Source organism: Elusimicrobiota bacterium, from assembly GCA_041660925.1.
GTDB lineage: Bacteria > Elusimicrobiota > Elusimicrobia > UBA1565 > UBA1565 > JBAZUV01.
Window position 1 is genome coordinate 1 of record JBAZVI010000005.1, and the last position, 56,077, is coordinate 56,077.

General features: G+C 68.0%; 51 protein-coding genes (1 of these 51 cut by a window edge). 27 read left to right on the forward strand and 24 right to left on the reverse strand.

The features are described from left to right. Positions 1–198: 198 nt before the first annotated feature. On the forward strand, positions 199–651 hold the full coding sequence (locus WC969_08060) for a nucleoside deaminase (GenBank protein MFA6029791.1): 453 nt from the start codon (positions 199–201) through the stop codon (positions 649–651). Positions 652–728: 77 nt separating this feature from the next. Here the strand turns inward: WC969_08060 and WC969_08065 are convergent, their stop codons facing one another. Further along, positions 729–1,445, reverse strand: a complete 717-nt coding sequence (locus WC969_08065) for a dolichyl-phosphate beta-glucosyltransferase (GenBank protein ID MFA6029792.1) — start codon at positions 1,443–1,445, stop codon at positions 729–731. A gap of 10 nt (positions 1,446–1,455) precedes the next feature. After that, positions 1,456–2,331 carry a class I SAM-dependent methyltransferase gene (locus tag WC969_08070; protein ID MFA6029793.1) on the reverse strand — a complete coding sequence of 292 codons (876 nt, stop codon included), beginning with the start codon at positions 2,329–2,331 and terminating at the stop codon, positions 1,456–1,458. A 65-nt stretch (positions 2,332–2,396) separates the two neighbouring features. On the opposite strand from WC969_08070, the gene WC969_08075 reads away from it, so the two are divergent. Genes WC969_08075 through WC969_08115 form a run of 9 tightly spaced genes read left to right on the forward strand, consistent with a single transcriptional unit; the run spans position 2,397 to position 10,742 of the window. Then, positions 2,397–4,331 carry a hypothetical protein gene (locus WC969_08075; protein MFA6029794.1) on the forward strand — a complete coding sequence of 645 codons (1,935 nt, stop codon included), beginning with the start codon at positions 2,397–2,399 and terminating at the stop codon, positions 4,329–4,331. Further along, a complete protein-coding gene (locus tag WC969_08080; protein MFA6029795.1) occupies positions 4,328–5,284 on the forward strand; it encodes an NAD-dependent epimerase/dehydratase family protein in 957 nt (318 codons plus the stop codon). The genes WC969_08075 and WC969_08080 overlap by 4 nt, the downstream gene beginning before the upstream one ends. Next, positions 5,263–6,144 (forward strand): SDR family oxidoreductase, encoded by an 882-nt coding sequence (locus WC969_08085; protein MFA6029796.1) that lies wholly within the window; start codon positions 5,263–5,265, stop codon positions 6,142–6,144. Before WC969_08080 ends, WC969_08085 begins: the two co-directional genes overlap by 22 nt. 7 nt (positions 6,145–6,151) lie before the next feature. Next, positions 6,152–7,159: a Gfo/Idh/MocA family oxidoreductase gene (locus WC969_08090; GenBank protein ID MFA6029797.1), complete on the forward strand. Its 1,008-nt coding sequence runs from the start codon at positions 6,152–6,154 to the stop codon at positions 7,157–7,159. Next, the gene (locus WC969_08095) at positions 7,156–8,139 is read left to right on the forward strand and encodes a galactokinase (protein ID MFA6029798.1); all 984 of its coding nucleotides are present in this window, start codon (positions 7,156–7,158) and stop codon (positions 8,137–8,139) included. Before WC969_08090 ends, WC969_08095 begins: the two co-directional genes overlap by 4 nt. After that, entirely contained in the window at positions 8,136–8,843 is a 708-nt protein-coding gene (locus tag WC969_08100) for a sugar phosphate nucleotidyltransferase (protein ID MFA6029799.1), read from the forward strand. Before WC969_08095 ends, WC969_08100 begins: the two co-directional genes overlap by 4 nt. After that, the gene (locus WC969_08105) at positions 8,840–9,445 is read left to right on the forward strand and encodes an SIS domain-containing protein (protein MFA6029800.1); all 606 of its coding nucleotides are present in this window, start codon (positions 8,840–8,842) and stop codon (positions 9,443–9,445) included. Before WC969_08100 ends, WC969_08105 begins: the two co-directional genes overlap by 4 nt. Then, positions 9,442–10,032 carry an HAD-IIIA family hydrolase gene (locus tag WC969_08110; protein MFA6029801.1) on the forward strand — a complete coding sequence of 197 codons (591 nt, stop codon included), beginning with the start codon at positions 9,442–9,444 and terminating at the stop codon, positions 10,030–10,032. The genes WC969_08105 and WC969_08110 overlap by 4 nt, the downstream gene beginning before the upstream one ends. 2 nt (positions 10,033–10,034) lie before the next feature. Then, the gene (locus WC969_08115) at positions 10,035–10,742 is read left to right on the forward strand and encodes a transaldolase (GenBank protein MFA6029802.1); all 708 of its coding nucleotides are present in this window, start codon (positions 10,035–10,037) and stop codon (positions 10,740–10,742) included. Positions 10,743–10,919: 177 nt separating this feature from the next. Here WC969_08115 and WC969_08120 read toward each other — a convergent pair whose 3' ends face one another. Continuing rightward, positions 10,920–11,324 (reverse strand): hypothetical protein, encoded by a 405-nt coding sequence (locus tag WC969_08120; protein MFA6029803.1) that lies wholly within the window; start codon positions 11,322–11,324, stop codon positions 10,920–10,922. A 170-nt stretch (positions 11,325–11,494) separates the two neighbouring features. Here WC969_08120 and WC969_08125 point away from each other — a divergent pair, with 170 nt between their 5' ends. Continuing rightward, complete coding sequence (locus tag WC969_08125; GenBank protein ID MFA6029804.1) at positions 11,495–12,073, forward strand: hypothetical protein; 579 nt, start codon at positions 11,495–11,497, stop codon at positions 12,071–12,073. Positions 12,074–12,136: 63 nt separating this feature from the next. Here WC969_08125 and rmuC read toward each other — a convergent pair whose 3' ends face one another. Next, positions 12,137–13,414 carry a DNA recombination protein RmuC gene (rmuC, locus tag WC969_08130; protein MFA6029805.1) on the reverse strand — a complete coding sequence of 426 codons (1,278 nt, stop codon included), beginning with the start codon at positions 13,412–13,414 and terminating at the stop codon, positions 12,137–12,139. A 639-nt stretch (positions 13,415–14,053) separates the two neighbouring features. On the opposite strand from rmuC, the gene WC969_08135 reads away from it, so the two are divergent. Then, positions 14,054–15,580, forward strand: a complete 1,527-nt coding sequence (locus WC969_08135) for a hypothetical protein (GenBank protein ID MFA6029806.1) — start codon at positions 14,054–14,056, stop codon at positions 15,578–15,580. A gap of 173 nt (positions 15,581–15,753) precedes the next feature. Here WC969_08135 and WC969_08140 read toward each other — a convergent pair whose 3' ends face one another. From WC969_08140 to WC969_08175, 8 genes are all read right to left on the reverse strand, one after another. Beyond that, the gene (locus WC969_08140) at positions 15,754–16,527 is read right to left on the reverse strand and encodes a 4Fe-4S dicluster domain-containing protein (GenBank protein MFA6029807.1); all 774 of its coding nucleotides are present in this window, start codon (positions 16,525–16,527) and stop codon (positions 15,754–15,756) included. A 79-nt stretch (positions 16,528–16,606) separates the two neighbouring features. Then, positions 16,607–18,109 carry a hydrogenase gene (locus tag WC969_08145; GenBank protein ID MFA6029808.1) on the reverse strand — a complete coding sequence of 501 codons (1,503 nt, stop codon included), beginning with the start codon at positions 18,107–18,109 and terminating at the stop codon, positions 16,607–16,609. After that, positions 18,106–19,575: a proton-conducting transporter membrane subunit gene (locus WC969_08150; GenBank protein MFA6029809.1), complete on the reverse strand. Its 1,470-nt coding sequence runs from the start codon at positions 19,573–19,575 to the stop codon at positions 18,106–18,108. The genes WC969_08145 and WC969_08150 overlap by 4 nt, the downstream gene beginning before the upstream one ends. Further along, complete coding sequence (locus WC969_08155) at positions 19,575–20,219, reverse strand: NADH-quinone oxidoreductase subunit K (protein ID MFA6029810.1); 645 nt, start codon at positions 20,217–20,219, stop codon at positions 19,575–19,577. The genes WC969_08150 and WC969_08155 overlap by 1 nt, the downstream gene beginning before the upstream one ends. Next, positions 20,216–21,130, reverse strand: coding sequence for an NADH-quinone oxidoreductase subunit H (locus WC969_08160; protein ID MFA6029811.1), 915 nt, complete (start codon positions 21,128–21,130; stop codon positions 20,216–20,218). Before WC969_08160 ends, WC969_08155 begins: the two co-directional genes overlap by 4 nt. Next, complete coding sequence (locus tag WC969_08165; protein MFA6029812.1) at positions 21,127–23,094, reverse strand: proton-conducting transporter membrane subunit; 1,968 nt, start codon at positions 23,092–23,094, stop codon at positions 21,127–21,129. The genes WC969_08160 and WC969_08165 overlap by 4 nt, the downstream gene beginning before the upstream one ends. Next, positions 23,091–23,771: a PTS sugar transporter subunit IIA gene (locus WC969_08170; GenBank protein MFA6029813.1), complete on the reverse strand. Its 681-nt coding sequence runs from the start codon at positions 23,769–23,771 to the stop codon at positions 23,091–23,093. Before WC969_08170 ends, WC969_08165 begins: the two co-directional genes overlap by 4 nt. Before the next feature lie 142 nt (positions 23,772–23,913). Continuing rightward, the gene (locus tag WC969_08175) at positions 23,914–24,666 is read right to left on the reverse strand and encodes a hypothetical protein (GenBank protein MFA6029814.1); all 753 of its coding nucleotides are present in this window, start codon (positions 24,664–24,666) and stop codon (positions 23,914–23,916) included. Between the two features lie 133 nt (positions 24,667–24,799). On the opposite strand from WC969_08175, the gene WC969_08180 reads away from it, so the two are divergent. Further along, positions 24,800–26,230 (forward strand): hypothetical protein, encoded by a 1,431-nt coding sequence (locus tag WC969_08180; GenBank protein ID MFA6029815.1) that lies wholly within the window; start codon positions 24,800–24,802, stop codon positions 26,228–26,230. A gap of 176 nt (positions 26,231–26,406) precedes the next feature. Continuing rightward, entirely contained in the window at positions 26,407–27,180 is a 774-nt protein-coding gene (locus WC969_08185; GenBank protein ID MFA6029816.1) for a hypothetical protein, read from the forward strand. Positions 27,181–27,310: 130 nt separating this feature from the next. Here WC969_08185 and WC969_08190 read toward each other — a convergent pair whose 3' ends face one another. Next, a complete protein-coding gene (locus WC969_08190; GenBank protein ID MFA6029817.1) occupies positions 27,311–27,646 on the reverse strand; it encodes a hypothetical protein in 336 nt (111 codons plus the stop codon). Between the two features lie 46 nt (positions 27,647–27,692). Here WC969_08190 and topA point away from each other — a divergent pair, with 46 nt between their 5' ends. Together topA and WC969_08200 are read left to right on the forward strand one after the other, a co-directional pair. Beyond that, on the forward strand, positions 27,693–29,570 hold the full coding sequence (topA, locus tag WC969_08195; protein MFA6029818.1) for a type I DNA topoisomerase: 1,878 nt from the start codon (positions 27,693–27,695) through the stop codon (positions 29,568–29,570). Positions 29,571–29,684: 114 nt separating this feature from the next. Further along, positions 29,685–31,589: a hypothetical protein gene (locus tag WC969_08200; GenBank protein MFA6029819.1), complete on the forward strand. Its 1,905-nt coding sequence runs from the start codon at positions 29,685–29,687 to the stop codon at positions 31,587–31,589. A gap of 116 nt (positions 31,590–31,705) precedes the next feature. On the opposite strand, the gene WC969_08205 is transcribed toward WC969_08200, so the two are convergent. Continuing rightward, positions 31,706–32,500, reverse strand: a complete 795-nt coding sequence (locus WC969_08205; GenBank protein MFA6029820.1) for a formylglycine-generating enzyme family protein — start codon at positions 32,498–32,500, stop codon at positions 31,706–31,708. Position 32,501: 1 nt separating this feature from the next. Next, positions 32,502–33,998 carry an MFS transporter gene (locus WC969_08210; protein MFA6029821.1) on the reverse strand — a complete coding sequence of 499 codons (1,497 nt, stop codon included), beginning with the start codon at positions 33,996–33,998 and terminating at the stop codon, positions 32,502–32,504. A 107-nt stretch (positions 33,999–34,105) separates the two neighbouring features. Here WC969_08210 and WC969_08215 point away from each other — a divergent pair, with 107 nt between their 5' ends. From WC969_08215 to WC969_08230, 4 genes are read left to right on the forward strand one after another with little or no spacing between them, the layout of a single operon-like run. Then, on the forward strand, positions 34,106–34,540 hold the full coding sequence (locus tag WC969_08215) for a type II toxin-antitoxin system RelE/ParE family toxin (GenBank protein MFA6029822.1): 435 nt from the start codon (positions 34,106–34,108) through the stop codon (positions 34,538–34,540). A 21-nt stretch (positions 34,541–34,561) separates the two neighbouring features. Further along, positions 34,562–34,897 carry a helix-turn-helix transcriptional regulator gene (locus tag WC969_08220; protein ID MFA6029823.1) on the forward strand — a complete coding sequence of 112 codons (336 nt, stop codon included), beginning with the start codon at positions 34,562–34,564 and terminating at the stop codon, positions 34,895–34,897. Between the two features lie 25 nt (positions 34,898–34,922). Next, a complete protein-coding gene (locus tag WC969_08225; GenBank protein MFA6029824.1) occupies positions 34,923–36,767 on the forward strand; it encodes a RecQ family ATP-dependent DNA helicase in 1,845 nt (614 codons plus the stop codon). Next, positions 36,764–38,050: a HEAT repeat domain-containing protein gene (locus tag WC969_08230; protein ID MFA6029825.1), complete on the forward strand. Its 1,287-nt coding sequence runs from the start codon at positions 36,764–36,766 to the stop codon at positions 38,048–38,050. The genes WC969_08225 and WC969_08230 overlap by 4 nt, the downstream gene beginning before the upstream one ends. 299 nt (positions 38,051–38,349) lie before the next feature. Here WC969_08230 and WC969_08235 read toward each other — a convergent pair whose 3' ends face one another. Then, a complete protein-coding gene (locus tag WC969_08235) occupies positions 38,350–39,372 on the reverse strand; it encodes a hypothetical protein (protein MFA6029826.1) in 1,023 nt (340 codons plus the stop codon). Between the two features lie 275 nt (positions 39,373–39,647). Here WC969_08235 and WC969_08240 point away from each other — a divergent pair, with 275 nt between their 5' ends. Continuing rightward, a complete protein-coding gene (locus WC969_08240) occupies positions 39,648–40,844 on the forward strand; it encodes a hypothetical protein (GenBank protein MFA6029827.1) in 1,197 nt (398 codons plus the stop codon). Next, on the forward strand, positions 40,828–42,165 hold the full coding sequence (locus WC969_08245) for a hypothetical protein (GenBank protein ID MFA6029828.1): 1,338 nt from the start codon (positions 40,828–40,830) through the stop codon (positions 42,163–42,165). Before WC969_08240 ends, WC969_08245 begins: the two co-directional genes overlap by 17 nt. A gap of 73 nt (positions 42,166–42,238) precedes the next feature. On the opposite strand, the gene WC969_08250 is transcribed toward WC969_08245, so the two are convergent. Together WC969_08250 and WC969_08255 are read right to left on the reverse strand one after the other, a co-directional pair. After that, positions 42,239–42,958, reverse strand: a complete 720-nt coding sequence (locus tag WC969_08250; protein ID MFA6029829.1) for a response regulator transcription factor — start codon at positions 42,956–42,958, stop codon at positions 42,239–42,241. A 72-nt stretch (positions 42,959–43,030) separates the two neighbouring features. Further along, positions 43,031–44,008 (reverse strand): patatin-like phospholipase family protein, encoded by a 978-nt coding sequence (locus WC969_08255; GenBank protein ID MFA6029830.1) that lies wholly within the window; start codon positions 44,006–44,008, stop codon positions 43,031–43,033. A gap of 118 nt (positions 44,009–44,126) precedes the next feature. On the opposite strand from WC969_08255, the gene WC969_08260 reads away from it, so the two are divergent. Further along, positions 44,127–44,735 carry a hypothetical protein gene (locus WC969_08260; protein ID MFA6029831.1) on the forward strand — a complete coding sequence of 203 codons (609 nt, stop codon included), beginning with the start codon at positions 44,127–44,129 and terminating at the stop codon, positions 44,733–44,735. Between the two features lie 350 nt (positions 44,736–45,085). Here the strand turns inward: WC969_08260 and WC969_08265 are convergent, their stop codons facing one another. Continuing rightward, positions 45,086–47,059, reverse strand: coding sequence for a hypothetical protein (locus WC969_08265; GenBank protein MFA6029832.1), 1,974 nt, complete (start codon positions 47,057–47,059; stop codon positions 45,086–45,088). A gap of 281 nt (positions 47,060–47,340) precedes the next feature. Here WC969_08265 and WC969_08270 point away from each other — a divergent pair, with 281 nt between their 5' ends. Both WC969_08270 and WC969_08275 read left to right on the forward strand, forming a co-directional pair. Further along, on the forward strand, positions 47,341–49,476 hold the full coding sequence (locus tag WC969_08270) for a hypothetical protein (protein ID MFA6029833.1): 2,136 nt from the start codon (positions 47,341–47,343) through the stop codon (positions 49,474–49,476). A gap of 308 nt (positions 49,477–49,784) precedes the next feature. Next, complete coding sequence (locus tag WC969_08275) at positions 49,785–50,453, forward strand: type II CAAX endopeptidase family protein (GenBank protein ID MFA6029834.1); 669 nt, start codon at positions 49,785–49,787, stop codon at positions 50,451–50,453. A 67-nt stretch (positions 50,454–50,520) separates the two neighbouring features. Here WC969_08275 and WC969_08280 read toward each other — a convergent pair whose 3' ends face one another. From WC969_08280 to WC969_08295, 4 genes are all read right to left on the reverse strand, one after another. Beyond that, positions 50,521–50,673, reverse strand: coding sequence for a hypothetical protein (locus tag WC969_08280; protein ID MFA6029835.1), 153 nt, complete (start codon positions 50,671–50,673; stop codon positions 50,521–50,523). Continuing rightward, entirely contained in the window at positions 50,670–50,993 is a 324-nt protein-coding gene (locus WC969_08285; protein MFA6029836.1) for a hypothetical protein, read from the reverse strand. Before WC969_08285 ends, WC969_08280 begins: the two co-directional genes overlap by 4 nt. Before the next feature lie 464 nt (positions 50,994–51,457). Continuing rightward, on the reverse strand, positions 51,458–51,991 hold the full coding sequence (locus tag WC969_08290; protein MFA6029837.1) for a hypothetical protein: 534 nt from the start codon (positions 51,989–51,991) through the stop codon (positions 51,458–51,460). After that, positions 51,984–52,859 (reverse strand): hypothetical protein, encoded by an 876-nt coding sequence (locus tag WC969_08295; protein ID MFA6029838.1) that lies wholly within the window; start codon positions 52,857–52,859, stop codon positions 51,984–51,986. Before WC969_08295 ends, WC969_08290 begins: the two co-directional genes overlap by 8 nt. A 105-nt stretch (positions 52,860–52,964) precedes the next feature. Here WC969_08295 and WC969_08300 point away from each other — a divergent pair, with 105 nt between their 5' ends. Then, positions 52,965–54,053, forward strand: a complete 1,089-nt coding sequence (locus tag WC969_08300) for an HNH endonuclease (protein MFA6029839.1) — start codon at positions 52,965–52,967, stop codon at positions 54,051–54,053. Positions 54,054–54,480: 427 nt separating this feature from the next. On the opposite strand, the gene WC969_08305 is transcribed toward WC969_08300, so the two are convergent. Continuing rightward, complete coding sequence (locus WC969_08305) at positions 54,481–55,098, reverse strand: DUF3800 domain-containing protein (GenBank protein ID MFA6029840.1); 618 nt, start codon at positions 55,096–55,098, stop codon at positions 54,481–54,483. Positions 55,099–55,306: 208 nt separating this feature from the next. On the opposite strand from WC969_08305, the gene WC969_08310 reads away from it, so the two are divergent. Continuing rightward, on the forward strand, positions 55,307–56,077 hold the beginning of the coding sequence (locus WC969_08310; protein ID MFA6029841.1) for a type I restriction-modification system subunit M. 798 nt of this gene lie beyond the right edge of the window; 771 of the gene's 1,569 nt are visible here — the first part of the coding sequence; its start codon is at positions 55,307–55,309; its stop codon lies beyond the right edge, outside the window.

Here is a 56,077-nt window from a genome sequence, read left to right on the forward strand (position 1 = left end):
AGCGAGCATAGCCCCGCTATGTGAGCGAGGAGCAACGCGGCGCACGGCCGGGATGGGGCCTCCCGCTCTTCCTCAGAAGTCATGGGAGGAGCGGGTCGCGCGCTATCGGGCTGCGACGGCGTCGCTCCAATAGCGCGCGACCGGAGAACATGCTATTACTCGGACGGACTCCCAGAATCAACCGCACAGGAGGAGCACATGGAACACGAAGAGAAGACCCGCGACCCCTTCCTGCAGGCGGCCCTCGACGAGGCGAAGAAGGGCCTCCGCGAGGGAGGCATCCCCATCGGCTCCGTGCTCGTCCGCGACGGCAAGATCGTCGGCCGCGGGCACAACCGGCGCGTCCAGGACGGAGACCCCGTCACCCACGCCGAGATCGACTGCCTGCGCCGCGCCGGCCGCGTCGGGAGCTACGCGGGCGCGGTCCTCTACTCCACCCTCATGCCCTGCTACCTCTGCTCGGGCGCCGTCGTGCAGTTCGGGATCAAGAAGGTCGTCGCCGGCGAGAGCCGCACCTTCCCGGGAGGCCCCGAGTTCATGCGCGCGCACGGCGTCGAGGTCGTCGACGCCGACGACGCCGAGTGCGCCGCGCTCATGCGCGACTTCATCGCGAAGAACCCGAAGCTCTGGGACGAAGACATCGGCCGCTGATTCCTCGAGAGCCCCTCTCCCGCGTGGTGGGAGAGGGGAAAGGGCGCTCTGCGCCCGGGGTTGAGGGGGGACCGGCCTCAGCCGGTCCCGAAGCGGATGCGCAGCAGGTCACGCAGGTTGCGGAGGTTCCCGGCCACGAGCTCGAGCCGGCTGTCCGCGTCGTCGCGCCAGCGCACCGGCACCTGCGCGATCTTCAGCCCGAGGAGCTGGGCGATGCGCAGGATCTCCACGTCGAACATGTAGCCGTCGACGCGCTGGCGCTCGAAGACGGCGCGCGCGGCCTCCCGCCGGAAGAACTTGAAGCCGCACTGCGTGTCCGAGATCTCGTGCAGGCCGATGAGGGCGCGCAGGACGACGCGGAAGCCGTGCGAGCCGACCCGGCGGTAGAACGGCTGCGGCCGCTCGATGAGCCCGCGCTGGAGCGTGCGCGAGCCGATGACGAGGTCGTGCCCCCCCGCGAGGAGCGGCAGGAACTTGTCGAGCTCGGTGACGGGGGTCTTGTTGTCGGCGTCCATGAAGCCGACGACCTCGCCGCGCGCGAGCCCCACGCCGAGGCGGACCCCGCGCCCCTTCCCGAGACGCTCGACGCCCCCCAGCACGAAGACGTTCGGGTCGGCCTTCGCGGCCTCGTGCGCCTTCTCGCGCGTCCCGTCGTTCCCGTCGGCGGCGACGATGATCTCGTAGGTCCGGCCGGCGGCGCGGAAATAGTCCTGGATCTCGCGCAGGGTCCCGAGGATGCGCGCGGCCTCGTTGTAGGCCGGGAGGATGACGCTGACCGACGGGGAAGGGCTCATCGCGGAGATTCTACTTCTTCCGGCCCACGGGCATGTCCTGGAACCGATAGACCCTGTCCACCAGGCGGGTCAGCGGGCCCCAGGGCAGCAGGCGCTCGAACCCGCCCGCCTCGGCGACGCGCAGGTTCTTGAGGATCTTGAATCGAAGGACGTCCTCGAGGCCGTCGAGCCGGCCGGGACGCTCGGCGCGCAGGCCCGCCTTCTCGAAGGCGAGGGCCAGCGTGTCCGGCTCGAAGAAGGAGACGTGCACTTCGGGGACGAGATAGGACCACGAGAGCAGGTCGGCGCGGCGCGGCCGCGCGTTCTGGGTCGTGCAGAAGAGGGTCCCGCCGGGCTTGAGGAGGGCCGCCATCCGCGCGAGCTCGGCCGCGGGGTCGGGGAGGTGTTCGACGACCTCGACCGCGGTCACGAGGTCGAAACTCCCCCGCGCGGCCTCGAGCCCCGCCTCATCGAGCATGGGGACGCCCTTCTCCGCCGCGCGCGCGCGGATCCAGCCCGTCTCCCAGCCGAGCGCGTCGTGCTCCGCCGCGCGCGCCGCGCGCACGAGTCCGCCCGCGCCGCAGCCGTAGTCGAGCCAGCGCAGGCCGCTCGCGCGGCCGGTCAGCGCCCGCGCGATGCGCAGAAGTCCCGCCCACTCATAGCGGCGCACGGTCGTCTCGGGCCGCTCGAGCTCGTCGAGGTAGCGCACCAGGGGGTCGGCGCCCTGCCCGCGATAATAGGCCTCGTCGTAGAGCGCGCCGAGGTCGGGCTCCGGGTCGCCCACGAAGGTGAAGCGGCAGGACGGGCAGTGATAGACGCGGAAGGGACGCGGACGGAAGCGTCCCGTCTTCTCGCCCACGAGGAAGGCCTTCTTCCCGCAGACGCGGCAGTCGTCGATGCCCTTCATCGGACAAAGTGTAGATGTTCTGCCGGGGGTTTTCAAAGCCGGACGCTCTTATGTAGTATGTTCGGATGGTACGCGCGCGCGTCTGCGCGCGTTCCGGCATGTCCATACCGACGACCTCTCGGATCGAACGCTGGGCCCTGCCCGTCCTGCTGCTGTGCACGGTGCTGGCCGCCTATGTCCTGCCGGCGACGGCGCTCGCCCTGCGCGCGCGCCTCGCACGCGAGCTCCCGCAGGAGTGGGCGAAGGTCGGCAACGACGGCTCCTGGCAGGCGGCCTCCCCCTTCATGACCGGCGGGGTCTACAACGACGAGGGCTTCTACGCGCTCAAGCCGCGCCAGATCCTCCTGCGCGGCGTGCCCGCCGACCCCTACACCGGGGACGCGCGCCCCGCGGCCTGGCTCCTGGGCGCCGCGATGTACTACCCGATGGCGCTCTTCTTCCTCCTCGCCGGCGGCTCCCTGCAGTGGGGCCTCGTGCTCGCCAAAGGCGCGACCATGGCCCTCAAGCTCGGGGTCGTCTACGCGGTGCTCCGCCGCCGCACCGGCGACGGCCGCGCCGCGCTCGTCGGCGCCGCGGCCCTCACCTTCCTCGCCGACCTCGCCATCACGGCGGCCGTCGGCCCCCGCGCCGTCCTGAGCGCCCTGGCCGCCCTCGACGCCGGCGGCCTGCGCGCCTGGCTCGCGCGCCTGCCCACCGTGCTCTTCAATCCCGCCCAGGTCCAGGAATGGGCGTTCCTGCCCAACCACACGGTCGCGGTGCTCCTGCTCTACGCCGCGGTCGTCTCCGCCTGGACGCTGGCCGTCGACGAGCGTCCCCGCAGAGGCGCCGCCGCGCTCGCCGGCCTGCTCTTCGGCCTCGTCTGCTTCTCGCACTTCTTCGAGTGGACGCTCGCAGCGGCCTGGCTCGGGGGTTTCGCCCTCCTCGTCCCCCTGGCCGGCCTGAGCGCGCAGGGACGCCGCAACCTCTGGACGACGACGGGCGTCGCCGCGGCCTGCTGCCTCGCCTTCGTCCTCCTCACCCGAGCCCTCATCGGCCCGGCCGGGGCGGACCTCCTGCGCCATCTCGGCAACGCGCCGGTCGCGCACTGGGGCGCCTTCGTCTACCTCGCCTACGGCCTGCTCTTCCTGCGCCTCGCGCGCACGGAGCCGGAGTACCGCCCCTACTGGATCGGCTTCGCCGCCTTCCAGCTCGTCGTCTTCGCGCTCTCCCTCTCGCCGATCCTCCTGCGCGTCGACCTCCAGTTCTTCCGCCACTATTCGACGCAGGCGGAGTTCGCCGCCGCGGTCGGCTTCGCGGCCTGGGCGCTCTCGCGGCCCGGCTTCGGCGGCTGGGCCCGCCGCCACGCGCACGTGCTCGCCGCGGCGCTCCTGCTCTGGAACGCCGCGGCCTCCAAGTCCTGGGCCGACCGGTACTTCAAGCTCTGCGGCGCGCCCTCACGGGTGGAGTCCTCCCTGCGCCGTCTCGACGCGCACGTTCCCCCCGGAGGGAAGGTCGTGACGATGTCGCCCTACGGCGTCTGGGGCCTGCCGCTCTGGACGCGCGCCTATTCGCTGACCGCCTGCACCTCTCCGAGCGCGGGCAATCCCTCGCGCACCGCGGCCGACAACCTCCGCGGCCTCGGCCGCATGCTCGCCGCCGGCGGCTTCGACCTCGAGAAGGTCCTCGCCGAGCGCTGGTTCCCCTGGCGCGCGGAGATGTTCCAGGACGACCTCCTCACGCGCCTGCGCCGCGACCACGCCGTCGACCAGCACGAGCGCACGGCCTGGCCCTTCTTCCTCCTCGTCGAGGAGGCCCATGCCCCCGGCGGGCTCGAGCGCGGCGCCGAGGAGATCCGCCGCGGCTTCCGCGAAGGCCCCCCGCTCGAGGCCCCCTACTGGCTCTGGCTGCAGAAGAGCGAGCTCCCCTTCCTGGCCCGCGCGCCGAAGAGCCGCGGAGCCCGCCTCGTCTACGAGGACGCCTCGGCGCTGCTCTACGAGTTCCCGTCGGAGGCGAAGAGATGAAGAAGACGCTCGTGACCGGAGGGGCGGGCTTCATCGGCAGCCACGTCGTCGAGCGCCTGCTGGAGGAAGGCGACCGCGTCGTCGCCTACGACGACCTCTCGACCGGCTTCCTGCGCCATCTCGACGCCGCGCGCCGCAGCCCGCGCTTCCGCTTCGTGAAGGGGAACCTCCGCGACGAACGCCGTCTGCGCGCCGCGATGAAGGGCTGCGGGAGCGTCGTCCACCTCGCCGCCAACGCCGACGTGCGCTTCGGTCTCCGGCACCCCGAGCGCGACCTCGAGGAGAACACCCGCGGGACCTTCCGGGTCCTCGAGGCCATGCGCGCCTGCGGGGCGAAGGAGATCCTCTTCAGCTCCACCGGCTCCGTCTACGGCGAGCCCGCGGTCTTTCCGACGCCCGAAGACGCCCCCTTCCCGCGCCAGACTTCGCTCTACGGGGCCTCCAAGCTCGCCGGCGAGGCGCTGATCTCGGCCTACTGCGAGGGCTTCGGCTTGCGCGGCCGCGTCTTCCGCTTCGTGAGCATCCTCGGAGAGCGCTACTCGCACGGCCACGTCTTCGACTTCTGCCGCAAGCTGCTCGCCGACCCCCGCCGCCTCGAGCTCCTCGGCGACGGCCGCCAGCGCAAGAGCTACCTCCACGTGGGCGACTGCGTGTCGGCTCTGCTGCTGGCCCGGCGCCGGGCGAAGGCCCCCTTCGAGGTCTTCAACCTCGGCGTCGACGACTGGTGCACGGCCGAGCAGTCCGCGCGCTGGATCGCCGCGCGCATGGGCCTGAAGCCCCGCATCACGCGCACCGGCGGACGGCGCGGGTGGGTCGGCGACAGCCCCTTCATCTTCCTCGACGCGCGCAGGATCCGGCGCCTGGGCTGGAAGCCCCGGCTCGGCATCCGCGAGAGCGTCCACCGCACGCTCGACTGGCTCCTGGAGAACCGATGGATCCTCGACCGCCGCTGAGATTGGAGGGACGGGCCGCCCTCGTCACCGGCGCGAGCCAGGGACTCGGACGCGCGATCGCCGCGCGCTTCGCCGCCGAAGGCGCCGACCTCGTGCTCTGCGCCCGGACGGCGCGGGCGCTCGAGGAGGCCCGCGAGGAGCTCGCCGGCGCGCTCGCCCCGGGCCGCCGCCTCGTCACCGTGGCCGCCGACGTCTCGAAGGGCGAGGACGTCGAGCGGCTCGCGAAGACGGCCCTCGAGGAGTTCCCCGACCTCGGCGTCATCGTCAACAACGCGGGCGTCTACGGCACCTTCGGGCCCCTCGAGGAGGTCGACTGGTCCGACTGGGTGCGCACCATCGAGGTCAACCTCCTCGGCCCCGCCCTCGTCTGCCGGGCCTTCCTCCCCCATCTCAAGCGCCGGCGCGGCGGGAAGATCATCAACCTCTCCGGCGGCGGGGCCACCGCCCCGATGCCGCGCATCTCGGCCTATGCGGCGTCCAAGGCCGCCCTCGTGCGCATGACCGAGACCCTCGCCGAGGAGACGCGCGGGCTCGGCATCGACGTCAACGCCGTGGCTCCGGGCGCCATGAACACGCGCATGCTCGAGCAGGCGCTGGCCGCCGGTCCCGAGCTGCTCGGCGCCAAGGTCCACGAACGGCTGCTGAAGCAGAAGAAGGAAGGCGGCGTGCCGCCGGCCAAGGCGGCCGCTCTCTGCGCCTTCCTCGCGAGCGCCGAGAGCGACGGCATCACCGGCAAGCTGCTCAGCGCGGTCTGGGACCCCTGGGCCGAGCTGCCGGGCCGCCGCAAAGAGCTCGAGACGGACATCTACACGCTGCGCCGCATCGTCCCCAAGGACCGCGGCATGAACTGGGGAGGTTAGCAACCCTATGAACTTCGCGATCATCGGCTGCGGGCGCATGGGCGAGAAGCGCGCCGCGGCGCTCGGGAAGCACCGCCTCGTCGCCTGCTGCGACATCCAGCCCGCGCGCGCCCACGCGCTCGCCTCCAAGCACCCCGGCTGCGAGGTCGGCGACTGCTGCCACTCCCTCATCGGCCGCGACGACGTCGACGCCGCCATCGTCTGCACGACCCACGACCTGCTCGCGCGCGTGACGCTCGCCTGCATCAAGGCGGGCAAGCACGTGCTCGTCGAGAAGCCCGGCGCGCGGAGCGCGGGGGAACTGGAGCCCGTGCTCGCCGCGGCCCGCCGCGCCGGGGTCGTCGTGAAGGTCGGCTTCAACCACCGCTTCCACCCCGCGCTCTGGAAGGCCAAGAAGCTCGTGGACGCCGGCGCGCTCGGAGAGCTCATGTTCGTGCGCGGCCGCTACGGGCACGGCGGCCGGCTCGGCTACGAGAAGGAATGGCGCGCCGACCCGACGATCGGCGGCGGCGGCGAGCTGCTCGATCAGGGCATGCACCTCATCGACCTCTCGCGCTGGTTCCTCGGCGACCTGCGCAAGGTCGAGGGCTTCACGCCCACCTACTTCTGGAACATGCCCGTCGAGGACAACGCCTTCCTCCTGCTGCGCACGAAGAAGGAGCAGGCGGCCTGGCTGCACGTCAGCTGGACCGAGTGGAAGAACACCTTCTCCTACGAGGTCTACGGCCGCAAGGGGAAGCTCGTCGTCGACGGCATCGGCGGCTCCTACGGCCCCGAGCGGCTCACCCACTACCGCATGGGCCCGGACATGAAGCCCCCCAAGACGAAGGTCTGGGAGTTCCCCGGGCCCGACGCCTCCTGGGCGGCGGAGTTCCAGGACTTCCTGCGCGCCATCCGCACCGGCCGGCGCCCCTGCGGCGACCTTCAGGACGCCTACGCGGCCCTGCAGGTCGTCGCCGCCGTCTACAAGGAGCACGACCGCGGGACGCGGCGCCCCGTCGGAGCGTCCCGATGATCATCTGCCGCAGCCCCCTGCGCATCTCGCTCGGCGGAGGTGGGACCGACCTGCCCTCCTACTACGAGCGGCGCGGCGGCTTCGTCCTCTCCGCCGCCATCGACAAGTACGTCTACATCACGCTCCACGACACCTTCGACGAGAACCTCATCATCAAGTACTCGAAGCTCGAGAAAGTCTCCCGCCGCGAGGAGATCCGCCACGACATCATCCGCGAGGCCTTCCTCCTCCTCGACGTGCAGCAGCGCAACCTCGAGCTCGCGAGCATGGCGGACATCCCCGCGGGCACCGGGCTGGGCTCCTCGGGCAGCTTCACGACCGCGCTGCTCAAGGCCCTGCACGCCCACCGCAAGGACGTCATCAGCCCGCGCCAGCTCGCCGACGAGGCCGTCGAGATCGAGCTCGGGCGCCTGAAGGAGCCCATCGGCAAGCAGGACCAGTACATCGCCTCCTTCGGCGGGGTGACCTGCTTCGAGTTCCGCAAGGACGCGCGCGTCGACGTCGCCCCCCTGCGCGCCACCCAGGAGACCCTCTTCAACCTCGAGGACGACCTCCTGCTCTTCTTCACCGGCTACTCCCGCTCCGCCTCCGACATCCTGCGCGAGCAGGACGACAAGACGAAGGTCGACGAGGCCGCGATGCTCGAGAACCTCGACTTCGTCAAGGAGCTCGGCCTGCGCACGAAGGCGGCGCTCGAGGGCGGGCGCGTCCGGGAGCTCGGCGAGATCATGGACGTCCACTGGAAGCGCAAGAAGCAGCGCTCCGGCGGGATGACCAACCCCCGCATCGACGAGTGGTACGAGATCGCGCGCCGCAACGGCGCCCTCGGCGGAAAGCTCGTCGGGGCGGGCGGCGGCGGCTTCCTCCTCTTCCTCGCGGAGGACAAGGCCCGCCTGCGCGACGCCATGCACAAGGGCGGCCTCAAGGAAGTCCGCTTCCGCTTCGACTACGAAGGGAGCAAGGTCGTGGTGCAGGCGTGATCGACACCGCGGTCCTCATCGCCGGCGGCATGGCCACGCGTCTGGGCGCGCTCGTGCGCGACCTCCCCAAGTCCCTCGTCGAGGTCGCCGGGACGCCCTTCATCGCCCACCAGCTGCGCCTCCTCCAGCGAAACGGGATCGGCTCGGTCCTCCTCTGCGTCGGGCACCAGGGGGAGAAGATCGAGCGCTTCGTCGGAGACGGCGCCGCCTTCGGCCTGCGCGTCGAGTACGCCTACGACGGCCCGCGCCTCCTCGGCACCGGCGGCGCCCTGCTCCAGGCCCTGCCGAAGCTGCCCGACGCCTTCCTGGCCCTCTACGGCGACTCCTATCTCGACGCCGACTACCGCCCGGCCCTGCGCGCCTTCGAGGCGGGGAACGCCCCCGCCCTCATGACCGTCATCCGCAACGAGGGACGCTGGGGCGAGAGCAACGCCCAGTACGACGAAGGCCGGGTCCTGCGCTACGACAAGCGCCGCCGGACCGCCGGCATGGACCACTTCGACTACGGCCTGCTCCTCTTCCGCCGCAAGGCCTTCGACGGCGCCTCGACCCGGCGACCCCTCGACCTCGCCGACGTCCTGGGGCCGCTGGCCGACGAGGGGCTGCTGCTCGGCCACGAGATGACGGACCCCCTCTTCGAGATCGGATCACCCGACGGGCTCGACGCCCTGCGCCGGCATCTCTCTCCCGCGAGGCAGCCATGAACCACATCGACCGCTATCTGGACGAGGCCCGACAGGTCCTCGAGAAGCTCGACCGCAAGGCGCTCGCGCGGCTCGTCGAGGCCCTCGCGGCCCTGCGCGCGGGAGGCGGCCGACTCTTCGTCCTCGGCGTCGGCGGCGGCGCCGGGAACGCGGCCCACGCGGTCAACGACTTCCGAAAGATCTGCGGCCTCGAGGCCTACGCCCCCACCGACAACGTCGCCGAGCTCACCGCCCGCGTCAACGACGACGGCTGGGAAGGCGTCTTCTCCGAGTGGCTGAAGGTCAGCCGCCTCGGCCCGAAGGACGCGGTGTTCGTCTTCTCGGTCGGCGGCGGCAGCCGCGAGAAGAACGTGAGCCTGAACATCGTGAAGGCGCTCGAGCTCGCGAAGACCGTCGGAGCGAAGATCCTCGGCGTCGTCGGCCGCGACGGCGGGTGCACGGCGAAGCTCGCCGACGCCTGCGTCGTCGTGCCGGTCGTCTCCCCCGAGTCCGTCACCGCGCACACCGAGGCCTTCCAGGCCGTGGTCTGGCACCTGCTCGTCTCGCACCCCGACCTCCAGAAGAACCCCATGAAGTGGGAGAGCGTGAAGGGGACCCGATGAGCGAGAAAGCCGTCTTCCTCGACCGCGACGGCATCCTCAACGAGCTCGTGGAGTACGCCGACACCGGCGAGCACGAGTCCCCGCGGACGGTCGCGGACCTCCGGATGATCGACGCCGCCGTCGAGCCGCTCAAGCTCCTGCAGAGCCGCGGCTATGCCCTCTTCATCATCTCCAACCAGCCCAGCCACGCCAAGGGCAAGACGACGCTCGAGGACCTCAAGGCCGTCGGCCTCGAGGTCGAGAAGCGCCTCCTCGCGGCGGGCGTGAAGCTGACGGAGAGCTTCTACTGCTATCACCACCCCCAGGGCGTCGTCCCCGCCCTTTCGGGACCCTGCGAGTGCCGCAAGCCCCTGCCCCACTTCATCCTCAAGGCCTGCGAGGAGCGCTTCCTCGTCGCGCGCAAGTCCTGGATGCTCGGCGACCAGGACATGGACGTCGACTGCGGACGGCGCGCCGGCTGCCGCACCGCGCTGGTGCGCTACGCGCCCTCCGAGGCCAAGCGCGGGAACGTGAAGGCGGAAGTCGAGACCGATTCGGTCGCCCAGGCGGTGGAGGGCATCCTGAAGTACGACGCGATGGAGCGATGACCATGCGCAAGTTCCGAGTCGAGATCTGGGGCGACGGCGCCGACGCGGAGAGCATGATCCGCGCGCACGCGGAACGCTCGGTGCAGGGTTTCACGACCAATCCCACCCTCATGCGCAAGGCCGGCGTCGAGGACTACGAGGCCTTCGCGCGCAAGGTCCTGGCGAAGGTCACGGAGCTCCCCGTCTGCTTCGAGGTCTTCTCCGACGACATCCCCGACATGGAGCGCCAGGCGCGGAAGATCGCCGCCTGGGGCCCCAACGTGTTCGTGAAGATCCCGATCACCAACACCCGCGGCGAGTCCTGCGCCCCCCTCGTCGGCCGCCTCTCCAAAGACGGGGTGAAGATCAACGTCACGGCGATGCTGAGCCTCGAGCAGCTCCGCGAGATCGCGAAGGCGCTGAGCCCCGCCGTCCCGTCCATCGCCTCGCTCTTCGCCGGCCGCGTCGCCGACACCGGCCTCGACCCCGTCCCCATGATGCGGGAGGCCCTGAAGATCCTCTCCGGCCTGCCCAGGTGCAAGCTGCTCTGGGCCAGCCCGCGCGAGCTCCTCAACCTCGTCCAGGCCGACGAATGCGGCTGCCACATCATCACGCTCACCGACGACCTGCGCAGGAAGATGCCCCTGCTGGGCAAGGACCTCGCCGAGCTCTCGCTCGACACCGTGAAGATGTTTTACGGAGACGCTACGAAGGCAGGCTACCGTCTGTAGTCAGGACCCTCCCCTTCCTCAACTCCCCTTCCCGCGGGAAGGGGCAGGGGAAGGGGGAACCAGCACACGACGCCAGACCGAAATAAAAGGCCTCCGCAGAGATGCGGAGGCCTTTCAATCCCCCCCCACCCATCCCCTCCCCCGCAGGGGAGGAAGTTAGGGAAGGTACTCTGGACGTTACTTTTTTTCGGGCGCGGGAGCCGGCGCGGCCGCGGGCTGCTCGGCCTTCTTCTCCGCCAGCTTCGCCTTGCGCTCCTCGCGCTTCTTCTCCATCTCGGCCTTCTTCGCCTCGTGCTTGGCCTTCATCTCGGCCTTGTGCTGCTCGCGCTTCTTCTGCATCTCGGCCTTGTGCTCCTCGTGCTTCTTCTGCATCTCGGCCTTATGCTCCTCGCGCTTCTGCCCCATCTCGGCCTTGTGCTTCTCGTGGAGCTCCTTCATCTCGGCCTTGTGGGCCTCGCGCTTCTGCCCCATCTCGGCCTTCTGCGGATCCTGCACCTGGCCCTTCTGCTCCTCGGCGAACGACCGGGCAGCGAGCGTGCCGGCGAGCGCCAGCGCCGCGACGACGAACATGGACTTCTGCATGATTCATTCCTCCGTGGGGTCCGCTCGCTCCCCTTCCGTCCGGGGCGGCGGCCTCTCCTATATTACGTCCGAGGGCGCGATAAGTTCCAGTCCGGGGCTCCCCCCGGGTCCCGCCGAAGACGGAGGGCGGAATTGACAAAGAATCCGCTCAAAGTCATACTACTCTTCACATGAAGCACCCGTGGCTCAAAGGACCGCCTCTCTTCGGCGCCGGCTTCATCGCGCTCGTGGCCCTGCTCGTCGGACTCCTCTGGGGCCGCCACGTCTGGAAGATCACCCATCCCGTCTTCAAGACGCACCTCGTCGAGACGAGCGGCTACCGCGCGTCCTATCCCATCGACTGGGCCCCCATCGACCCGAAGGACCCCCGCCTGGGCGAGAAGGAACTGACCTTCCTCAACCACCTCGGCCCCGCGCCGGAGGCGGAGCCCTGGGACCGCGCCCGCATGGCGATGGCCCTGCGCGACGAAGGCCCGTGCGCCTCGCTCGACGAGTTCGCCGCCGCGCTGCGCAAGGGAGAGGACGCCGGCCCCGCCGCGACCTGGACGCTGGCCAACGGGCTCCTCGCCCGCAGCTGGAGCGAGGCGGGCCCCACCGTGGACATCCCCAGCACGATGCGCTGGACCGCGCTGCGCGCGAGCAACGGCCGCTGCTACTCGGCCGGCTGGATGGAGAGCGCGGACTGGAAGACGCGCCTGCGCTACCAGAACATCTTCCGGGACATCCTCGGCTCCCTCGAATTCAAATAAGCAGACATCAGAAAAGACGAGGGCCGCGCAGAAATGCGCGGCCCTCGTCTTTTCTGCCTGCGCCTAGACCTGCTCGGTCGGGGAGTCCTCGGGGAGGTACTTCGCGTCGAGGCGCTTGCTCGTCTTGGCGCCGAGCTGGCGCAGCTTCTCGGTCCAGCCGATGAGGTTGCCGCGCCCGTCCTTGAGCTTGCCGAAGGCCTCGTCGTAGGCCTTCTGCGCGGCGCCGAGCGCCCGGCCCAGGTCCTCGAGGTCTCCGAGGAAGGCGACGAACTTGTCGTAGAGGGCTCCGCCCTGGCGCGCGATCTCGAGCGCGTTGCGGTTCTGGCGCTCGCTGCGCCAGAGCGCCGCGACGGTGCGCAGCGTGGCGAAGAGGGTCGCCGGGCTCACGACGACGACGCGGCGGTCCCAGGCGTAGGGGAAGAGCTCGGGGTCGGTCCCCATCGCGGCGGCGAACGCGGCCTCGATGGGCACGAACATGAGCACGAAGTCGGGCGCGTCGATCTTCTCGAGCCCCTGGTAGTGCTTCCCGCTGAGCTCGTCGACGTGCTTGTAGAAGGAGACGTGGAAATCCTTAAGGTGCTTCGCCTTCTCGGCCTCGTCTTTGGCGCTCGCCCAGCGCTCGTAGGCGGTGAGCGTCACCTTCGAATCGACGACGATGTGCTTCTCCTCGGGCAGGTGCACGAGGACGTCGGGCTTCATGCGCCGTCCCTCGGCGTCCACGAGGCCGAGCTCCTTGCCCTGCACCACGTACTCCTCTCCGGGGCGCAGGCCGGAGGCCTCGAGGATGCGCTCGAGGACGATCTCGCCCCAGTCTCCCTGCGCCTTCGCGTCGCCCTTGAGCGCCCGCGTGAGGTTGTTGGCCTCCTCGCTGATGCGCTGGTTGGCCTTCACGATGTTCTCGAGCTCGTTCTTGAGCTCGGCGCGCAGGGCCGAGCGCTCCTTGGCCTCGGTGCCGTAGGCCTCCTCGACCTTGCCCTTGAACTCGACGAGTCGGTCCTTGAGCGGGTCGAGCAGGGCCTTGAGCCCCGTCTCGCTGGTCTTGCGCAGGCTCTCGGCGCTGCGCTCGAGCAGCTGGGAGGCGAGGTTCTCGAAGCGCTCCTCGAGTCCCTTGCGGGTGCGCTCGATCTCCTCGGCGTGCGTGCGCAGGCGCTCCTCGAGGGCCTTGCGTTCGGCCCCCTCGGCGCTCAGGCGCTTCTCGAGCTCGAGCGTCCGCTCCGCCACGGCCTTCTCGCGGAGAGCCTCCTCCAGGCCGGCCGAGGCCGCCGGGAAGAGTTTGCGGGCGGCGAAGAAGCCGGCGGCCGCGCCGGCGACGAAGAGGAGGACTCCGAGGATGGGTTCCATGGGCTTCTCAGGACGACCCCTTCATTGTATCAAACGCCCCGCAGGATGGTGCCTGCTACCACACTTTTACACTTTTAGCTTACATGGCGGCAGAGGGCGGGCAATCGATTCACATCAAAAGTGTAAAAGTGTGGTAGCAGGCACCACTAAAGCGGATTGCCCCCCGGCGCCGAAGGCGGCGAGAGGAGGTCGGAGGAGGGGATCGCACGCAGTGAGGAAGCTGATAGTGCGAACTCGCTGGAAGGGGAGTTAAGGAAAAACCACATAGCGAAAGCCCTCCCCGGCCAGAGGCCGGCGAGGGCAATCGCTAACCGCTCAGGTACTGGACGAACGTACCGTACGCGTCGGACCGGAACGGCGACGAACGAGCGAACGGACGAACGAGCGAAGGAACGGCTCGAACGAACGCGCGAACGAACGACTCCGGTCCGAGGGGGCCTGGCTCAGTCGAATCGAACTTTGGGAGTCCCGGTGCAACCGGGGCCAAGTCGAGCCGAGGTCCCGCCGACAAGCGTCACCGACATCTCAGTCTAACAGGTGGACCTGGACCTGTCAAGGCCCAGACCGCGGAATACCGATGTCGGCGCCCTTGACAAAGCAACCGTCCGGGGGCATTCTTATCACTGGAGACGACCCCCCATGCCCCGCGGCTCCGCGTTCTTCGCTGTCCTCTTCTGCGCCGGCCTCGCCGCCGCGCGGGCGGCCGACGCCCCGGTCCTGCGCGAGCGCATCGACGCCCTCTTCTGCGCCCAGCTCGACGACGGCGCGCGCGCGTCCCTGCCCGCGGGGTCTTCCTACGTCGATGCCGCCCGCTTCCTCGACCCCGCCGGCCGGCAGACCGTGCGCGCCGGCCTCCTTCCCCTCGAGAAGGGCGAAGACGAAACCGGCCTCATCGAGCTCGCCAGCGCCTATCTCGCCGCGGGCTGGAACGCCGACGCCGAGCGGCTCTTGCTGGCCCTCGGGAAGGGTCCCGCGACGTCTCCCGGGATCCTCGCGCTGAAGGCCTCGCTCCTGCTCCAAGCCGGCCGCTACCCCGAAGCCGCCGAGGCGGCACGGGAGACGCTGAAGCTCTCCCCCGGCTATCCGCCCGCCGTCACGACGCTCAAGCTCTCCGAGCGGCATCTCGCCGGGAAGACGCTGCGCCTGCCCTCCTCCGCCAAGAAGGAGGATCCGGCCGTCGCCATCGGGGCCTCCCGCCGCGGCGCCGCCGCGCTGGCCTCCACGACCGCCGCCCGGCGCTCGGTCTTCGAGCCGCCCTCCGCCTACCACATGCCGGACACGAAGAAGCCCGGCTTCTTCGGGAACCTCTACTCGGGGATCAAGTCCCTCTGGGACGCTTACGCCTACGAGCCCAGTCCCAAGGAGACGGCCGCCTTCGCGAAGATGCGCGCCTCGCTCCAGAGCACCGGGGCCGGCGCGGACCTCATCGAACGCATGGGCGGCTGGGAAGGCGTCGACAAGAACATCCTCTTCATCTACACCGACCTGGGCAAGGACGGGACGCTCGCCTACGTGCGCCCGCTCACGCCGGGAGAGCAGAAGAAGAGCGGCAAGAAGTTCATGCTGGCGATGCACGCCCGGCACCTCGACAGCCCGCCCGAGGTCGTCGTCCCCGTCTTCGCCCACGAGCTCACGCACGTCTACGACCACCTCGTCGAGTTCAACGACCACCGGCTCGCGCTGGCCAGCGAGCACGGCGCCCATCTGCGCCAGATGTACGTCTTCCAGGAGCTCACCTCGCCGCTCACCCCCGCTCGCCGCGCCGAGCTGATGAAGGACAAGATCTTCCGCCATCAGGAATGGCTGCTCACGATGTGGATCGACCATCTCCTGAGCAAGTACCCGACCAAGGAGTCCTATCAGGCCTCCTTCGGAGACGACAAGAAGCTGCGCTACCTCTCGGGACTCGCCTACGAGGACATCGCGAAGAAGGCCATCGGAGACGGCACCCCGCAGCTGCTCTACCACGTCTCCGACCTCTACGCCGCCGCGACCAACGAGCAGGAGGTCACCGAGCGCGAGCTCACCGACGCGCTCGCCGGGGAGAAGGACCCCGCCCGGCGCGCGAGGATCGAAGCGCTCCTCAAGGACCTGCGCTCCATGCGCGGCCGCTTCCTCGGCATCGACCAGCGCTACCGGGAGAAGACCGGTCAGACCCTTCCCTGAAGGGATCGACTAGCCTGGAATCTTCAGTTGGCGCGTAGGACCGAGATGGAGGAGGCCGAGGACGGTCCGACGGTGGGATTTCGCGAGCATACCCATGGGGATGGTCGCGAAATCCCGGCTAGGAATGTTCCGGCATCCTCCGTCGAATCCCGCGTCCAACTGAAGATTCCAGGCTAGCGTCCGTCTTTTTCCAATCGGCCCAGCAGGCGCAGGAGCCCGTCGAGGACCGTCAGCGGGTGGGGCGGACAGCCGGGGATGAAGAGGTCGACGGGGAGGAGGCGGGTGCAGCCGTCATGGACCTCGGGGTGCCCGAGGTACGGCCCGCCCGAGATGGCGCAGGCGCCGGCGGCGATGACGAGCTTCGGGGAGGGCACCGCCTCCCAGGTCTTGAGCAGACCCAGCCGCATGTTCTCCGTGACGGGGCCGGTGACGAGGAGGCCGTCGGCGTGTCGCGGAGAAGCGACGAACTGTATCCCGAAGCGGCCCAGGTCCCAGCCCACGGTGTTCAGCACGTTCACGTCGGCCTCGCAGGCGCCGCAGCCGCCCGCGCTGACCTGTCGCAGCTTGAGACTGTGTCCGAAGAGCTTGCGGGACTTCGCGTCGAGCGCCTCGGCCAGCCGGTAGGCCGCGTCCTGGACCTCGAGCTCGCCGCGCCGCCCGACCGCCATGCGGTATTCGCGGGTGAACTCGATGACCCCGGCGGGACAGGCCGCCTCGCACGCGCCGCAGAAGAGGCACTTCCCCAGGTCGATGCGCACGCGCTCGCCGATGTCGAGGGCCCCATGCGGACACGCCCCGGCGCACGACCGGCACGAATCCGGCGTACAGCGCGACATGTCGATCTTCGGGCGGCCGAGGAAGCGGGGCGGCAGCTCGGGCGCCGGCCCCTTCGGGTAGGCGGTCGTCCGGTGCTTCTGCTGGAGGCGCGTCCAGAGGATCTTCAGCATGACGAACCCCCTCTCCCGTCCCACGGGAGAGGGGCTGGGGGCGAGGGGCAGCGGCCGCACTTCCAGCGGACGCTGCGCGTCATAGGTCGACCCCGCAATACGAGAGGTTGAAGCTCTTGTTGCAGAGCGGGAAATCCGAGATCCCCTGTCCCCGCAGGGCCAGCGCGAGGCCCGGCCAGTTGTGGAAGGAGGGATCGACGACCTTGTACGCGGCGAAGCGCCCCGCGGCGTCGGTCACGGCCGCGTGGCAGACCTCGCCGCGCCAGCCCTCGACGAGCGAGACGACGACGCTCTCCGGCGCCGGGCTCCCCGGCGCGCGCAGGACCGGGCCGGCGGGAAGGGTCTCGAAGAGCTCGCGCAGGAAGACGACCGAGCGCTGGAACTCCATCCAGCGCACGTGGGCGCGCGCGAACACGTCGCCCGTGTCCCAGGTCGAGACCGGGATCATCGCGTAGCGGTAGACCCCGAAGGGCTGGTTGCGCCGCACGTCCTGCAGCGCCCCGCACGCGCGGACGGACGGCCCGACGAGGCCGAGCGCGCGGGCGTCCCCGAGCGTCAGCGCCCCGGCCCCCTCGAAGCGCGCGGTCACCGACGGCGCGTCCCAGAGCAGGCGCAGCGCGGAGGCCGAGTCGCGCGCGAGCGCGTCGAGCCGGAGCCGCAGCTCGTCGAGCGTCCGCTCGTCGACGTCGCAGCCGGTCCCCCCCGGCTTGAGGAGGCGCCGGCCGAAGCGGTTGCCGCAGAGGAGCGCCGTCATGTTGAGCGCGTCGCCGCGCAGGCGGCCGCAGTAGGACTGGGTCGGCAGGAACCCCACGTCGCCCGCCAGGGCGCCCAGGTCGCCGAGGTGGTTGGCGAGGCGCTCGAGCTCGAGCGCGGCGGCGCGCAGGACCGCCGCGCGGGCCGGCGCCTCGACGCGCCCCAGGGCCTCCAGCGCCTGGCAGTACGCCCAGGCGTGGCCGACCGTGGTGTCGCCGGCGAGCGTCTCCATGTAGTGGCTCGTGCGGGCGTCCGGCCCGCCCGTCAGCGCCCGCTCCACGCCGCGGTGCTGGTAGCCCAGCGAGATCTCCAGGTGCTTCACCGTCTCGCCGCGGCACTGGAAGCGGAAGTGTCCCGGTTCGATGACGCCCGCGTGCACCGGGCCGACCGCCACCTCGTGGATCTCCTCCCCCCCCACGCGGTAGAAGGGCATGACCCCGCAGGGACCGGACCCCATGGGCTCGCCCCCGGGGCGCCGCGGCGGCGCGAAGCGCACGGGCTTGAGCCAGGGGTGTCCCTTGGGGCGGAGCCCCCACTGCTCGGCGAGCTCGCGCTCGAAGAGCTGGGCCTGCGGACAGTCGGGCGAGAGCGAGGGATACTCCTCGCCGGCCTCCATGCCCAGAAGCGAGAGCGTTCCCGCGTGGTCGTGCGCGAGCGCGCAGAGCACGCCGAGGCGCCCCGAGGGGAGCGGGCGGCCGAAGAAGGAGGCGATCCGCGCCCCGGAGGCGACCGCGTCGAGGACGGCGCGGCGGAACGCCTCCGGCTCGAGGACCGGCATGTGGGCGAGCGGCACCGCCTGGGCGTTGCGCACGGCGAGCATGTCGCTCATGGGCGCCCCCCCAGCACGAGCGCCGCGTCGCGCACCGCGGCGAGCAGGAACGGCGGGGTCCAGAGCCCGAGGACGAGGACCAGGAGGGCGAGCGCGAGCGGCGGCGCCAGGCGCCAGAGGTCCCGCTCGGGCGGCGCGTCCTTGAGCCGCTCGGAGGGCTCGCCGTGCGCCATGCGAAGGACGATGCCCGCCATCGCGACGAAGACGGCCGCGAGCAGGGCCAGGTAGAGCGCGGCCAGGCCGGGCCGCCCCGCGGCGAGCGCGCCCTTGAGGATCCAGAGCTCGCTGAGGAAGGGTCCGAAGGGCGGCGAGCCCGTGATGGCGAGGAAGCCCGCGAGCCAGAGCGCTCCCGAGACGGGGAGCGCGCGCAGGAGACCGCGGACCTCGAGGGTGGACTTGCTGCGCGCCGCGCTCAGGATGTTGCCCGCGGTGAGGAAGAGCATCGACTTCGTCAGCGAATGGCTGACGGCATGCAGCATCGCCGCGGGCGCCGCGACGCCGAGGCCCGCCCCGAAGGCGAGGATGCCCATGTGCTCGACGCTCGAGTACGCCAGCATGCGCTTGTAGTCCGCCTGGCCGAGGATGAAGGCCGCCGCCGTCGCCATCGAGAGGAGTCCGAAGCCGACGAGCAGCCCGCCGCTGAAGTCCGCCAGGCCGGCCGCGGCGCAGACCGCGTGCACGCGCATGAGCGCGAGGAAGGCGCAGTTGAGCAGCGCGCCCGAGAGCAGGGCCGAGACCACCGAGGGCGCCTCGCTGTGCGCGTCCGGCAGCCAGGTGTGCAGCGGCGCCAGGCCCATCTTCGTGCCGTAGCCGACGAGGAAGAGGAGGAAGGCCGCCTTCAGCCACGGGCCGTCCAGCGTGCCGGCGTGCCCGACGAGCTCGCGCGCCGTCATCAGGATGTCCTCGTGCCCGCGCGCGGCGACGGCGAGGAAGAAGTTGCCGAGCAGGGCCAGCGCGATGCCCACCGAGCAGATGAGGAGGTACTTCCAGGTCGCCTCGAGCGAGCGGTGGTGGCGGTGGAAGTGGATGAGCGGCGCGCTCGCCAGCGTCGTCGCCTCGACGGCCACCCAGAGCAGGCCGAAGTGCTGGGCCAGCGCCGCCAGGGTCATCGTGGCGAGGAAGCTCAGCAGACAGCCCGTGAAGACCGCCTCCGGCGCGTTGTCGAAGAGGAAGCCCTCCTCCTCCTCGCGCTCCTTGGAGCGGACCTCGCCGCGCAGGAAGCCCACCGCGTAGAACGCCGCGGCCAGGAAGAGCGCGCTCGTCAGTCCCAGGAAGAGCTTCCCGGCCGCGTCGAGCTCGAGGTAGCCGAAGAGGACCGGCGCCGGCGGGCGGACCCAGCAGACGGCGCTCAGCGCCGCGTGCGCGAACGCGGTCGCGACGAGCAGCGCGCGGCGCGGCCCGTCGGGCCGGATGAAGAAGGCCGCCAGGCCCGCGAGCGTCGGGACGGCCAGGAGGGCCCAGAGCATCAGTCGCGCAGCTCCGAGAGCCGGTCGGCGTCGATGTGGTCGAACTCGCGGCTGATGTGGTAGATCGTGATGCCCATCACGAAGACCGCGACGAAGACGTCGAGCAGGATGCCCAGCTCCACGAGCAGGGGCTGCTTCTCCGCGAAGGCCATGCCGAAGGTGTAGATGCCGTTCTCGAGGACGAGGTAGCCCAGCACCTGGGTCACCGCCTTGCGCCGCGCGACGATGATGAAGAGCCCGACGAGGATGGTGAAGAGCGCGACCGGCACGAGCAGGCGCAGCTCCTCGGCGCCCGCCGAGGGCAGGCGCGCGCCCAACCAGAGCGCGACGGCGAGGAAGAGGATGCCCGCGGCGAGCGAGGCCGTGTAGCTCACGAAGGGGTCGGTCTCGCGCTGGACGCCCGCCTCGCGCACCGCGCGGCCGAGCAGCCAGGGGAAGACGAGGGCCTTGATGAACGTGCTCGCCCCCGCCTGCAGGAACAGGCGGACGGTGAGCGCGTCGGAGTGGGCGAGCAGCGGCAGCAGTCCGAGCAGGACGCCCTGGAAGGCGACGGTGCGCACGCAGGCGTCGATGCGGCTGGCGCCCAGCACCCGCAGGTTCGAGAGCACGACGAGGACGATGAGCGCCTCGAGCCAGAAGCTCACGCGCCCCTCCGGACCAGCATCAGCGCGAGGACCGCCAGGGCCGTCGCCGCCGCCAGCAGGTTCGAGACCCGGGTCAGGCGCAGGCGCGCCATGCAGGACTCGAGGACGCCCACGCCGACCGCGAGGAGCACGAGTCCGCCGACCCCGGCCGCCGCGTCGATGAGCGTCCCGCCCTCGTGCAGGGGCAGGAGCAGGCCCGTGAGCAGCGAGCCGAGCGCCCACAGCTTGAGCGCGGAGGCGTACTCGAGGAAGGCCAGGTCCGGGCCGCTGTGGTCGAGGATCATGACCTCGTGCACCATCGTGAGCTCGAGGTGCGTGTTCGGGTCGTCGAAGGGGATGCGCGCGTTCTCGGCCAGGAAGACCACGAGCAGGGCCGCCGCCGCGAGCAGGAGCGCCGGGCCGCCCGGGGTGTAGAGGCTCTCGGGCGAGAGCGACGCATAGAGGTCGTTGAGCGAGAGCGCCCCGGACTGGCGCGCCATCGCCGCCAGCGCGAGCAGGAGCGCCGGCTCCGCCAGCGCCGAGTACCAGACCTCGCGGCTCGCGCCCATGCCCTCGAAGGCCGAGCCCGTGTCGAGCGCGGCGAGGACCATGAAGAAGCGGCCCAGCGCGAGCAGGTAGGCGAAGAGCAGGAGGTCGCCCGGGAAGGCCATGAGCGCCGGCAGCCCCCCCAGCGGCAGCAGGGTCAGCGCCGCGAGCGTCGAGGCCAGGACGACGACGGGGCCGGCGCGGAACACCCAGGTCGTCGTGCGGCTGTAGACCGCGCCCTTGCGCAGCAGCCGCGCGAGGTCGTAGTAGAGCTGGAAGAGGGGCACGCCGTCGCGCCCGCCGAAGAACGCCTTGACCCGGTGGATGACGCCCGGCAGCAGCGGCGCCAGCAGCAGCGCGAGCGGCAGATGGACGAGGGTCCTCATCCGAGCTTCCATACGAGCAGCGCCAGCAGCGTCAGCGCGATGTAGAGGACGTAGAGCTGGATGCGCCCGTGCTGGACCCAGCGCAGCTTCAGCGCGAGGCGCAGCCCCGCCTCGAAGAGCGGCTTGTAGACCCGCTCGCGGAAGAGCCCGGGCGTCTCGGTCTCGAAGGTCGCGGCGGCAGGGAAGAATCCCTCCGGGCCGTGCGCGCGCTCGCGCACGCGCAGGAGCGGGCCGAAGAAGGTCGTCAGCGGCTCGGCGAAGGAGGAGGCGGTGTACTGCATGCGCGCGGTCGGCGCCGCGTAGCCGCAGTCCCAGGTGAGCCCCTCGCCGACCTCGCGGCCCGAGAGCAGTCTCTCGCGCAGGAGGGCGAGGAGGAGCGCGAGGAGGACGACCAGCGAGAAGCCGGCCGAGACGTACCAGAGCGTCGAGAGCGTCCCCTGCATCGAGAGCACGAAAGAGGCCGGCCCGAGGCCGGCGAGCTGCGCGAGCGCCCCGGACGAGGCGTAGAGGACGAGCGCGCCCCAGTGCCCGCTGAGGACGCAGAAGACGGCGAGGAGCAGCAGCGGCGCGCGCATCGTCCAGCCCGCCTCCCTCGCCGCGGCCGCCCTCTCGCCGCGCGGCTCGCCCAGGAAGACGATGCCGACCGCCTTCGCGAAGGCCGCGAGCGCGAGCGCGCCCGCGAGGGCGAGCGCGGCGATGGCGAGAGGCCCCCACGCCGCCCCTTCCCGCGCCGCGGCGTGGAAGGCGGCGCTATAGAGGAGGAACTCCCCGACGAAGCCGTTGAGCGGCGGAAGGCCGCAGGCCGCGGCCGCCGCGACGAGGAAGGCCGCGCCCGTCCACGGCATGCGCTTGAGCAGGCCGCCCATATGCTCCATGTCGCGCGTGCCGACCGCCGAGAGCACCGAGCCCGCGCCCATGAAGAGGAGACCCTTGAAGAGCGCGTGGTTGAGGACATGGAGCAGCGCGCCGCCGAAGCCGAGCACGGCGACGAGCGGGTGGCCCCCCGCGCGGCCCAGGACGCCGAGACCGATGCCGAGCACGATGATGCCGACGTTCTCGACGCTCGAGTAGGCGAGCAGGCGCTTGAGGTCGCGCTGGGCCAGGGCCGAGAGGGCCCCGTAGCAGGCGGTCGCGGCGCCGACTCCCAGCAGGGTCCAGCCCCACCAGGCCGGCGGCGCGCCCAGGAGCAGCAGGGACCGCAGCAGGCCGTAGACGCCCGTCTTGATCATCACCGCCGACATCACCGAGGAGACGTGGCTCGGCGCGGCCGGGTGCGCCTCGGGCAGCCAGACGTGCAGCGGCACGAGTCCCGCCTTCGTCCCGAAGCCGACGAGCGCGAGGAGGAAGGCCGTCCCCGCGAGCGGGCCCGCGGCGCCCGGCAGCGCGTAGAAGTTCGTCGTGCCGGCTCCGCGCGCGAGGAGGAGGAAGAAGAAGAGCAGGAACGCCGTCCCCAGGTGCGTCGCGACCAGGTAGGTCCAGCCCGCGCGGCGGACGCTCTCCTTCTCGTCGTCGAAGACGACGAGGAAGTAGGAGGCCAGCGACATGAGCTCCCAGGCGACGAGGAAGAGCACCGCGTCGCGCGCGACGAGCACGAGGGTCATGCTGGCGGCGAGCGCGCCGTAGAAGAACCAGACCGGGCCCAGGCGCCGATGCGCGCCGTGGCCCGCGAGGTAGCCCGCGCCGAAGACGGCGGAGAGGGCGCAGAGCGTCAGGAGGACGACGAGGAAGAAGGCCGAGAGCGCGTCGAGCCCGACGATGAAAGAGCCGAAGGGCAGGCTCCAGTCGAGGGCGAGCGGCGCCGGCGAGCGTCCCCGCAGGGCTCCCAGCGCCGGCGGCAGGCCCAGCGCGGCGCCGGCGAGCGCGCCGAGGGCGCCGCAGAGCGAGGCGCGGCGTCCGTCCCGGAAGAAGAGCGCGAGGGTCCCGCCCAGAAGCATCGCGAGAGCGGCGAGAAGGACGAGGCTCAACGCTTCCCCCGGGTGCGCAATGCGTCCTCGACGCGGCGGGCCTCGACGACCAGGAGCTCGTGGGCGGCGCGGCGCGCGAGCATGTCGCGGAAGAGGGACTCGTGGAGCATGAAGGCCAGGCGCGAGAGCATGTGCAGGTGCGAGCGGATGGTCGGGCTCACGATGACGAAGAGGGTGTGCACCGGCTTGCCGTCCGCGGCCCCGAAGTCCATCGCCGGCTCGAGGAAGTAGAGCGAGACGAGCGGACCCTCCACGCTGAGCACGACCGGGTTGCGCGCGTGCGGCATCGCGATGCCCTCGCCGACCCCGGTCGAGGACAGCGCCTCGCGGGAGAGGATCATCTCGAGGAGGAAGTCCCGGTCCGTCCCCTCCGGCAGCGGCATGAAGGAGACCGCCAGGCGCAGGGCGTCGGCCTTATCGCGGCAGGTGCGCAGGGTCCGCGCGCCGCCCGCCGCCAGGGCGTCGGCCAGCGAGGGCAGCTCGCCGCCGCTCTCCGTGAAGATGTCCGGGGAGACCTTCACCTTCTGAGCCGTCGCCCACTCGAGGAGCTCGGCCCGGTTGAAGATGTATTGCCCGCCCACCCGGCAGGCGGGCAGGCGGCCTTCTTCGATCCAGCCGTAGACGGTCTTCTCGGGTACGGAAAGCAGACGCGCGGCGTCTTTGACACCCAGCTGCATGCCCTTCCTTCTATGTACGGTAGCGATCCGACGAGGGGTCCCGGACGAGGTCCTGCGAGGCGCCATCCCCGTCCGTATCCAACGAGGACGACCCATTTTAGCGCTTTTGCCGCTCCATGGACAGCGGCGGGAGGCGGGAAGACTACTGCTTGCCGACGGAGTCTTCGACCTGCTGGGCGAAGAGCCGGGCCTCGGCCTCGACGGCCTCGACCGTGCCGGTCTCGGAGGCGACGCGCTCCATCTCCTGATTGAAGACGTTCCACACCGAGAGAGCGCGGTGGATCCCGTCATAGAGGGGCTTCGACGGGTCGATGAGCGCGCGGACGACCCTCTCCGTCTGCTCCTGCACGGCGAGGGCGCCCGCGTAGGCGCGGGGTGTCGGCGCGAAGCCCTTGTAGGTCGCCCTGCAGCGCTCGCGCACCTCGGCGAGGATGTCGAGGAAGTCCTTCCCCGTCATCTGACTCGCCTTCAGGCCCTTCGCGGCGGCCGCATCGTCGGCGAGCGTCGCGAGCTCCGCGGACGCCTTGGCGACGAAGGTCAGCTCTTCCGGCGTGGCCGGGATATCGACGGGACCGCTCTGCGACGGCATGGGGATCTCTCCTGTCGGGGTGTTGGGCGCGGTGCCGACGGGGTCGGCGGTCTTCGCGCGCGGGAGCGCCTGAGGAAGAGGCATCGGCGCCTGGAAGCGCGGCGTGAGGAGCGGCGTCGAAAGCGCGGGGACGAACGACGGGGCGAAGCGCGGCGTCGAGAGGACGCCCGTCGGCGGCGTCAGCGCGAGCGGCGCCGGGTTCACGCGGACGATGACCTGCGCGCCGAGCGCGCCCGGCAGGGCCAGGAGCGCGGCGAAAGCGAGGGACGCGCGGCGTCCACCGCGCGGCATGCGCGAAGCCTTCATCGCGGATAGCATACCCGCGCGCGCGTAGGCCCGCCTGAAGCAAAGGGACCAGCCGTGCATAGGTCTATCGCGCCCGTATATATAGGGCGAAAAGCCCTGAAGCGCTCCCCCCGCCCCGGCTACCCTTCGAGGGATGCCCCTCCGGGACCTCGCCGGTCCTCTCGTCTTCGCCGCGCTCCTTGCGGCGCTCCCCGCCTCCGCCCAGCAGGCGCGGGTGACGCCCGTGCCGCCGGCCGCGCTCGGCGGCGCCGCCGCCGCGGTCGGCTCGGAGCTCGCCCGCGGGCTCGTCGTCCCCGCACCCGCGCAGCAGCTCCTTCTGCCGGCCCCGCTCCTGCAGACCCAGCCGACGCTGGCGCCGGTCCCGACGCCCGCCGTTGCGGTCCGGCCAGCCGCGGCCGCGTCCATCGAAGGATCTGTCGTCCAAGCCGCCGGGCTCGCCGTGCAGGACGCGGCGCCCGCGGTCGTCGCGGCGAAGACGGCTTCCCCGCTCCCCGCCGCGGACGGGGCGGCCGCGCTCTCCTCCGCGAGAGACGCTGACGGAACCGCGAAGACCGAGCGCCTCGATGAGGAAGCGGCGCGCGGGCTCGAGCTCATGCCCGTCGAGGATTTTCTTTCCGCGTTCTTCGACGGCGCCGCCCCCGCCGCGGGAGACTTCGAAGTCCACCCCGGCATCGAGATCCCCTCCTTCGAAGAGCCCGGCATCGGCGGCCGGGACCGCTTCGAGCTCACCGAGCTCGACGGCCACGGCGGCGTGGCCGACCTCTCGCCCGGCAGCATCTTCTCCTGGCGGCCCATCGAGGAGTCGCCCGGCCACGGCCTCGCCCCGCTCGACTGGTTCCTGCGCAAGCTCCTCGCCCACAAGGGCGGCCGCTTCGCGAAGGGCTACGAGTTCCGGGGCGCGGCGAACCGGACCGTCGCCCAGGTCTTCTTCTACGGCGAGCGCCACACCGACAAGGCCCTCATCGCGGAGAACATGCGGCTCCTCGCCGGCGACCTGCGCCCCGAGAAGGGCGCCATCATCCTCGACGAAGGCTACTTCGGCCCCACGCTACGCGGCACTGAAGCCCTCCTCTATCTCGCGAAGCGCGGCTTCGACCCGACGCTCCTCGGCCCCGCCGCGAAGATCAGCGTGAAGCTCGAGGTCCGCGGCTGGGACCGCCAGGAGACCTACGACCTCTCGCATCATCCCGTCCTCCAGCATCACATGAACCTCTACGACGTGAACCAGCACCTCTTCAGCGAGCGCCGCGGCTTCGGCTACTACCTCGACCTCGCCCGCAAGCTCTACGCCACCTGGCGCAACTGGGAGGTCATGCGGGAGCTCGCCATCGACCGCCGCAACGGGGAGCTCGACGCCAGCGTCCGCGAGGCCGTCGAGGAGGCCGGCCGCACCGGCCGTTCCGTGCACGTCATCGCGGGCGCCGAGCATCTCGTCGAGCATCCCCTCCTCGCCGCCGTCCCGCTCATCGGCCGCCCCTCCATGCGCCAGGCGCTCGTCGACGCCGTCGGCCGCGCCGCCTGGTGGACCTCCAAGCCCGCCGATTCCCCCGGTCTTTCCGACTGATCCGGCCGTCCTCCCGACCCCACCCGGCTTACGTTCGACCCCTCCGAAAAGTTCCCTCCCCACAAGGTCCGTGGACCCGCCTGCCGGCTGGGTCCGTTGAGTCGGCCCCGCGGCCCCGATAGCCCCACCTCACCCGGGCACGTTCCAAGCTGTAATGGAGAGAGCAAGGAGGTCTCATGCGCGCCCTCATCGCTTTGCTCGTCGCCGCCCAGCTCTCCGTGAGCGCCGCCGCCCAGGAAAGCGGCGCGTTCCCGCCGCTCCCCTCCGTCCAGGACGTCCTCGGCGCCGCCGAGCGGCCCGTCGTCGAAGTCCCCGCCGTCGCCGCGGTCGAGGGAAAACCCCTGCCGCAGACGGCGTCCTTCCCGCGCAGCTTCCGCATCGACCAGAAGAGCTGCGCGATGCCCTGCTTCGCGCTCTCGGTGGAGGATGGGAAGGGCGGGAGCGTCGAGCTCGGGGCCTTCGAGCATCGCAGGGACTTCATCTACAGCACCGGCGGGACCGAGCTCCTGCACGCGCGACCGTTGCCGATCCTGGGAACGACCCAGGTCTTCGAGGTCCGCGGTCCCGAGGACCGGCTCCTCGGCCGCTTCCAGATCGAGCAGATCGTCACGAAGCTCGGCTTCCCCCTGGCCTCCCGGGGCGTGATCTACCGCGTCCTCGACGAGCGGGGCATCACGGTCGCCGTCTCGGAGGAGACCCCCCGCGACGCCGAGCGCATCGTCCTGAAGACGGTCCTCGGCGCCGAGGCCGCGAGCATCACGCGCGACTTCGACCACCGGAAGTATTACGGCCCCGGTTCCGACTTCGAGTACTTCCTCGCCCGCCAGCTCCTCCCCTGGCCCATCCTGGTGGACCGCTGGCAGGTGGAGGTCGCAGCCGACGACCTCGACCCGCTCATCGTCGCCGCGCTCGCGGCGTACAAGAGCGACGCCATGCACGATAAGCGCTGAGCGTTCCTCGCGCTCAGCGGAGCAGGACGCCCCCGCCGGTCCGCACCCCCCCGGCGGGGGTTTTCGTCCCTTCCAAATAGAGCCCGACCTGCTTCCCCGCAAACAGGTTGCCGGGAAACAGGTTGGCCGGCTATCTATTCTGGTATTTCGAAAGGACGGGCGGCTGCTCGAGCAGCCAGGCGGCGACGGCGCTGAAGCCGGCCACGGAGCCGAGGATGACCGCCATGCGCATCCAGGGCTCGCCGTGCTGGAGCCGCTCGACCCCGAAGCGCACGCCGGCCTGCATCCAGACGAGGGTCCCCAGGCCGAGCAGGCCCTGCAGGAGCCGCAGCGACCAGCGTCGGCGCACGACGAGCGCGAAGGACGGGATGAAGAAGCAGACCGCCACCGCGCCGTACTTCCCCCAGCGCAGGAAGTGCGCCGCGAGGAGCAGGCAGGCGACGAAGGCGGGGCCGAGCCTCCACATGCCCTGATTCTATCACGGGCGGATTTCGTAAACTACCCGTGCCTCCATGAAGCTCGTCATCGTCGAGTCCCCCAACAAGGTCCGCAAGATCCGCGAGTTCCTCGGCGCGGGCTTCCGCGTCGCGGCCTCCTTCGGCCACGTGCGCGATCTGCCGGCCAAGGGCGGGCTCGCCGTCGCCTTCGAGAACGGGCGCATCCTCCCCACCTACGAGATGCTCGAGCGCTCCGGCCGCCACATCGCCGAGCTCGCCGAGCTCGCGAAGGAGGCCGAGGAGGTCCTGCTCGCCACCGACCCCGACCGGGAGGGCGAGGCCATCGCCTGGCACGTGAGCAAGCTGCTCGGCGAGCGCCGCTACCGCCGCGTCGTCTTCCACGCCGTCACCAAGGCCGCGGTGCAGAAGGCCATGGAAGCGCCCCGCGAGCTCGACCAGCACCTCATCGACGCCCAGCAGGCGCGGCGCGTGCTCGACCGCGTCGTCGGCTGGGTCGTCAGCCCGACTTTGCGCCGTGTCGGCAAGGAGGCGCGCAGCGCCGGGCGCGTGCAGTCGGTCGCGCTGCGCCTCGTCGCCGAGCGCGAGAAGGAGATCAAGAAGCACCGGACCGTCGAGTACCATGTGCTCTCGGCCAAGCTCGAGAAGGCCGGCACCCCCCCGCCCTTCTCGGCCAAGCTCATCGAGTGGAAGGGCCGGCCGCTGGCCCAGCGCCTGAACGACCCGACCCTCGCCGCCAAGACCGTCGAGTGGTGCAAGAAGCAGAAGTGGCAGGTCCTCGGCTGCGACCGCCGCGAGAGCGTGCGCAACCCGCCGCCCCCCTTCAGCACCGCCACCGTCCAGCAGGCCGCCTCGGTCCGGCTCGGCTTCAACCCCGACGTCACGATGAAGGTCCTGCAGTCGCTCTTCGAGGACGGCAAGATCACCTACCACCGCACCGACTCGACCGCGCTCTCGGCCGAGGGCATCGCCTCCGCGCGCGCGATCGTCGGCAAGCAGTTCGCGCCCGAGTACCTGCCCAAGGACCCCGTCATCCACTCGACGAAGGCCGCCAACGCCCAGGAGGCGCACGAGGCCATCCGCCCCACCCACCCCGAGTCCGGCCCCGACGCCGAGGGCGCGGGCGACGCGGGCAAGCTCTATCGGCTCATCTGGCAGCGCTTCATCGCCTGCCAGATGGCCAGCGGCCGCGACCAGATCACGACCCTCGACGTCGCCTGCGCGCCCGGCGTCTGGAAGACCGACGAGGGGAAGATCGTCCCCATGGCGCTCTTCCAGGCCAAGGGAAAGGTCCTCGTCTTCGACGGCTGGCGCAAGCTCACCGGCGAGGACGCCACCGAAGAAGCGAAGAAGAAGGCCCCGAAGAAGAAGGGCGCCGCGGCCGAGAGCGACGCCGCCGCCGAAGCCGACGACGAGGAGGAGTCCGACGACCTTCTCCCCATGCTCGAGGCCGGCGACCCCCTGAACCTGCTCGGCCTCGACGCGCTCAAGCGCTCGACGAAGCCCCCGCCGCGCTACACGCAGGCCTCGCTCATCAAGAAGCTCGAGCACGACGGCATCGGCCGCCCCTCCACCTACGCCAACATCATGCGCGTCATCCTCGAGCGCGGCTACGTCAAAGAAGAGAAGCGCAAGCTCCAGGCCACCCCGCTCGGCCTCGGCGTCACCGACTTCCTCCTGCGCTTCTACAAGGGCAACTTCATCGACCTCGACTACACCGCCCGGCTGGAGGAAGACCTCGACCGCATCGCCCGCGGCGAGGCCGCCTGGGAGAAGGTCGTCACCGACGCGAGCTTCGCCGTCCTCGAGCTCGCCAAGCGCGCCGGCCTCCGCTACGACCCCCTCGCCCCCCAGCCCCCCACCCCTCTCCCGCCACACGGGAGAGGGTCAGGGGATGAGGGGGGCCGCACCGCGCCCCCCGCCGCCTCCAAATAGCCTCGACACCTGGTGTCGCCACACCAGGTGTCACGACACCGGGTGTGGCGACACCAGGTGTCCTAGGCCCTATTAGGTCTTGATAATGTAAATCGTACGGTTATCCTAATAGCGATGGCCCCCTCCATCCCTTCGGCGCTCCTTGCGCTTCTTCTCTGCGCGCCGCTCCACGCGCAGCCGCGCACGGGTCAGGTCACCGAGATCCCCTCGGGGACCAGCGTCAACGGCGTCGGCGCCGCCCCCTCCGCCTCGCTCGCGCCCTCGGCCTCGCTCTCCGGCGGCTCGCTCAAGCTCGGCCCCGCGCTTACCGCCCCCGCCCCGAACCCGGTCGTCCAGCTCCGCATCGCTTCCATCGAGCGCTTCCGCGCGCTGACCGGCGAAGCCGCCCTGCTCCCCGCCCAGCGCGCAGCGCTGGAACAGGCCGCTCCCGCCGTCCTCCTCAAGGCGCAGGCCGAGGCCGCCGCGGCGCTCATCGCGCACTCGAACCCGGCTTACGACTCCCGCATCACGCCCGAGAGCCGCTTCACCGATTCCCCCGCGGAGCTCGAGTACAAGAAGACCCTCGCCGAGGCCCGCGTCGTCCTCGAGAACGCCCGCCAGGCCGGCCTCCAGGTCGGGGCCCTGCGCGCGGGCCTCTCCGTCGACGGCAAGATCGACGCCGGCAAGCTCGAGCGCGCCTACGACGGCAGCGCGCTCCTCAAGGGCCTGCCCAAGGCCCTCTCCGAGGACCCGACGCTCGCCGAGCACGTGAAGGACGGCGCCCCCGTCCACGCGCTCGCGCGCCTGGCCTACCTCCAGCAGAACCACCCCGAGCTGCGCGAGCGAACCGGCAAGGCCGCCGTCGAACTCCTGCGCACCCGCATCACGCGCGCCGGGACATCCCCCGCCGTCCTCGACCTCGGCAACACTCTCAAGACCGCGGAGAGCTTCCTCGCCCGCCGCCAGTACGGCCTCGCCCTCGAGGCCGGCCGACGCCTGCTCGCCGCGGCGAAGATGGCCCCCATCGGCGACATGACCCGCCGGGCGCTCGCGATGCAGGCGTACGCGCTGATGGACTCGGCCAAGGACCGCGGCGGCCCCGCGCTCTACGGCCGCATGGGCGAGTTCAAGGCCTCCGAGCTCCTCGCGCGCGTGCGCGAGCTCCAGCGCCGCGACCCCGGCGCCTACGTCGGCGACCCGCTCACGGGCGAGCCCATCCGCGTCCAGTGCTACGGCGACTGCGCCGTCCAGCAGGCCTACAACCATCCCCGCCTCGCCGCGCTCGCGAGCCAGCTCCCCTACCTCAGCTTCCTCGCCGCCGTCGAGGCCTCCAACGGCACGAAGGTGCGCAAGGAGGGCCTCGCCCAGCACGAGAGCCGCTTCCTCCTCCACCGCCTCGGCCTCGAAGCCGTACGCCACACGCCGCCCGACGGCCCCGAGGCCCTCGCCGCGCTCCTGCGCGCGCACGGCGCGCTCCTGGTGACGGTGAGCTGGCACGCCCCCAAGGCCCTGCGCGGCGGCGATCACGCCGTCCTCCTCCAGGGCGCCTTCCGCGAAAACGGCCAGTGGCGCTTCGTCGTCGTCGACTCCAACCACTCGCGGCCCCAGCTCTTCTCGTACCTCGACCTTCAAGTGCTCAGCCCCAGCGAGTACTCCTCCGTCGAGCCTCTCGCCGTGAACTCGCCCTACATCTCGAAGGAGATGCGCGCCGTCGAGGACCCCGGGCTCCGCCTGCGCGCGAGCGCCCACGACTTCATCCAGCGCTTCGCCGTGCTCCGGCCGCACGTCCCGTGGTGGAAGCGCGCGCTCTTCGCCGCGCTCAACGCCGTGCGCACGCGCGTCGGGCTCGACGAAGCCGAGCCCGAGCCCGATTATCAGCTCGACCCCAACGCCATCCCCATGGGCAAGGTCCCGCAGGTCGTCAAGGACGCCGTGAAGGCCGGCATGAAGCTCCCCCCCGAAGCCCTGCTCAAGGGCCCCGACGGCAAGACCTACCTCAACCGCACCCTGCTCGAGCGCCTCCTCCAGTCCCGCAAATAGCCCCTCATACCTGTTGTCCCGGAACCTGTTTTGCGGATAACAGGTATCCGCATACCTGGTTTAAAAAATGGAGGTATGAGTCTATTTGGAAGGAGAAGGAGAAACGGCGATAAACGCTACTTTCTGGGGAGGTCGCGGACGGGGCGGAAGCCGATGGAGGCGACGCGCAGCTCGGGGATCTCGTCGCTGCGGTGCGTGGTCATCATGCGGCGCTGGCGCCGGTCCCAGGAGCCGCCGCGGATGACGCGATGGTTGCCCATCGGCTTCTCCCAGGCCGCGCCGTCGGCCGGGGCGCCGACGTAGTTCTCGTGGTGCCAGTCCTGGCACCACTGCCAGACGTTGCCCGCCATGTCGCAGAGGCCCTGCTCCGTGTTCCCTTCCGGCTTCGAGCAGACCGGCCAGGTCCGCTCCATGCCGCAGCCGTCGAAGCCCCCCTCCGAGAAGACCGCGCGCCGGCAGGTCGCCTCGGCGTCGCCCCAGGGGAACTTGACCTGCTTGCCGCCCGAGCGGGCGGCGTACTCCCACTCGGCCTCGCTCGGCAGGCGCCCGCCCGCCCACTCGGCGAAGGCCTTCGCCTGCTTCCAGCTCACGCAGACCGCCGGGTAGTGTTCGCCGAGGAAGTTCGAAGGCACGCACTCGAGGGGAGGGCTGCAGGCCCCCGCCGCGACGCAGGCGCGGTACTGCTTATTGGTCACCACCGACTTCGCCATCTCGAAGCCGCGCACCATGACCGGATGCGCCGGCTTCTCGTCGGGATAATGGTCGGCGCCCATCATGAACGAGCCGCCCGGGATGCTCACCCAGACGATGCCCGCCGCCTCGGCCCCGGGCGCCTGGCCCTGCGCCCGCGGACCGATGAGGAGCCCGCAGAGCAGGATGGCCAGCCCGGCCGCGAGGCCGAAGGTCCTCACCTCAGTCTGCCCGCTCCACTTCCAGCTCGGCCGGCATCGGCTTCGGCTTCGCCATGCGCTGGTGGTTGTAGTAGTAGACCATCATGCCCAGCGTCGAGGCGACGCCGACCATGCCCAGCACCACCCAGACCTTCCAGGGATGGTGGAGGTCCCAGAGGAGCTTGTTGGCTTCCTGCATCGTCGCGCCCTTGCCGCCGTTCATGAGCGCCAGCATCGCGTCCATGACCTTCTCGTTGGGCAGGGCCTTCACCGCCTCCGCGCTCTGGCCCAGCACGTCGGTCAGGTAGAGCCGCGCGAAGCGGATCTTGCTGCCCATGCTCTCGTAGAGGAAGCCCGAGGCGAAGTTCCCGACGCCCCAGCCGATGGCGAAGGGGATGTTCGAGTAGCCCATGTAGAGCGCCTTCTTGTCCGGCGGGGCGGTGAGCCCGATGTACTCCGAGAACTTCGGGCTGCAGACCATCTCGCCGATGGCGAAGACGAAGATCGCCAGCGCCACCATCGAGCCCAGCGGCGTCGCGCCCGCCCAGATGAAGGCCGCCACCGAGATGACCATGCCGCCGATGAGCGCGACCATCGGATGGAACTTGCCCGTCAGCCACGAGATGGGCAGCATGAGCGCGATGATGGCGAAGGAGTCGATGTTGATGAGCATCTCCGGCTTCACGTTCCCGCTCGCCAGCACCGTGTCCTTGCTGATCCACGCGAAGAGCGGGGCGATGTCGGTCGAGGTCACCCACTCGTCGATGAAGTTCGGCAGCAGGTCCCAGAGCTGCATGAACATGAGCCAGAAGCCGCTGAAGATGCCCAGGAAGATGAGGAAGTTCTTGTCCTTGAGCGTGGTGATGGTCGTGATGAAGGTCTCCGCGACCGTCTTCTTCTTCGCGTCCGGCGCCTTCTCCGGCTCCTGATAGAAGAAGTAGGTCGGGATGAAGTTGAACGCCGTCACCCCCGCCGCGCAGAGGAAGACGAGCTTGAAGTTCGTCTCGCCGCGCAGGATGGCCGCCAGGATCGGCGCCAGGAAGCCGCCCACGTTGACCATCCAGTAGAAGATGCCCCAGGCGATCGAGCTGTTGTCCTCGGTCGACGCCTTCGCGATGGTGCCCTGCACCGGCGGCTTGAAGATGGCCGTGCCCAGACCGATGAGGCACGAGGAAGCCAGCGCGCTCCAGAACCCGCCCGCCACCGAATAGCACAGGTAGCCGATGATGTTGATGGTGTAGGCCACATAGAGGGACTTCTTGTAGCCGTACTGGTCGGTGAAGCCGCCCGAGACCATCGGGACGAGGCACTGGATGATGGCCCAGATGGAGAATATGGTGCCCTTCTCGGCGTAGGTCAGGCCCAGGCCGCCCTGCGCCACCGAGTAGATCATGTAGAGCGGGAGGATGGCCCGCGCCCCGAAGTAGGCCAGCCGCTCGTTGGCCTCCATCCAGTTCGCGCACCAGAAATTGGACTGGAGCCCGCGCATCTGCTGCCACACCGACAGTTTGCTCGCCATCTCGTGCCTCCGGGTCCTTCGCGCGTATATTAGTAATTCCACCGGGGGGGTGGGCGGGCCCGGGCATCCCGGCGGAACTTCCCGCACCCCTCGCTCGTAACCCAGGCATGACGCAGGCACGCGGATGGCCCTGGCGGATATCACATATTTGTGATATACTTCGGGGGTCGGGAGATTTTGGCTCCGGCGGCGGAGATGGAAGCGGCCCGCGCAGGTACGAGGTCGTGCTGGCCCGGGACGCACGGGAATTCCTCGCCGACATGCCGGAGAAGCACCGGAGGAAGGCGATGGCCCTTCTCCAGCGCCTCTCGGAGCTCGGTCCGGACCTGCTCCGGCCGCACGCCGATGCGCTCAGAGGGAAAATCCGGGAGCTGCGCTGCGGCTTCGCGCGCCTCGAATACCGTTTTCTTTACTTCTTCGACGGCGACCGCGCGATTCCGACGCACGGCTTCCTCAAGAAGAGCGCCGCCGTCCCGGAGCGGGAACTGCGGAGAGCTGAACGCTTCTATGACGACTTCTCCCGCGAAGAGCGGAGACACTGATTTAGGACGAGAGAACGAACAATGAGACCGACCCGTCGACCGCAGCCGCGCCGCTTGGACGGCGCCGTCGAGTTCCGCGACCTCCTGCGCGAAGACCTCAAGAAGCCGGGCTTCCGCAAGGATTTCGAGGCCTATTACCTCGAGCTCCGCGTCGCGGAGAAGCTCCACGCCCTGCGCGAGGAGCGCCGCATGACCCAGAAGGAGCTCGCCGCCCGCCTGAAGATGAACCAGAACGCGGTCTCCCGCCTGGAGGCCTGCGAGCACAGCATGACCCTGCGCACCCTCCAGCGCGTCGCCGCCGCCCTCGGCTATGAGATCGACATCCGCTTCAAGCCGGCCTCCCTCCGGCGGCTCTAAATTTGTTTAGTAGACGCGGCCATCCATGAAGCCCCCCTCCGACGCCCTGCAGGCCCTGCTCAAGAAGCACTGGGGCTACCCCACCTTCAAGCCGCTCCAGAAGGAGGCCGCCGAGGCCGCCATCGCCGGCAAGGACGCGCTCGTCGTCCTGCCCACCGGCGGCGGCAAGAGTCTCTGCTACCAGCTCCCCGCCGCGGCCGGCAGCGGGCTCGTCCTCGTCGTCTCGCCGCTCATCGCGCTCATGGACGACCAGGTCGCCGCCGCGCGCGAGGCCGGGCTCAAGGCCGACGCCCTGCACTCGAACCTCGACGACGACGAGAAGACCTCCGCCTACACCCGGCTCGCCGCCGGCGAGACCCAGCTCCTCTACGTCAGCCCCGAGCGCCTCCTCGTCGGCGACATCCTCGAGGACGCCGGCCCCCGTCTCACCGTGCTCGCGGTCGACGAGGCCCACTGCGTCTCCCACTGGGGCCACGAGTTCCGCCCCGAGTACCGCCGCTTAGCCGAGGTCTTCGACCGCTTCCCCCTCGCTTCGCGCATGGCGCTCACCGCCACCGCCACCCCCGAGGTCCAGGACGACATCTGCGTCCAGCTCGGCCTGCGGGAGCCCCTGCGCCTCATCGGCCATCCCGACCGGCCCAACCTCGTCTACCGCGCCTTCCCCCGCCGCGACCAGGCCGCCCAGGTCCTCGAGGTCGTCCGCCGCCACCCCGGCCAGGGCGGCATCGTCTACGCCCAGACCCGCAAGGACGTCGAGCGCCTCGCCGAGGGGCTCACCGCGCACGGGCTCTCCTGCGCGCCCTACCACGCCGGCCTGAACGCCGACCAGCGCCGCAAGACGCAGGCGGACTTCGTCGGCGAGAAGCTCGACGTCGTCGTCGCCACCATCGCCTTCGGCATGGGCATCGACCGCTCGGACGTCCGCTACGTCGTGCACGCGAACACCCCCCGCTCGGTCGAGCACTACCAGCAGGAATCCGGCCGGGCCGGCCGCGACGGCCTCCCCGCCGAGTGCGTGCTCCTCTTCGCCGCCTCCGACCTCGCGCTCCACCGCTGGCTCGCCAAGAAGGACGCCGACCTGCCCCCCGAGCGCGAGCGCGCGCTCGAGCGCCAGCTGCGCTCCATCGGCCGCTACGCCGTCTCCCCGCTCTGCCGCCACAGACTTCTTAGCGAACATTTCGGAGCCGCGTATGCGGCTCCGAACGACGAGGAGGGCTGCGGCGCCTGCGACGTCTGCCTCGGCGAGACCAAGGGCCTCACGCCCGACGAGGCCCTGCTCACCTCCAAGAAGCTCTTAAGCGCCGCCTGGCGCACCGAAGGCCGCTTCGGCACCGGCTATGTGGTCAAGCTCCTGCTCGGCCGCTCCGAGGAGCGCATGGAGCGCCAGGGCCACGACAAGCTCCAGGTCTTCGGCCTCCTCAAGGACGCCGGCGAGCCGGCCGTCCGCTCCTGGCTCGACCAGCTCATCGTCCAGGGCTTCCTCGAGGTCGTCGAAGGCGAGTACCCGCTCCTGCGCATCACCGACGCCGGCAAGGCGCTCTGCCAAGGCGAGGGCGTCGTGCGCCTCGGCATCCCCGTCCCGCGCGGCAAAGGCAAGAAGGCCAAAGGCAAGGCCGCGAAAGGCAATCTTCCGTTGCTCGACGCCGACGCCGAGCTCTTCGAGCGCCTGCGCGCCCTGCGCCGCCGCCTCGCCGACAAGCTCGGCGTGCCCCCCTACGTCGTCTTCCACGACGCCACGCTCATGGAGCTCGCCGCCCTCAAGCCCCGCACGCTCGACGATCTGCGCGGCATCAAGGGCATCGGCGAGCGCAAGCTCGAGCGCTACGGCCCCCTTTTCCTGAAAGCCCTCTCCGGAGAGAACCCCGAATGAACGAGATCGAGACCCTGATTCAGAACATCATGGACCAGGAGGTCGGCTACCCCATCGAGGGCATGCGCGCCCTCATCGCGAAGGGCGAAGCCGCCGCCGCGCCCCTCCAGGCCGCCGTGCTCAAGCGCGCCGAAGAGAAGTGGTTCAACCCCGTGCCCCTCCTCGTCGTCTTGGGCGAGCTCCGCACCGCCGCCGCCCTCCCCTTCTTCATCGAACGCCTGAAGGCCTCGAAGGACGAGGTCGTCCTCGACGCCGTCTCCGACGCCATTTCGAAGCTCGGCGAGAAGGCCCTGCCCTCCGTCGTGAAGCTCCTCGAGGACGGCGAGCCCGGCGCCAAATACTGGGCGCTCGCCACCCTGGGCCGCATCGGCAAGACCGCCATCCCCCACCTGCGCGCCGCGCTCAAGAAGTACCCCGAGCACGCCGGCGTCATCGCCCTCTCGCTCGGCAAGCTCGACGACAAGTCGGTCTTAGAGGAGCTCAAGGCCATCTACGTCGCCCTGCGCGAGGACTCCCCGTGCCACGAGGACGTCGGCGACGCCATCGGCCATCTCTCCGGCGCCGAGCCCTTCACGCACGAACAGCTCAACCTCCACCCCTGGGTCACGCTCTGGCGCCCCCGCCCCGTCTTCGGCTGGACCCCCAGCGCCACCGCCGCCCGGGTCGGCTACATCGTCTGGGACGAGCATCGCCAGGGCCGGGTCCCCAAGGACCGACCCGCCAAGCGCCCGCTCGCCGAGGTCCTCAAGCCGTGCACGGACCCCCATCACCACCACCACGGCGAAGAGGGCGACTGCGCCGAGTGCGGCCGCAAGATCCGCCGCGTCGCCGGCCTCGCCGTCTGCCCCGACAACGCGTTCGGCTCCACGCTCCATCAGGAAGACCTGCTCCAGCAGTGCCTCAAGCACGGCCTCAAGACGATCCCTCAGGCCTTAGACGACCTCGACGACGAGGTCATCACCGACGCCCACGAGTGGGAGGACTTCGGCGACGAGCGCCAGGACGCCTGGCTGCTCGCCCAGCACACCTTCGAGTTCCTCCTGCTCGAGGGCTGCGACGACCTCCAGGCCGGCATCGAGAAGCTCCGCGCCCTGCGCGCCGGGCTCGGCAAGCTCTGGGGCCTGCCCCAGGAAGAGTTCTACGACGACGAGCTCAAGGCGCTGGAAGCCAACATCGCCGCCGGCCGCGGCATCACCGTCCAGCGCGACGCCGCCAAGATCGGCCGCAACGACCCCTGCCCCTGCTCCTCCGGCAAGAAGTACAAGAAGTGCTGCGGTAAGTAGTCCGGTCCCCCTTCCTCTCGTCCCAAACAACCGCACGTCGTAGCTTTGGGACGTCCCGAACCTACGGCGTCTGGATGTTCGGGACGAGGAAGGGCAAGGGGAGGGTAGAACCCTTAAGCCGTAACCTCCACAGCCTCCGGCTGCCTCCCCCGGCGGGCGGGTGGGCGGTGCCGCGTGGCAGGAGGTTCGGCACTATCGACCTCCCACCTGTGCCGAACCTCCTGCCTCCAGACCTCCCGCCAAAAAATGGGGAAGCCCCCGCCTCTCCGCGGGGGCTTCCCCATCCGTCCTCCTGAAATCTACTTCCCTCTGAGCTTCGCCAGGTTCTTCTTGTACTGCTCCTCTTCCGCCGGCTTCTTCGAGTACTTGATGGCCAGCTCGTAGTCGGCCGCGGCCTTCTCCCCGGCTTCCCCCGGACAGGCGAGGCTCGGGCAGTAGTAGTCGGCCCGGTCGAAGTAGCGCTGGGCGTTCTTCGGGTCGGACTCGATGGCCTTGCCGTAGTCCTCGAGAGCCAGCGCCCTCTCCTCCGCGGTGAGCTCCCGTGGGAGCGTGCGCGCGTACGCGCGGTTGCGGAACCAATCCGCCTTCACCTTCGGCTCGCTCACCCGCTCGAGTACGTCCGAGCAGAGCTTCACGAGCTCCTTGGCCGTGGCGGCCGTCGCCTGCGCGTCGTTGCGCAGCATGAGCGCCATGAAGGAGTCTCCCTGGTACTTGCGGGCCTTCTCCTCGACCCAGGCCTTGAGGTCGCTGCGGTCCTCGGGGCCCGCGGCCCGGGCCTCCATCGCCTCCGCCTTCTTGTCCAGCCCCGCCGCGCGGTAGCGCTCCGCGAGCGCCGTCTGGTACTCCTTGCGCGCCGGCTGGAGCTTCACCGCCTTCTCGAGGTCGAACATCGACTTGATGAGTCCGTCGGGGTCGCACTCGGGCGCGCAGCGCGCCGCGGCGCGCCGGGCGTAGAGGTCGTGGTCGTTGGGCGCGGCGAGCAGCAGGGCGTCGAGGTCCTTGACCGCCGCGGCCCGGTAGCCCGCCGCCTTCGCGTCCCCCTCCTCGGAGAGCTTCGCGAGGCAGGTGTTCGCGTCCGCCCGGGCCCCGCGCAGCAGCGCGTGCTTCGGCGTCCTCGGCAGCTGCTTCTCGGCCATCGCGAGCGCCTTCGCGCAGTGCGCGCGGTTCTCCTCCTTCGTCAGCCGCGCCGACGCCGAGCCGATCTCCTTCTGGGCGTTGTAGGCGATGAAGTCCGAGTACTGCGCGTCGCTCATCGTCTCCGCCCGAACCCGAGCCCCCGCCGTGCACCCGAAAACGATGATGAAAGCCAGTGCCTGTCTCATGCGCCCATGATATCAAAGCCCCTGCCGGAAACGGCAGGGGTTTTGACTCTGCCGCAACCTGTGCAGCTTCCGGGTCGCGCCCCCGACGGGCGGGGGGGTGAGGTGCCACTTGGAGGTATGCGCAGCCGTTCGCGCATACCTCCAAGCTCCAGACCCCACACCATCAGTTCCCTTCCCCCCGCATCTCCGTTACCTCCCCGCATAGGCTCATTGTCTCCCCCCTTCCGCCCGATGAACCCATCCCTACACTCGCGACAAAAACTACAATCATCATCATGAAACGACTCCTCCTCGCCGCCGCCCTGCTTTCCCTCCCCTTTCGCTCCGCCGCCGCCGACCCCGCGCAGGAGAAGCGCTACGCCGGCATCCCGGCGCCAACTGCGACCGAGCCCGCCGCAGCGGCCCCCGCGCAAGGAGCGTCGAGCTCATACTCCTCGGACAACGTCTTCGTCGGCCGCTACGGAGAGGTGATCACCTACGAAGGAGGCTGCGTCATCGAAGCAGAGATGCGCGGACCTGTCGAGGTCGTCCGCTCATATTCGCGACGCGTCTATCACCCGGAAACGAAGACGTTCACCGTCCAGTTCCCTAAGCCCGAGGATTTCACGCCTGAGAAGTTCGCGCCGATGGAACTCGTGCAGCTGCTCGTCATCCCCAAAGACGTCCCGGGCGGCCTCAAAGACCTCGCGTCCATGCGCCGCGCGAAGGAAGATGAGCTTTCACGCGCAGGCCTGACCTACGCGCTCAAGGACGCGCAGTCGTTCGAGTTCCCCCCGGGCTCCTTCGAAGTCCGCGTCTCGTCGCCCTATCGGCTGGTTCAGACCTACACGGAGTCCAAAGAGCATTTCTTCATCCTGACAGGTGGCGGAGTCTACGGGGACACGAACTATGGACGCATCAACACATCCCTATCCAAGCATGTACTCCTATCCATACCCCGCCCGCTGCTCAAGAAGAGCACGTTAAAGGAGGCCCTGTCGGACACCTCCCTCATGGGATGGGGAGGCTGGCTCCTCGTCATGGTCCCCGCGTGTCTGCTGGCGTTGCTCTCAAAGCTCTCGCGGCAGGGGCATGTCCTGCGTTTATCGTACATCGGCCGCAGCGTCCTCGTTGCCGTCAACCTCGGGGTTCTGTACGGGGTCGTCACCCAGACGGTGCTGCTCGGGTTGAAATTCTCGATGAACGGGGACATCATCGCTTTCCTCCCCGGATTAATCGTGCCCTGGCTGTTCCCGTGGATCGCGGCGCTCGTGGGAGGCCGCTACACCTCGCGTCTCTGGAAGTACCTGCTCATCGTCTTCGTCTGGTACGTCCTCTTCGAGATGATCCGAGTCCCCTTCAAGCCTCTTTCCGCGGACTCCGAGATCCGCATGGCTTTCGGAATATCGGGTCTCGTCGGGATCCTCCACGGCGTCTGCTTCGGCCTGGGATACCAGGCCGCGCAAGAGGAGCGTCATGAAGGCTCCTGCTAGGACCCTCACCGCCGCCGTCCTCTCCATCCTGTGGGCCATCCCGGCGTCCGCATGGGACTCCGGTTTCGGGTTGCCGAGCATCCCGACCCTCCCGCCGATACGCATCGACCCGGGGACTTCCCTCCCCTCGGTTCAAACGCCCAAACAGTGCCATGAGGTGATCGAAGAGCACCGCGTCGAGGTCAATGAAGCGAACATCGAAGCGCAGGCCTGGTCGATCCTCCATGGAAGAGGGTACACGGAGAATGGCTTTCGAACCGAGGTCTTCAACAACATGCAGAAGGCCGGAGAAGCCTTCGATATCCAGCGTCTCGAACTTACTGGAGTGATGACGGATGATGACGCGGAGTCTCCACACGAGGACATCTTCGATCGCCATCTCCATCCCTCTTACATGGCGGATCTGAACATGGAGGTCCAGGTCGTCAGTAGCCCGGGCGATATGGTCCGCCAGACGAATACCGAGATATGGGGGGAGCGAAACGCGTTAGGCGCGGATAGCCCTGCGGTCTATTCCCGCGAAGTCTGGGAACAGAAGGTCGACGCATATTGCAATGGCATCGGCGCGGGAACCTGCAAGGACCCGGGCGGCCCGATCAAGCTCCGCCAGGATATGGAAGCCTCGATCGGCGCGACCGACATGCTCGGCCACGAGCGTGCGGCCTATTACAGATATCTGGACGCGCACGGGGCTTTCCCGACGACCGCCGCACAGATGGCGGCCAAACAGGACGACCTCGTCACGAAGAAGATGAACGACGAATTCCGCTCAGCGTCGAAGGACGCCCGCGCCATTCTCGAAAGCTCCCCCATCACGAGCGAAAAGCACCAGGTCTGCGAGGACTGGAAGCCCCGCCAGGACGCGCCGGCCGCGCAAGCCGCTCAGCCCTACAATCAACCGCCGGCTGCTGCCGCCGTCCCCGCCATCCCCGCCTATCGCGACGCGAACGTCTGCAACGCCGCCCTGCTCGCCTCGTGGTTCGAGCAGATCGCCGCGCAGGCCTGCGCCGACCCCTCGAACCCGCCGACCGCGCCCATCGACTCCGCGCGGCTCTGCAAGCAGACCGAGCGTTTCAACGAGGGCTACCGGCCCGGGAACACCGATGCCTGCGTCCAGAACCTCTTCGTCTCCCTTCGCAATCAAAAACAGAGCAACCAAGCCTATCTAATGACCGCAGAATGGGTCACCATGCGCGCAATCCAGATTCGGGAGAGCATGCGGCCCCAGCAGCAGCCGATCGACACTGAACTCTACCCCGAACCCAAACCCAAGACCTGCCGCCACGGCATCTGGAACAAAGACGATTATCCTTGCGACTGATTTGCAGCCCGTCCTCAAACGCAAAAGGCCCCCGCAAGGGGGCCTTTCATTCAGCGTAGATGTTTATCAGCGCCTACACGCAGAGCACGTAGCCCTCGGCCGTCGAGAGCAGGCGCAGGATGGGAAAGCCCGCCAGATCGCGGCGCAGGCGCTGGACGGTCACGGCGACGATGTTGCCGTCTTGCTCGCCTCCCCAGACTTCCTTGAACAGGGCTTCGCCGCTGAGCGGCTCCTTCGCGCGGACCAGCGCGCAGAGCAGCTCGAAGCGCTTATCCGCCAGGGGAGGCAGCGCCCGGTCCCCCACCCAGATCGTGCGCGAGACCAGGTCGATGCGGAGCGCGCCCTTCTCGAGGAAGCGCAGCGCCTCGGCGCCCTTCTCCGAGCTCCGCTTGGCGCGCAGGATGTCCCAGACCTTCTCCGAGAGTTCGGTCCCCGTGAACGGCTTGCGCAGCAAGCCGCCCGCCTTGAGTCCCAGCGAGGCCGTCTTGAGCAGGCCCGCCGGGTCGGCCTCCGCGGTCGAGCAGAGGATCGGGATGTCCCGCGTCTTCGGGTCCACGCGCAGGACCTGCAGCACCTCGAAGCCCGTCACGTCCGGCAGGTTCAGGTCGAGGACGATGAAATCCGGCACGAGCTCGCGCGCCGCGCTCAGCCCGCTCGTCCCGTCCGGCGCCTCGGAGACGTCGAAGCCCATCGTCTCGAGGAACCGCCTCAGCGTGCAAGCCTCCGCCGGGCTGTCCTCGATGAGCAGCACCTTCAAGACTTCGGGAGGCGGCGTTCCAGTCTCGTTTTCCATGTCGGTTGAGCCCTCAGGCCGTCCAGAGTATAGGCATCCACCCTGCCCCTGTCCATAACGAACGGTTAGCCCTCATGCCCCGCAGGGCTCGCCCGGCGCGCGAGGCTTCACGGAGTCTCCCCGGGCCCATTCCACCGCCCGCGTGAGGTCCACCTTGCCCGCGAGCGTGATGAGCCGCTCCACGCTCTCACAATCGTCGAGGTCGATCTCCTCGCCGAGCGGGTCGTTGAGGCGCCAATAATTGGGGAATTTCAGGATCTGCTGGCACTGATAGTGAGCGACGAGGCCGGTGGCGTCCACGACCAGGTCCATGATCTGCTTCCCCCAGTGCGCTTTCCCCCAATCCAGCTCGGCGCCCGGGATGACCTTCAAGTTGATGCCCGTCCCGACGGACAGAAGCCGCAGGTCCTCCATCTTCTTGCCGACCGCCACCGCCTGGGCGACCGCCGCCATCGACGGGTTGTTCGCCACGACGCCGCCGTCGACGTAGCCGCCGTAGGAGGGGAAGTAGGTCGGCGCGGCGCTGCTGCGCAAGGCCACGTCCACGACCGACTCTTCCCCGTCGGTCTTCCCCCCGGGCGGATTGGGGAAGTTATGGAAGAACTTCGCCCTCCATGAGCGGACGGCGGCCGGCTTCCCGTTCACGGCGACGACCTCCGTGCCGTTGAGGTCGACCGCCGCCACGAGGACCTTCCTCAGATCCCGCAACTGCAGCGCTCTGCGCGCCGGAGCGTCGAAAACGGCCTTCAAACGGTCTTTGAGATTCTTGTTCCCGTACTTCGAAGCGGCCCAGCCCCAGCCGCTCCCGATGCCGCCCAGCATCGAACAGCTGAAGATCTCCCTCCCGTGCCGCCGATAGAGCTCGATGAGCTCGCCCGGCTTCTTCCCCGCCGCCAGCCCCAGCGCGAGGATGGCCCCCGTCGAGGTCCCCGCGAAGAGGTCGATGTCGTCAAGGAATCCCGGGACCTCGCGCTCCAGGCGCTCCAGGATCACGGCCGTATAGACCCCGCGGATGCCGCCGCCGTCGAGACTCAGGATGCGATAAGGCATGTCGTCCTCCGTACCTCAAGGAGTCTAGCCCGGCCCCCTCCGCCTGTCCATAACACCCTGTAATCCTCGACGGAGACGCTCGTCCGGGCGGGACAGGCCCGCATGCTAGGATAGGGACATGAAGACACGCGCCTCCCTGCTCGCCTCTCTCGCCCTTCTCTCGTTCCTCGCCGCCGCTTCCGCCGAGGAGCCCCCGAAGTTCAACGAGCCCATCGTCGTCTCGGAGAAGCTCGGCCTCTCCATCGGGAACCTCGACGCGGGCTTCGACATGGGGACGAGCAACGCCGGCCGCTCGGAGTCCCGCTCCTACGCCCTCAACGGCTCGCTCAGCGGCACCTCGAAGATGATCTTCGCGATGCGCCTGCGCCCCGCGCTCACGGTCTCGTACGGCCACGACAACCAGAGCATCAGCAGCCAGGAGCAGATCTCCGACCTCTTCACGCTCGGCGTCAAATCGGAGATCCTCCGCATATTCAACCACCCGCTGGACTGGTTCGGCGTCCCCTACGTCTCCTTCGGCTACCAGCACACCGGACGCTCCATCCGCGGCGACCGCCCCGGCAACCTCAACTTCGACTCCTTGACCTTCGGGGCGGGCATCACGGTCCCCATAAGCGAACGCGTCGGCTACACCCTCGGCTTCAGCACCAACCTCGAGGGCGGCGACCGCCGCACCTCCGCCCTGACCATCGGCCTCAAGTACAAGATCCGCCGCATAAAGGATTAGTCCAGCTACAGCTCCTGAACTCCCCTTCCCGCGAGTTCGCACTATCAACTTCCTTATCGCGTGCGATCGCGGCACACACTTCCCCTCTCCCGCTTGCGGGAGAGGGAGAGGGTGAGGGCGCCGGGGTGCCGCCGAAGGGGAAGGGTACTGCCGTACCGTAACCTGAGTAGCCTCCGGTCACCGCAACCGGTGGGCGGGTGGGTGGAGAAGCCACTTGGAGGTATGCGCCTCGCGTCGCGCATACCTCCAAGTTCCATACCTCACGCCGCAAGTCCGTTCCCCTCTTCTCGCAGCCAAAAGAAAAACCCCCGCCTTCCCGCAGGGGCCTCTCCGCGACTCCGTCCCGCCGATTAACTGTTCGGCGCCGCCGGCTCGGGCTGCCGTATGAAGAAGAACGCCGTCTGCAGGAAGGCCGCGCGGGCCGCGGCGCGGATCTCCTCAACGAGCCTGAGGCCGACGTGCTCCCGCGCGCGCGCCTGCAGCCCCTTGAGGCGGTCGATGGAGGGCTGGAGTCCGTCGGTCAGGTCCTGGAGCTGCGCCAGCCGCATGACCGCCTCGGGAGCGGCGGACCGTACCACGAGATCCTGGATCTTGGGGTCGTTCAAGTCCACCTTCAAGACCGCCTCCAGGGACAGCTCCACGCGGACCGTGTAGCCGTTGTGCGTGAAGAGCACCGGGAAGACCCTCGTGTTGTCGGGTTCGATCGTCCTGAGCTTCGCGACGGTCAGGAACCAGACGCTGAACGCGGATGTGCGGTCCTTGCGCTCGAACTCGTAGAAGCCGCGGTCGTTCTTCTCGTTCTCCTCCACCTCGCCGACGTAGGGGATGGAGTGGTTGGTGTTGCCGTAGCTCTTGGACATGGCCTTGCCCTGCAGGCCCAGCCAGGAGAACTCCATCACGCCGGGCAAAAGCCGGGTCGACATCTCGCGGACGGACTCCGACAGGAAGATCGGCGTGTCGAGGGTCTTGACCAGCGTCTGGACGTCCGCGGGCGCGTCCTCCAGGGAGGAGGCCTTCCACCCCTCCTTGCCGCCCGCATAGACCGCAAGGACCTTGCGGGCGCGGTCGAAGGAGGTTTGCAGGTTGGTCAGGATCTCGTCGGCCTGGAAGGGCGAGTGCAGGTAGCCCGCGTCGGGGCGGCCTTCGGACTTGGGGTACGCCTCGAAGCCGCTGCGGGAGAAGAAGGTCCTCAAGGGCGCGAACTTCGCCGCGTACTTCCCGCGCGCCACGTACGCGTGCAGGAACTCATGGAAGAGCGGCGTGCTCGTGTTGCGCATGAGCGGCCCGAGCTCGTCGCCCATGATCCAACCCTTGTCCGAGTACAGCGCACCGTAGCCCTCGTAGTGGTTGTGGAGCGGGCTCCAGTAGAGGCGCAGGCCCATCTTCCGGAGCACGGCGGCCCAGCGGTTGAGCCGATGGAGACCCTTGGGCGAGACCTCGACCGGCTCGGGATGCTCCATGAGCTCGAGCCCCTCGGCGGCCGCGACCTCGCGCTGGACCCGCTCGAGCTCCGCGTTCTCGAAGGGCGGCTTGCCCCAGGCCTTATGCATCTGCGCGAGCAGCTCGAGGTAGCGCGCGAGGGCGGGGTGGTCCCGGTCGATCGCGAGATTCTTCTCGACGCTGAGGGGCATGATCGGGACGGCCGCGGCCGCGGCCGGCGCCGGCTGAAGCCCCCAGGTCGAAGGCCGCTCGGCCCGCGCGCCGCCGGCCGGGACCGCGACGGCCTCCTCTGCGGAGACGGCGACGCCCGCGTCGACGGCCTGCTTCCAGCTCTCGCCGAGCGAGCGAAGCTTGGCCTCGAGCCGCGCGCGCTTGCGCTCCGAAAGGCCGCGATACGCCGCGTCGACGCCCGAGCGCTGCTCACCCGTGAGCTGAGCCCGGATGAGCGGGTGGCTGAGCGCCGCCAGCCGCCGCTCCGCCGCGGAGGACGCCGCCTTGGCGCCCACGGCCGGGGCCGCAACCGGCGCGGCCGCCTGCTGAAGATAGACCTGCGCCGCGGCGCGCAGTTGCCGGGCCACCGGCTCGACGCGCGCCTGTACGCCCGGCGCGCCCGGTTGGAGCGTGCCCAGATAGGAGAGGACCGGCTTGAGCGCCGCAAGATCGGGTGCCTGGGAACTGAAGAAGCCCGCGACGACCCCGGCCGCCGCCGCCGGGCTCATGGCCGCGCCGACGCTCACCCCGATGCTCGTTCCGGCGCTGACCCCGACGCTGACACCGGCGCTGACCCCCGCGCCGACCGGCACCGCGACCGTCTGCGCGCGCAGACTCGCCCCCGCGCCCAGACAGGCAAGGACCAGTCCCAGCACAAGCCGGTTCAGCTTCATCTCTATGAGGTTAATTGAAATATCGCGCCCGCGAAGGTGCCTTTCGACCCAACCCGAGTGCCCGAAGGACTCCGGGAGACTAGGACTTTCGCTGGCAATGCGCTCCCGCCGGTCACCGCAACCGGCGGGTGGGAGGGGTGGCAACCCCGCGACAGGTGTGCAGCCGCATCGCACACCTGTCGCTATAAGAGAACTCGACTGACCTCAGGCACCGTAAGGCGATTTTCCCCTTGCGCGCGTAGAGTTCCGGGCCTATCCTCAATGAGCACCGGAGGATGATCATGAATCACCCCTCGAACGACATCCTGAAGCGTTCCCTCTCGATCCTCACTTCCCTCTCCCTCGTCCTGGCTCTCCCCGGCCCCGGCTTCTGCCAGGCCGCCGCTGAGAGCGCGGCCGCAGCCGCCGGCGCGAGCGCGGTCGTCGGAGTCTCGGGCCAGGCCGGCGCGGCGGCGACCGTCCCCACGAACCTCAACCTCAACGGACCGACGGCCATGCCGCTCGCTCCGCTCCCGAACCTGACGACCCCCGTCTCGCCCGCCCTGCTCAAGACCGCCGTCCCGACTCCCGTCGCCGCCCCGGCGAAAGCCGCCGCCCAGCCCAAGGGCCGCGGTCTGCGTAAGGCCGCCGGCCTCAAACCCCTCCCGGCAGCCGAGGTCTCGCCCGCGCCGACGGCCGCTTCGAAGGCTGCAGCTCAAGAATCGCTGCGGAAGCTCGGCGCATCCCTCGAAGAGGGGAAGGGCTCGCGCAAAAGCGCCGCCCAAACCTCCGCCGAGCTCGGCACGACCTACGACAACGCCAAGACCCGCCCCGACTCCGACCTCGTCGTGCAGGCCGAGTCCGCGGGGTCGGCCGCGCCCAAGAGCTCGCGCCTGGCCAAGAGCAAGCAGCGCAAGGCGCGCGCGGCGGACGCGGAGGAGCCGCCGGCCCCCGACGCTGAGCCTAAGACCAAGTCCGGCGTCTCCCCCTGGCTCAAGATCGCCGCCATCGGCACCGTCACCCTCGCGGCGGCCGCCGCCGCGTTCTTCTTCATCCCCGAACCGGTCACGGCCCAGTACGTCGCCGGCGGCATCCTGGCCGCCGGCTTCACCGCCCTGGGCGCGATCTACTACCGCTCCGTCCGCCTCAACCGCGAGTGGACCAAGTCCAAAAGCGCGAAGGACATCGCGCGCCTCGACTCCGCCCGCCGTTCGAGCGACGCGGCCATGCTGCGCCTCATCGCCGACGGCGCCTCCGCCCGCCGCGGCCGCATGGAGGAGCGCATCCGCAAAGCCAAGACCGCCCGCTCCGACACGGTCGAGTCCGTGACGAAGGACTCGGTCAAGAAGGCCGAGCGCCTCGTCGCCTACGACGGGCTCATCGTCGCCCGCGGCCGGCTCGGCGAGAACATGGTCTCCAAGGACCCCTACGAGCGCATCGGCGGCGAGCTCCCCGGCACATGGAAAGAGCGGCTCGCCGCCGAGGAAGGCCCGGCCGTCGAGACCGGCTTCGAAGGGAAGCTCGCGCTCCAGCTCAAGGCCATGAGCGCCGAGTCGGTGAAGACCCAGCGCGCCGTCGAGCATGTCCGAGCGGACATCGACGCCTTTGAAAAAGTCGTCCCCTCTCTCTTCGGCGGGGAGCTCGAGAAGAACCTGCTCAAGGCACGCCGGGACCTCGCCTCCGTCCAGAAGACCGAGCTCGACGCCGAGAAGGGCCTGTTCACGCGGACCAACGAGGACATGCGCGGGCGGGTCAGCGACCGCCTCTACTCCGAGCGCGCCGACTTCAAGAGCCATCGCGACCGCTACGACCGCCTGCACGCGCTCCATGAACAAAAGGTCGCGCCGGTCGTCGGCATCGCCGAGGGCATCCGCCGCTCCCTCGACGACGCCCTCTCGAACCTGCACAGCGAGCAGATGAACCTCGCCCTCGCCGCGGCGAACACCCATGTCGCCGTGACCAAGTACCGCACCGTGAGCGACGGCAAAGGCGGCAGCCGGTCCGAGAGCTACATCGAGTACGAGGACCACAGCTTCATGTACCGCGCCCTCGCCGCCTCCGCCGCCTCATCCGCCTCCTCGAACATCTCGGAGGCCAACTCCGCGCTCAAGCGCCTGCCCGACCTCGTCTCGGCGCTGGCCGCCGACGAGACCATGAAGTCCGAAGGCCTGGTCCCCTCGCTCCCCTCCAAGGACCGGGATTCCGTCAGCGGGAACATGGGCGGCGCGCTCGACTTCTTCCTCCCCCCGCTCTTCGGGCTCTTCTCCAGTCTGAGCTCGGAGTCTTCCGTCTCCTCCGCCCTGAACGCCTTCCACCCCGTCCTCTCAAAACTCACCGCCCTGCAGGAGACCGTCGGCAAGCGCACCGACGACGAGTCCGGCTGGGTCAACGAACAGATCTCCAAGGACCTCGAAGAGCAGATGAGCCGGGTGAAGTAGTCGCCGTTCCGAAAGACGTTACAGCTACCGGGACGCGCACCCGGCGGGCGGGTGGGTTGAGTTGCCACTTGGAGGTATGCGCCTCGCGTCGCGCATACCTCCAAGTTCCAGACCCCACGCAATCGAGGATCACTCTCGCTACAGTTCCTTATCTCCCCTTCCTGCGGGAAGGGGCAGGGGAAGGGGGCATAGAAAAGCCCCCGCCGTATGTGGCGAGGGCTTCAGCGTCGAGTTAGTTCAATTAGTTAAGTGCCAGGCACCGTTAGGCGAGTGGCAGAAGGAGCAGGAGAATCAATAGGATATCGCCCATGCCGGACCCGATCGACAGCCCCCGACCGTCCTGGCGCGAGTTCCTTCGATTCGCCGTCATCGCCGTCGGCATCACGCTGATTCCGCATTACGCGCTGCTCCTCGAGCAGGTACGGCGGCTCAAGGGTTTCGGCAACGTCGTTCTGCTGGGCGGCGCGGCGGCATCCTATGTTCTTTGGTGCGCCGCCATCATCGCCCTCGGCTTCTGGGCGAAGAAGCTGCAGGGATCCTGGAAAGCGCTGGGGGTCGCGCTCCCCACGAGTTGGCGAGAAGTCCTTGGGATCGGCGGAGGCTGTGGTGTCTTCTCGTTCGGGATTTCCCATCTCTTCGTCCTCGCCATGCATGGGGGCGTCGCCCTGGCGCGGCTTTCCATCGTCCCGTCGGTCCTTGGCCGCGGGGTCATCTCCACGGTCCTGCTGGCGTTCTGGGAAGAGTTCCTCTACCGCGGGGTGCTCTACGGCCTCGCTCAGCGCTTCAGCAGTCGAAGGACCGCCGCCATCCTCAGTTCCCTCATATTCGCTCTGACGCATCCACCGTCCGTGTGGCCCGTCGTCTTCATCAGCAGCCTCATCTACTGCCACGTGTACGATCACACGAAGTCGATCTGCGGGCCGGGCCTTTCCCACTCGATCCACAACATCCTCATCGATCTCATAAAGTCGGCGTGAAAGCCGCGCCCCCCACAAACACAAGAGGCCCCCGCAAGGGGGCCTTTCGTTTCCCCACCCCGACGCCCTAATTAACGACGTACTCCGTCAGCTTCGGCTGCGGATGCCGCTCGATCTCCCAATAGTGCCAGTAGGAGCAGCCGTATTGGATCACGTCCTTCGTGTAGCCGAGCAGGATCGGCGTCGAGGGACAGGAGAGATGCGTGCAGCGCCTCATCACCGGGCCGCAGGTGAAGAGGTCCGTGAACTCGGCCAGCGCATCGTTCGCCACCGCCTCGGGCCCCTGGATGAGGAGCTTGATCCTCGCCCCACGGCCGTGTGGGTGAAGATGTCGTGGCGGGTCAGGAAGTCCTCCCCCACCGCCATGAGCGTGATGAGGTGGAGCTGCATCACGTCGCGCGCGTTCGCCTTGAACTCGCCGCAGGCGTACTCGATGTGCGCCGGAAAGCGCCGCGCCGTCCCCGCGATGAGCCCCGCCGTCCGTATCCCCACGCGCCACTTAAGCACGAATTCCCGCTCCAGCGTCAGATACCGCACCATGGCAGATAGTATTGGTCCGGAAGCGCCGGGATTCAATAGAAGGATCACGCCAATTTCAGTCCCTTATCTCCCCTTCCTGCGAGTTCGCACTATTAGTTTCCTTACCGAGTGCGATCGCGGCACTATCAGGGCTGGGGTGCCGCCGAAGGGGCAGGGGTAGGGGGCACCATCACAGGCACCATAAGCCGTATAGGACTCGAACCTACAACCCTCCCGTTACCAGCGCGATCAAGTGTTGTGCCCTGAGCAGCCGCGGCGCCCCGTTGCGGCGGGCGGGTGGGCGGTGGCGCCTGGCAGTAGGTTCGGCACTATCAGCCTTCCCCCAGTGCCGAACCTACTGCCGCCAAACCCGGCGCCTTCATCCAAAACAAAAGCCCCCGCCTTCCTCGGCAGGGGCTCTCGCGTCGAGTTAGTTCAATTAGTTAAGTGCCAGGCACCGTAAGGCAGACACCGTCAGGCCATCGTCAGGATGTTTCATTATCACGAATATCTTGAATATATGCACTGCCGAACTGCGTGATTGCGAGGAGCATTATGAGGAACAAGCAGAGCGCATATATAGTTATGAAGCCTAGGACGAGAAAGTGCCAACCTTTCCAGGCAGCTGGTTTCCATAGCTGCACAATCAACACAAGGACGATCAACAACCAATGCCACATGGCTGTCCAACTAAAGATGAAAAGCAAATCACTATAAGCATTGAGATCGGCTTTCTTTGCTTTCAGTTTCGAATTGGCCAACTTCCGTGCGAATCTTGGATTGGGGATGTTAATAACTATCGATATGGCCGCAACGCAAAATCCAAATGAAATTGTGGCATAGGTGAGTAGAGCCGAAATCATTGCATCGAGCTTTGCCAAATCCAATAGCCCGAGATGAGACGCACAACGAACCCCAATGCCACCTAATATGCTCACAAGAATCTCGACAGAGAAAATTATCGATCGAATATGCCGCCAGACATCAATTTTAAAGTACTGCCAGAGACTCTTAAGCATCGCTCCCTCGCGCCTGATGCGTGTCCAGGAATTCCTCCATCTTCGAAAAAATATCTCCGCGGTCTACTTGATGCCCCGCCCCAAGTCGCACATATACCCGCTGATGCCTTATAAAATTTCCCAAAGATATTGTTGTAGCAGATGCCTCCCCCTCTCGAACCCCATACACACGAGCACCTTTCAGGACACTCAATCCCTCTCGGGCTAGATCCTTTATGTACTGAATAACGCCCGCTGTTTTCGAGAGAGAGGCTGAACGTGCGGCAGAAACAACCACCTCAATTTTTTCCCCTTCTGAGTCCGCTCCGATCGCCGTAAGATTGTTGAAATGATCATTCCAGTCGAGGTTGGGCCGCGCAATCTTGAGACTCGCCATTCTAACGCGCTCAAACCGCTCGATGGCGGCAAGAAAACTCTCATCAGCCTGGGGATTCAGCTCTACGGTCACACCTCGATATTTTTCGATCCGGCGCAGAAGCTGTTCAAGTGCTTCCCCGATCCGCTCCGCCTTTGCTCCCTTGTGATTGTATTCAATGACTGCGAGGCGCTTTGCGGCATCGAATATGCAGTGCGTCTTATGAGCAAGAACCTCCTCCTCTTTTAATCTGCCGACCCGATCTCGAGCAGTGAGTGTATTGAAAATCAATGGGAATTCGCCTGGCTCACCCTCATGTGCAATAATGCGCGCTTTCTGCCCTTGCATTACAAATTCTGATATCCCCAACAACCTATTCTTTCCAACATCAATGATTCGGCTCTGCGCTGACATGGAACCGACAGCCGCTATTGTTTCCTGGTAATCTGTTTTCCCCTGGGGAAGTCTAATGTGGAGTGCAAATAACTGAATATTTCTAGTGGTGTTTCTCATCTGACCTCTACATGATGGGATATGAATCCCTCGAAAGCATGTTGAGCCAGCATAAAGTATCAGCACCCTCCAGTCCATAACAAGGTGTTATATTGAGCATCGTTGATGCTGAATCTTCTTAAGGTCCAGTACAGCGCGTCATGTTACGAACACACGCCCTTGCCTCTAGCGAAGCACCGCTCGCTGCCGTATACTCTGCCTGAGCGAACCTCTATGCGATATTGGTGGGTCAGCCAAAACAAAACGTACCGCCAAGAAGTTGGCGGCGGCCTCATGTGGGCGCCTAAACGTCGCACAGATGGGACCCGCTACGTGTTCTATGACAACATGCGCGAAGTCTCCCCTGGCGACGTAATTTTCTCTTTCTGCCACAGCAAGATTGCAGCCGTCGGAATCGCGATATCTCCGGCCTACGACTGCATAATGCCCGAAGATTTCCCCCTCAAAGGACATCGATGGGATCAGCATGGTTGGCGAATCGATGTTAAGTTCATTGAGCTTCGCAATCGAGTATGCCCCCGCGAGCACATCAGCCTTCTTGCCCCTCTTCTTCCCCCAAAGAACTCCCCGTTACAGCAAAGTGGCCGTGGCAACATGAGTTACCTTTTTTCTATATCACGGCAACTTGCTGAAGTCCTCGGGGGCCTCATCGGGGAAGAGGCACAGATGATATTGCTAGGCACAGCCGCGGAACTCGCGCGAAACGCACTCCCGACCATTCCCAAGCAGGCGCCAGTCAAAGAATGGGAAGACCATCTCCAAGACGAGATCCAACACGATGCAAAGCTGAAGGCAACCGAGAAGAAGGCTCTAGTTACGGCTCGTGTTGGACAGGGGATCTTTAAGGCGAATGTTCAGGCGATCGAGGATTCTTGCCGGATTACTGGAGTCCGGAACCTCAACCATCTTATCGGCAGCCACATTAAGCCCTGGCGCCACAGTGACAATCAGGAACGCCTCGATGGGGAGAACGGCCTGCTCCTTACACCTTCCATCGACCATCTCTTCGATAAGGGGCACATCAGCTTTAAGGACACCGGCGCGCTACTCATTTCCCCCATCGCCGACCGTGAGTCACTCGCAAAGATGGGAGTTCGAGATGAAAATTCGGTGATTGTGAAGCCCTTCACTCACATCCAGCAACGGCGTCTCGAATTCCACCGAGACGCCATTTTTCTTCGACGCGCGCAGTAGCACCCTCCCCGATCCACAAAGAAGAAGCCCCCGCCATGCATGGCAGGGGCTCTCGTTTCAAGTTAGTTCAATTAGTTAAGTGCCAGGCACCGTCAGGCTAAGCTGGTCCCGGGGTCGAGTTGAGAGGAACTCCCTGGTCGACGCGCGCCGCGGGTGCCATAGGGAGCCCGTTTCGGGGCAGAGTTGACAAAAATGGTCTAGTCGACCGACGCCTGATTCTCGTCGACGAGTCATGTCGACAACCGCGGTCGACAGCTAGAAGTGCGTTATATTGCGCAGATTGGGTCTGGGTGTGAAGAATTTCTGTCAACTTGACCGAAAGACCCTTGCGAGTTGACAATAACTAATCTATCCTAGGGATGGAAGCGCCACCACCCCGAACTGTCGCAAGCCAATGCGGCGTTCCGCAAGGATAGGGGTGGTGGCATCATTTTGGCCAGAGTTGGACATTCTTTTCCTTCCGCCGAATCAGGTCCCGGTAGACTTCCTTGTCTGGTTTGTTGTTAGCAAAACTCCTATGGATTGCACCAACAACCATGTCCGCCAATTGAATCAGATAGTTGTTGTGCGATGACTGCATCTTCACGTTTCTAATCGCCCCATCGTCGGTATTTCGTCTGAGATAGTTGCCAAGCTGTCTCTTGAATTCACGTGACCCACTGCCATCGATGACAACGATTGCATCTCTCAAGTGAGTTCCAGCGTTCTGAAAAACATACTTACATACGCACTTATAAAACGACTCCTTAAACTTGAACCCTTCCCCGCGAAGTTTTTTCTTCTGTATCGTGATCCCGAAATAGCAGAACGGGTATGGGACTACTGCTCTGAAAAAAGCTTCCCTTTTGTCCCTGGAGAGTTTGCTGAACTTGAACTCATCCTTTGGGTGTAGTCCCAGTTCCTCCTTCAGTAGCCCGATTCTCTGATCACAAGCGTTTGCTTTTTCGTAATCCTCAAATATGACGAGAGCGACAACAAAGAACTCACTAGAGCCCTCGGCCATTTTCAGGCCGGTATCGCCACTCTCGTCAATAAACACAAGCACAGCATCATTCTACCAAAGTCCCGCTCGGGCTCTTAAATCCCACGCCCTCTCCGCGACTGCACTCGGATGGCGTTGCTCTTTAATCCAGCAGGCCGACTATTCCACTGAGCCCAGTAAGTTGACCCCGGGCCCCGTGCCGGAAGAGACCTTAGAGAAGATCCTCGCTGTCAGTCTCCCCGGGCACGTCCAAATTACTTAATATCCATGCATGGCCGAAGCAAAAGAGATCGAGCGGGCCGAGCTCCATAAGACCATCTGGCGCATCGCCAACGACCTGCGCGGCAGCGTGGACGGCTGGGACTTCAAGACCTATGTGCTCGGCATACTGTTCTACCGTTTCATTTCGGAGAACCTGGCCGGTTACCTCAACGAGCAGGAGCGTAAGGCCGGCCACAGGAACTTCGATTATGTCGCCTTAAGCGACAAAGACGCCAAGCGCGGCCGCGAGGCGACCATCGCCGAGAAAGGCTTCTACATCTTTCCTTCCCAGCTTTTCGCCAACGTGCGCAAGCGCGCCCGCCAAGACGCAAACCTCAATGAGACGCTCTCCAAGATCTTCAAGGCCATCGAAGGTTCGGCGCAAGGCACCGACAGCGAGGACGACCTCAAAGGTCTCTTTGACGACCTGGACGTCAACAGCGCCAAGCTCGGCCACACGGTGGCCAAGCGCAACGAGAAGCTGGTCAAGCTTCTAGATGCCATCGGCGACCTGCCGCTGGGCTCCGTCTCAGGCGCCAGCATCGACCTGTTCGGCGATGCCTACGAATACCTCATGCAGATGTATGCTTCCACCGCCGGCAAGTCCGGCGGCGAGTTCTACACCCCGCAGGAGGTCTCGGAACTTCTGGCCCGCATCACCGTTGCCGGCAAGACCTCGGTCAACAAGGTCTACGACCCAGCCTGCGGCTCAGGCTCGCTTCTGCTGAAATTCTCCAAGGTGCTGGGGCCAGGCAAGGTCCGCCAGGGCTTCTTCGGCCAG

What these genes read in the sequence shown, in the direction of transcription:
- WC969_08145 (MFA6029808.1), bottom strand. Translation starts at nt 18,109, where the DNA reads ATGAGCGACATGCTCGCCGTGCGCAACGCCCAGGCGGTGCCGCTCGCC.
- WC969_08295 (MFA6029838.1), bottom strand. Translation starts at nt 52,859, where the DNA reads ATGAGAAACACCACTAGAAATATTCAGTTATTTGCACTCCACATTAGA.
- WC969_08265 (MFA6029832.1), bottom strand. Translation starts at nt 47,059, where the DNA reads ATGAAGCTGAACCGGCTTGTGCTGGGACTGGTCCTTGCCTGTCTGGGC.
- WC969_08060 (MFA6029791.1), top strand. Translation starts at nt 199, where the DNA reads ATGGAACACGAAGAGAAGACCCGCGACCCCTTCCTGCAGGCGGCCCTC.
- WC969_08240 (MFA6029827.1), top strand. Translation starts at nt 39,648, where the DNA reads ATGAAACGACTCCTCCTCGCCGCCGCCCTGCTTTCCCTCCCCTTTCGC.
- WC969_08090 (MFA6029797.1), top strand. Translation starts at nt 6,152, where the DNA reads ATGAACTTCGCGATCATCGGCTGCGGGCGCATGGGCGAGAAGCGCGCC.
- WC969_08260 (MFA6029831.1), top strand. Translation starts at nt 44,127, where the DNA reads ATGAAGACACGCGCCTCCCTGCTCGCCTCTCTCGCCCTTCTCTCGTTC.
- WC969_08135 (MFA6029806.1), top strand. Translation starts at nt 14,054, where the DNA reads ATGCCCCGCGGCTCCGCGTTCTTCGCTGTCCTCTTCTGCGCCGGCCTC.
- WC969_08070 (MFA6029793.1), bottom strand. Translation starts at nt 2,331, where the DNA reads ATGAAGGGCATCGACGACTGCCGCGTCTGCGGGAAGAAGGCCTTCCTC.
- WC969_08290 (MFA6029837.1), bottom strand. Translation starts at nt 51,991, where the DNA reads ATGCTTAAGAGTCTCTGGCAGTACTTTAAAATTGATGTCTGGCGGCAT.
- WC969_08065 (MFA6029792.1), bottom strand. Translation starts at nt 1,445, where the DNA reads ATGAGCCCTTCCCCGTCGGTCAGCGTCATCCTCCCGGCCTACAACGAG.
- WC969_08170 (MFA6029813.1), bottom strand. Translation starts at nt 23,771, where the DNA reads ATGCAGCTGGGTGTCAAAGACGCCGCGCGTCTGCTTTCCGTACCCGAG.
- WC969_08300 (MFA6029839.1), top strand. Translation starts at nt 52,965, where the DNA reads ATGCTGAATCTTCTTAAGGTCCAGTACAGCGCGTCATGTTACGAACAC.
- WC969_08200 (MFA6029819.1), top strand. Translation starts at nt 29,685, where the DNA reads ATGGCCCCCTCCATCCCTTCGGCGCTCCTTGCGCTTCTTCTCTGCGCG.
- WC969_08275 (MFA6029834.1), top strand. Translation starts at nt 49,785, where the DNA reads ATGCCGGACCCGATCGACAGCCCCCGACCGTCCTGGCGCGAGTTCCTT.
- WC969_08095 (MFA6029798.1), top strand. Translation starts at nt 7,156, where the DNA reads ATGATCATCTGCCGCAGCCCCCTGCGCATCTCGCTCGGCGGAGGTGGG.
- WC969_08105 (MFA6029800.1), top strand. Translation starts at nt 8,840, where the DNA reads ATGAACCACATCGACCGCTATCTGGACGAGGCCCGACAGGTCCTCGAG.
- WC969_08285 (MFA6029836.1), bottom strand. Translation starts at nt 50,993, where the DNA reads ATGGTGCGGTATCTGACGCTGGAGCGGGAATTCGTGCTTAAGTGGCGC.
- WC969_08215 (MFA6029822.1), top strand. Translation starts at nt 34,106, where the DNA reads ATGACGCAGGCACGCGGATGGCCCTGGCGGATATCACATATTTGTGAT.
- WC969_08120 (MFA6029803.1), bottom strand. Translation starts at nt 11,324, where the DNA reads ATGCAGAAGTCCATGTTCGTCGTCGCGGCGCTGGCGCTCGCCGGCACG.
- WC969_08245 (MFA6029828.1), top strand. Translation starts at nt 40,828, where the DNA reads ATGAAGGCTCCTGCTAGGACCCTCACCGCCGCCGTCCTCTCCATCCTG.
- WC969_08270 (MFA6029833.1), top strand. Translation starts at nt 47,341, where the DNA reads ATGAATCACCCCTCGAACGACATCCTGAAGCGTTCCCTCTCGATCCTC.
- WC969_08220 (MFA6029823.1), top strand. Translation starts at nt 34,562, where the DNA reads ATGAGACCGACCCGTCGACCGCAGCCGCGCCGCTTGGACGGCGCCGTC.
- WC969_08115 (MFA6029802.1), top strand. Translation starts at nt 10,035, where the DNA reads ATGCGCAAGTTCCGAGTCGAGATCTGGGGCGACGGCGCCGACGCGGAG.
- WC969_08235 (MFA6029826.1), bottom strand. Translation starts at nt 39,372, where the DNA reads ATGAGACAGGCACTGGCTTTCATCATCGTTTTCGGGTGCACGGCGGGG.
- WC969_08180 (MFA6029815.1), top strand. Translation starts at nt 24,800, where the DNA reads ATGCCCCTCCGGGACCTCGCCGGTCCTCTCGTCTTCGCCGCGCTCCTT.
- WC969_08210 (MFA6029821.1), bottom strand. Translation starts at nt 33,998, where the DNA reads ATGGCGAGCAAACTGTCGGTGTGGCAGCAGATGCGCGGGCTCCAGTCC.
- WC969_08225 (MFA6029824.1), top strand. Translation starts at nt 34,923, where the DNA reads ATGAAGCCCCCCTCCGACGCCCTGCAGGCCCTGCTCAAGAAGCACTGG.
- WC969_08110 (MFA6029801.1), top strand. Translation starts at nt 9,442, where the DNA reads ATGAGCGAGAAAGCCGTCTTCCTCGACCGCGACGGCATCCTCAACGAG.
- WC969_08255 (MFA6029830.1), bottom strand. Translation starts at nt 44,008, where the DNA reads ATGCCTTATCGCATCCTGAGTCTCGACGGCGGCGGCATCCGCGGGGTC.
- WC969_08140 (MFA6029807.1), bottom strand. Translation starts at nt 16,527, where the DNA reads ATGCTGAAGATCCTCTGGACGCGCCTCCAGCAGAAGCACCGGACGACC.
- WC969_08250 (MFA6029829.1), bottom strand. Translation starts at nt 42,958, where the DNA reads ATGGAAAACGAGACTGGAACGCCGCCTCCCGAAGTCTTGAAGGTGCTG.
- WC969_08085 (MFA6029796.1), top strand. Translation starts at nt 5,263, where the DNA reads ATGGATCCTCGACCGCCGCTGAGATTGGAGGGACGGGCCGCCCTCGTC.
- WC969_08150 (MFA6029809.1), bottom strand. Translation starts at nt 19,575, where the DNA reads ATGCTCTGGGCCCTCCTGGCCGTCCCGACGCTCGCGGGCCTGGCGGCC.
- WC969_08125 (MFA6029804.1), top strand. Translation starts at nt 11,495, where the DNA reads ATGAAGCACCCGTGGCTCAAAGGACCGCCTCTCTTCGGCGCCGGCTTC.
- WC969_08230 (MFA6029825.1), top strand. Translation starts at nt 36,764, where the DNA reads ATGAACGAGATCGAGACCCTGATTCAGAACATCATGGACCAGGAGGTC.
- rmuC (MFA6029805.1), bottom strand. Translation starts at nt 13,414, where the DNA reads ATGGAACCCATCCTCGGAGTCCTCCTCTTCGTCGCCGGCGCGGCCGCC.
- WC969_08075 (MFA6029794.1), top strand. Translation starts at nt 2,397, where the DNA reads ATGGTACGCGCGCGCGTCTGCGCGCGTTCCGGCATGTCCATACCGACG.
- WC969_08185 (MFA6029816.1), top strand. Translation starts at nt 26,407, where the DNA reads ATGCGCGCCCTCATCGCTTTGCTCGTCGCCGCCCAGCTCTCCGTGAGC.
- WC969_08160 (MFA6029811.1), bottom strand. Translation starts at nt 21,130, where the DNA reads ATGAGGACCCTCGTCCATCTGCCGCTCGCGCTGCTGCTGGCGCCGCTG.
- WC969_08080 (MFA6029795.1), top strand. Translation starts at nt 4,328, where the DNA reads ATGAAGAAGACGCTCGTGACCGGAGGGGCGGGCTTCATCGGCAGCCAC.
- WC969_08175 (MFA6029814.1), bottom strand. Translation starts at nt 24,666, where the DNA reads ATGAAGGCTTCGCGCATGCCGCGCGGTGGACGCCGCGCGTCCCTCGCT.
- WC969_08190 (MFA6029817.1), bottom strand. Translation starts at nt 27,646, where the DNA reads ATGTGGAGGCTCGGCCCCGCCTTCGTCGCCTGCCTGCTCCTCGCGGCG.
- topA (MFA6029818.1), top strand. Translation starts at nt 27,693, where the DNA reads ATGAAGCTCGTCATCGTCGAGTCCCCCAACAAGGTCCGCAAGATCCGC.